The following is a 57671-nucleotide window of genomic DNA, read 5'->3' as shown; positions in this document are numbered from 1 at the left end:
GATGAGCGCGACTCCTTCGTCGCCCGCACGTCCGTCCTCGGCTCGGAGCATGTCCTGAACGATCGCTACATCGCCTTCAGCAATATCCTGCGCAAGAATTTCGACTGGCGCGGCTGGGCTGCCAAGGGCCATGACGGGCTGTGCTACGATGGGCGGAAACGCAGCCACTCCGCCTGTGGCGGAATTGATGCCTATGTCATGCCACAATCGCATGCAATCGAGATGTGGCTATCCGGCCAGAACGTGCCAGCAGCGGCGGTGTGCGAGTGGCGCATCGGCGGGCAGCTCGTTGCCCAGACCTCCTGCTCCGACCGGGTGAGCGGCGAAGGTGTAGCGTTGCCATATCCGGGTGGAGCGGAGATTTCGGTGAATGTCGTGGGCGAAGCGCCGATCATCACGGCGGCGCGCGTCAAGGACCTGCTGATTGCCGGGCTTGGGGACAGCTTCGCCTCCGGCGAGGGTAATCCCAACCGGCCCGTGGCCTTCAGCGATACACGCCGCTTCAGGAATTTCTATCCGCTGCGCCGCCAGAACGACGCTGGAGGTGGCGCCGAGTGGACGGACGAGCTTTGCCATCGCTCCCTCTATGGCCAGCAGCTGCGAGCGGCCTTGCAGATCGCCATCGAGAACCCGCAGTCCTCCGTCACCTTCCTTGACTACTCCTGCTCCGGCGCCAGCATTGCCGACGGGATTCTCGGCCCGCAGACCTATGTGGAACGCCTTGCCAGCACGGAGCGATCGGCCCAGCTGGCAGCTCCGATGATCGCCGGCGGTCCCAAGGATTCGCAGCTGTACCGCATGATGCGTGAATTGTGCCGCGAGACACCTGAAATGAAGCGCGGTCTTCCCACCTGTCCGGAAAGCAACTTCCGTCGCCCGCTGGATTTTGTCTTTCTCAGCGTCGGCGGCAATGACATCGGCTTCTCGAATATCGTGGCCTGGGCCTCGCTGCGCGACTCCGCTTCGGCCACCATCGCCTCGTTCTTCGGTGCCACGGTGAGTGCAAAGGAATTTGCTGCGCGCATGCGGGACATCCTGCCGGAAGCCTATGCCAACCTGGCCTCCGCGCTGGAAACCACCGTCCCGGTGACGTCTGCTGCCGATGGCGTCTTTGATCCTTCGCGCATCGTGCTCACCGCCTATCCTGATCTCGTGACGAACGAGGCAGGGGATTTGTGCGAAGCGTCCCCGGACGAAGGCGATGACGAGGACCGCTATGCTGCGAACCAGTCTCTCGACATGTTCTCGTCCTGGCTGACGGCGCAACCCGACCGACTGGCCAAGGTGCGCGAGCAATTCTCGCTGCTCTACAGACGCATGAAGGATCTTGCGGGCGATCATGGCTGGACCTTCGCGGGCCGCATCTATGCCGACAAGATGTTCGAGGGGCATGGCTTCTGCGCCCAGAACATCAAACGCATCGCAGACCCCGCAGAGCAGCTGATGATCCCTTGCTATGGAACGGCCGAGCGCGATACGCAGACCTGCCAGACCAGCCTCTCCGGCAAGGAAGGCTCCTGGCGGCCCTATAACCCGGCCACCCAGAACTATCCCTATGCGCTGCGGCAGCGCTGGGTGAGGACTTTCAATGATGCCTACATGGTCATCAACCAGAAGGTCCGTGACCGGTTCGGCAAGCTGGACGAGAAGGCTTCCGCCGCCGTCTTCTCGGAAACCACGGGTGCGCTTCACCCGTCAGCCGAAGGTCACGCCGCCATGGCAGACAGCCTGATGCTGACGCTGCGCCCGGTCCTCTATGACATGCTCTACGGTGAGCGCTGATCGTCCTTGTGGAACTGGATGAGGATCTGGCCGAGGCGGACGCCCCATTTGCTCATGGTCGAGCGGTTGAGCACGAGGCGCGGTCCGGCCTGATAAAAGGCATCCTCGAAGCGCAAGGTGATGGCGCGGCCACCAACCGGAATTGTCAATTCCGACGACAGATAGGCCACACCCTCCTCGCAGCGGCCGACCGCATCCGATGCCGAATCGCCGGCGCGCCCGGTGAAGCTGCGGTCAGAGCCACGGGTGAGAATCCAGGTCCGCTCCTGACGTTCGCCGTCGTCGAACAGGAACTGCTCATGCAGGCTGAGGGTGTTGCCATCCGCCTGTCCGAACAGATCGATCGTGAAACGTCTGCGGAGGCGGCCGCGGCGGTCTTCCACATAGCCCTGGGCATGGGTGCGGCCTTCCAGCCAGGCGAGAAGGTCGAAGGGAGCTGTGTCGTTGCGCTTGAGCATGGCCGCACTACGGCGCCTGGCGCGCAGCCGATCACAAGGTCCGGTGGAAACGGTAGATGCCCACGTCGATCGAGCCCTCGCGGAAACCAGCCTCACAGTAAGAGAGATAGTACACCCAGCGGCGCCGGAACCTGGCGTCAAAGCCCAGACGCTCGATCTCTGGCCAGGCTGCCTCGAAGCGCTCCCGCCACAGCGCCAGGGTGCGGGCATAATCCTGGCCGAAGATCACGACGGGTTCGAAGCTGAGTCCGGCGCGACGAGCCTGCTCGGCGAGGATCGACTTGGTCGGCAGCATCCCACCCGGGAAGATGTAGCGCTGGATGAAGTCTGCCTTGCGGCGGTAACCGTCATAGAGGCTGTCCGCGATGGTAATGGCTTGGACAGCAGCGCGCCCGCCAGGCTTCAGACGGTCATGCAAGACCTTGAAATAGGTCGGCCAGTTGGCCTCACCCACGGCCTCTATCATTTCGATCGAAGCGATGGCATCGAACTGCCCGGTGGTGTCGCGATAGTCCTCAAAACGGATGTCCGCCCGTTCCCCGAGGCGGTGGCGCGCGAATTCCAGCTGCTCGCGCGAAATCGTGAGGCCCGTGACACGATGGCCGTGCTCAGCCGCAGCCTCGGCGAATCCGCCCCAGCCGCAACCGATCTCAAGGATCTCTGACGGCCTTTCGAGGCAAAGAGCATCGACCACGCGCTCATATTTCGCGACCTGGGACGCTTGCAGCGTTTCCGCGCCGCCACCGAACAAGCCGGAGGAATAGCTCATCGTGGGGTCGAGCCACAGGGCGTAGAACGCATTGCCGAGATCGTAATGGGCGCTGATGTTGCGGCGAGCCCCGGCCTTGGTGTTCTGCCGCAGCAGGTGGAAGAGGCGATCCCCCAGGCTCTTGAAGAAGACCGACTTGCCGGCCCGGTTCAGGGCTTCCCGGTTGCGGAGGTAGAAGCGCAGCACGGCGGTGATGTCGCTGCTTTCGAGGTCGCCCAGGATGAAGCTTTCCCCAAAGCCCACCGCGCCACGACGCATGGCGGACAACACGGGCCGAAAGTTGCGCAGGGTCAGGTCGCACTGGATACCGGGTTTCTCGAAGCCGACGCGATGCTGGCGTCCGGACGGCAGCGTCAGGGTGAGGCCGCCTGCCAGATCGCGCGGTAGGAGACGGCGGCCGGCGGCGGCGATGGCCTGTCCCACAAGGCTCTCGCGCGCGTGTAGCGTTCCGGTGGTCATGGCTGTGAATGTGCCTCGGGCAGAAAATCGACGGTGTGGTTCGGGCCGCGGGGGCGGCGGTTGAGCTTGAGGCCCTTCCACCAAAGTTTCAAGGCATGGAGATGAATCGCGCCGATGACCTTGAGCGTGAGAAGCGGAATGCTCAGAAAGGACCGCAGCAGGTTGGCATCGGTCAATGGCTTGCGCTGGCCGCTCACATAGGCCTTGAGTACCGGCTTGTCGCCCACGGTGAGGGCGACGCCGAGCGCAATCCTCTCCTCGGGCAGGGTGAAGTTGAACAGGTAACGCCCTTCGACGGCATTGAAGGGCGACACGAAGAAATGCTTGGGAGCACTTTGCTGCGCCACGTTGCTTTTGACGGGCAGCACATAGGAGTGGCGGCCTCCGAAGGTGTTGTTCACCTCGTAGATCATCAGCCGGAGCCGCCCTTGCGCATCGACCCCGTAGTATACTGTGAGAGGATTGAACACGTACCCCAGCACGCTCGGGTAGCAGAACATGAAAATCCGCCGCACGCCCTCGCCGCCCTCAGCGGCGCGCACCAGGCTCCAAGCGTGTTCGCGAACCGGCGTGCCGTCTCCGGGTCCGTGATTGCGGTCCATGATCGAGAACAGGTTCAGGCGATTGTAGCTGAAGAGCCGGCAGGACCGGGCCAGCTCATCCAGCCTGTCGACATCGGCAAGAATATTGTACACGCGGTAGCGAAGCTGGTGACGCAGCGGGCTAAGCCGCCGGTGCACCACTTCGCCATGATAGAGGCAGGTTTCCGGCATCACTCGGCGGGCACCTGGAGGGCCGGTACCTGCGGATCCTGTGGGCCAAGGTGAATGCGGCCGGATTCATTGGCAACCGACCAAGGGCGCCTGAGGCAGCCCAGCCTCTCCGCCACGGCAAGGCCGGACTGGATGCCGTCCTCGTGGAAGCCGGAGCCCATGTAGGCGCCGCAGAACCAGGTGTGCTGCACACCCTGAATGCTCCAGACCTGGCGCTGGGCGGCCATTGCAGCCGGATCGAAGATGGGGTGCGCGTAGTCGAACTCTCCCAGCACCTTGCCCATGTCAGGCTCCGTGAGCGGATTGAGGCTGACGAACAGCGGCACGTCGACGCTCAGCGGCTGCAGTTTGTTCATCCAGTATGTCACGGAGCTGGCTGATGTGCCGTGCGGGGGCAGGCCAGAGAGATAGTTCCAGCTCGCCCACAGCCGGCGTTGCCGGGGCATCAGGCGCTGGTCGCGGTGCAATACGGCGCGGTTCTGCGAGTAGCGAAAGCAGGAGAGCAGGCGGCGTTCCTCCGGCGAAGCATCGGCCAGCATGGCAAGTGCCTGGTCGGCATGGCAAGCGAGCACGACGTCATCAAAGGCCTGCTCCTCGCCATTGACGGCCCGAAGCGTCACGCCGGAGGCGTGGCGGCGAATGGCTGCAATCGGTGTGCGAAGCCGCGTCTCGAAGGCGCCGTCGCGGATCACGCGCGACACATACTCGCGCGAGCCGCCCTTTACGGTGCGCCACTGCGGGCGGTCGCGGATCTTGAGCAATCCATGGTTTTCGAAAAACCGGATAAAAGCCTTGGCCGGATAGTCGCACATGTCGCCTGGTGCCGCAGACCATATGGCGCCGGCCATGGGCAAGAGATGGCGGTCGCGGAAATAGTCGGAATAGCCTTCGGCGGCCAGGAACTGCCCCAGCGTCACGTCATCGGAAAGGGCGGACAGCTTGCCGAGCGCCGTCTTGAAGAAGCGCGGAATGTCACGCAGCATCTGCCAGTGGCCGGCATTCAGCAGGTTCCGGGGCTGACCTACGAGCTGGGCAAGACCCGAGCCTGCATATTCATAGGCACCTTCGCCCATCGAGACCGAGAAGCTCATGTTGGAGGGCGCGGTTGGTACCCTCAGCCGGGCGAACAGCGCCGTGAGATTGGGGTAGGCCGGCGGATTGTAGACGATGAAGCCGGTATCGACGGATACCTCCGCCCCGTGCACGTCACAGTCGATGGTGTTGGCATGGCCGCCCGGGCGGGTGTCGGCCTCGATCAGGGTGACGCGATGGGTGCGCGACAGGAGCCACGCGGCCGAAAGCCCCGAAATGCCCGATCCGACGACGGCGATGTGGCGTAATCTCACTGCAATCCGTTTCCTTGCCTGTTGATGGCTACGACCTGTTCGAAGGCATGGATCAGGTGATCCGGCCCTTCACCCAAAGCGTAACTCGGTCACACAGGGGAACGTGCTATGTATGCCGTCATGGAATTGGCAGACAAGCGTAAAGACGAAGAGAAGCAGCGGCTCGAGGCGCTGTTCCGCTCATTGATCATGAGGGTGGCGCAAAACCGCGACCGGCAGGCCTTCGCGCAGCTGTTTGACCATTTTGCGCCAAGGCTCAAGAGCTTCATAATGCGCAAGAACACCTCTGCCGAACTGGCGGAAGACCTGGTGCAGGAAGCGATGATCGCGGTGTGGACGAAGGCGGCACTCTATGAACCCTCCAAGGGTTCGGTGACGACCTGGGTTTTCACCATCGCCAGGAACCTGCGTATCGACAGGATCCGGCGCGACGTGCATATGCCCACCACGGAACTCGGCGATTACGACGAGCCGTCGGAGGCCCCGGAAGGCGAGGAACTGTTGGGCCGCAAGCAGGAAGACGGGCTGGTTGCCCGGGCGCTGCAGGCGATCCCCGAGGAGCAGCGGCAAATCCTTGTCCTGTCCTTCGTTGAAGACATGCCGCAGAGCGAGATCGCATCGCGTTTGTCGATCCCGCTTGGAACCGTGAAATCGCGCATGCGCCTAGCCTATGGGCACCTGCGCCGCATACTGGAGACCGGACTTTGAAACCGAACCATCATCTCGATGACAGCACGCTGCTCGCCTATGCGGCAGGAACGCTCGACGAGGCCTTTTCGGTGGTCGCAGCGTCGCATGTCGCCATCTGCCCGGCCTGCCGCGAGGCCGTACGCGCGGCGGAAGCCCTGGGAGGCGAGCTCCTCGAGGTCGCCGGCAGCGCCGCCGTCTCGGAAGATTGCCGCAGCCGCACCTTCGCGGCGCTGGAGCAGGCCGGCCTCTATCGGCTGCCCGTGGCCCAGCCGCGCCCTGCTTTCCCGAGGGCTCTTGCCCGGCTTCTGCCGGTCGCCAGCCTCGATGAGATCGCCTGGAAGAAGAAGGCCCCCGGCGTGGCGATCTTCGATGTGAAGCTTCCTGCCTCAGCCAAAGGGCAACTCAAGCTACTGCGCATTGGTGCCGGTCGCGCCATGCCGGAGCATGGTCATGGCGGCGAGGAGATCACCATGGTGCTGAAGGGTGCCTATGTCGATCACATGGGTCGCTTTGCTGCGGGGGACGTCGCGGATCTCGACGAGGATATCGAGCATCGGCCCGTGGTGGATGACAGCGGGGAGTGTATCTGCCTGGTGGCCACCGAGCGGCCCACCCGCTTCAAGTCATTCGCTGCGCGCCTGATGCAGCCGTTTGTCGGGATCTGACCGAGGGCACCTTACTCTGCTCATGCCTGAAAATGAAAAGCCACGGCGGAAATCGCCGTGGCTTCTTGATGTCGTCTGAGCTTGCTGTAACCGTTTACGGCAGCAGGTTGCAGGAGCCCGTGCCGTGGATGGTACGCGCGCGTGTGCAGGCTGCGTTATACAAACCCTTGAAGTTATTGGCATTTGCCGGGCCGCTGGTGCTGGAATAGCCCTGGATCTTCACTGCCTGGTCGATGTAACCCCACGATGTGGCAGCAAAAGCGATGTTACGCCAGGGGTAGGATCCCTTGCTTGTGGACGAGTCAGAGAGATCGCCGAGGTTCGCGATGTGCGGACCTCCGCTCGACCCACCCTGCATGCCCGAGCCGGCCCGGTAGTCCTTGGAGTCGCTGTATTCGATGTGCTGGCCCATGGTCATATACTGACCGCTGTAATAGTTGCCCGGATATCCGAGCTGGGTCAGCTGCCAGTAGGACTGCAGACAGTTCAGGTAGCAGAAGCCCAGCCAGCCGGTATAGTTGCCCATCTCGACGGTGGTGCCGGCCCGCTTGTTCAGGACGACAAGTCCCACGTCATAGCCTTGGTCAAGAGACCCGGTATTGTACCAGCCGCTCGTCGTTATGACGTAGTTCGCGGTTGCATATCCATAGGGCTGGGTTCCATTTGCATAGGCAGGATAGAACGTTCCGCTCTTGATGTAATAGGGCGATCCGCCACCGCCATCATGAATGCAATGTCCGGCGATCAGCAGAATCGACTTTGAGATGAGCGTCGCGCTGCAACGATAACTGTTGTTGTCGTAGGCAATGAACGTGAACCACCCGACAGTGCGATAGGGGAACGTCGGCGTGACGTTCAGAGGGACGAGATTGTCGGAGTAGTGGTTGATGTTGCCCACGCCGCCTGAGCCGTAGTTCTGCGGGGCGAAACCATCGTCAACCGGTGCTGGAGCAGTGTTCGCAACTGCCTGGCCGCCCACTGCGCCCGGCACCACGGAGGGAGCAGGCGTCCCGGCCTTCATCGGAGCTTCAAGAGAAGGCGTACGGACCCGCTTCATGGTCTTGAGAATCCGCTCTGCGGGCTTGAACTTCGAGAGGTCTGACTGGGACGTTATCTGAGAGGCCGTGTCGTTACCTAGAAGAACCTTGCCAGGGGCAATATCGGCCTTCGCCTGTGTGCAAGCCAGCGCCAGAATGGCGCCCAAGAGGACTGCTCCTCTCTTTGGGAATCTTGACATGTGTTTCTCCAGTGCCGGTTAAAAATCAGTTAGAGCAACACTAAACTAGTTAAACGAACTTGAAGCAATTTAGAACATATCCAGAATTGCAACAGCTGCAGAATATGAGATTTAGATTTAAGTTTCTTAGGTTCTGGAAAGACCCGGAATCCGAGATTTTTCGCGCCAAGGTAGTGTTCTGTATGCTGATCGAACTGCGCGCGCATGCACTCAGCATAGCGGGCATTGAAGTCCTTCGAACAGATCCGGAGCAAATTCTGATCGTTAAAGCAGCTGAGGACTATCGCAGGAGCCGCGACCGATGAGTGATTATGAAAGCGGCATTCTTAATTCCAGATCAGGCCCCGGACGTGATCGTCTGCCTTGGCGGGTGGCATGGGTTACGGGTGCATCGACGGGAATCGGACGGCACATGGCAGGTCAGCTGCTCGCCGCGGGCGTTAAAGTCGCGGTTTCGGCTCGATCCGCCGACCGGCTCCGGGACATGGGCGAAGGTGCGCTTGCCGTGCCGCTGGATGTAACCGACAGTCAGGCCTGCGTTGCTGCCGTCGCGCAGATCGAGGCCGCGTTGGGGCCGATCGATCTCGCTGTCTTCGGTGCTGGCGCCTACACACCCGTCAAGGCGGACGACATTGATGTGAAGGTCTTCGCCCGCACCATGGAGACGAATTACATGGGCGTCGTGAATTGCCTTGCCGCGATGGCGCCGCTCATGCTCGCCCGCCGGCGAGGACATGTTTCCTGGATCGCCTCGGTGGCCGGCTACATGGGACTGCCCAAGGCCGCTGCCTATGGCCCCACCAAGGCTGCCCTCATCAACTTGGCTGAGAGCCTGGAACCGGAGTTGAGATTGAAGGGTGTGCGACTGAGCGTGATCAACCCAGGCTTTGTGGCGACACCGCTGACCGCGCAGAATGATTTCGAAATGCCCTTCCTGATGCAACCGGATGAGGCCGCAAGGCGCAGCATTGCCGGCCTCGCCGAGGGGCGGTTTGAAATTGCCTATCCCCGCCGCTTCGTGGCCATTCTCCGGGCCTTGCGGATGCTGCCCTATCCGGTGTTCTTCCGATTGATCACCCGGTTCGTGCTCAAGGCCGGATAATCAGGCGAGAAGCTTCCGGACAGCATTGGTCCAGCCAGCGTATCTCGCATCCCGGAGCCTCGCGTTCATCTTCGGTGTGAAGCGCTTCTGCTTCCTCCAGGTCTTGGCAAAACGTCCGGGCTCAGGCAGCAGGCCTGCCTGCAGACCGGCAAGGTAAGCAGCCCCGAGTGCTGTCGTCTCGAGAATGGGCGGACGGTCAACCGGTGCGTCAAGGATATCCGCCAGGTACTGCATGGTCCAATCCGATGCGCTCATGCCGCCATCAACCCGGAGCACGGTGCGGCCCGCGTCGCCGACATCCTTGCGCATGGCCTCAAGCATGTCGCGCGTCTGATAGCAGACGGATTCGAGTGTCGCACGGGCAAGTTCCGCGGCAGTGGTAGCGCGGGTGAGGCCGAACACCGCGCCGCGTGCCTCTGCATTCCAATAAGGTGCGCCGAGCCCAACGAACGCGGGAACGAGGTAAACACTCTGATTGGGGTCCGCACGCTCCGCCAGCTTGCCGGTCTCGCCCGCCGTCTTCACGAGCTTGAGCCCGTCGCGCAGCCACTGTACCGCTGCACCGGCAACGAAGATCGCGCCCTCGAGGGCATAGGTGGGCTTGCCGTCCAGTTGGTAGGCGATGGTCGTGAGCAGCCTGTTGTGCGACATCACTGCCTTCGGCCCGGTGTTGAACAACGCGAAACATCCCGTGCCATAGGTGGCCTTCATCATGCCTGGCTCGAAACAGGCCTGTCCAATGGTGGCCGCCTGCTGATCACCTGCAACGCCGCAGATCGGAATGGTCGCGCCGAAATGTTCGGCGACGCTGTGCCCGAAATCCGCCGCGCAATCCCTTACGTCTGGTAGCAGACTTCGCGGAACGCCAAGGATCCGCAATAATTCCTCATCCCACGCCCCGGTGTGAATATTGTAGAGCAGTGTCCGCGAGGCATTGGTTGCATCGGTGGCGTGCACCTTGCCACCGGTCAGACGCCAGATGAGAAAACAGTCGATCGTGCCGAAGGCAAGTTCACCACGTTCTGCCAGCTGCCGCGCGCCCTTCACGTTGTCGAGCAGCCAGGCGATCTTGCTGCCGGAGAAGTATGGGTCGAGAAGAAGGCCTGTCTTCTTGCTGAAGAGTGGTTCGAGGCCCTTCTCCTTGAGCGCGGCGCAAAACGCCGCCGTGCGCCGATCCTGCCAGACAATGGCCTTGTGAATGGGTTTGCCCGTGCGCCGGTTCCAGATCACTACCGTCTCGCGCTGGTTGGTAATGCCGATGGCCTTCACGGTGGAGGGTTTGGCCCTCGCCTTGCGCAGTGCGGACCTGCAGGTGGCGAGCACCGAGGACCAGATCTCTTCCGGGTCGTGTTCAACCCAGCCGGAGCGGGGATAGAACTGCTTGAATTCCTGCTGGCCGACCGCAACGGGCTTCAGTGACGTATCAAAAACGATCGCACGGGATGAGGTGGTGCCCTGGTCGATGGCAAGGATCAGGTCAGCCATGTTTCAGCCTCCGGCTCTCTTCAGCGCCTGAACGGCCTGGGCCGAGGCCATGTAGGTCCGCAGCGCCTCTTGTTGCTGCTTGGTGGTGTGCAGGCCCAGCTTCGAACGCCTCCACAGCACGTCATCTGCAGAGCGGGCCCACTCCTTTTCGCGAAGCCAGTCGATCTCCCGCTCACTGATGGGGCCGAAGTTCTGTCCGAGATCGGCCTCGGATCGGGCCTCCCCGAGCATCCGCTCGGCGTCCGTGCCATAGGCACGGAACAGGCGGCGCACCGTGATGTCGTCAAGGAAGGGATATTGGCGGGAGAGCGCGGCTATCCGCATCTCGACTTCGTCATAGCTGAAGTCTCCACCGGGCAGGCAAGCACTGTGTGTCCACGGCCTGCCCATCTGCGGAAAGAACGGAGCGATCTTCTCCATGGCATGTTCGGAAAGGCGCCTGAAAGTGGTGATCTTGCCGCCGAACACCGAGAGCAATGGCGCGCCACCTTCAGGCTGGTCCAGCTTCAGCACATAATCGCGCGTCGCTTCCTGGGCCTTCGAGGCGCCGTCGTCGTAAAGCGGCCGGATGCCGGAGTATGACCAGCGGACCATTTCCGCCGTGACAGGCTTGTTGAAATATTCACTGACCGATCGAAGCAGATACTGCGACTCCGCCTCGGAAATGTGCGGCTTGCCTGGGTCGCCCTTATGATCCTCATCGGTCGTGCCGATGAGCGTGAAGTCACGTTCATAGGGAATTGCAAAGCAGATCCGGCCATCGGCGTTCTGGAAGATGTAGCAGCGATCATGGTCGTAGAGCTTTTCTACCACCAGGTGGCTACCCTTCACCATGCGGATCTTGTCCGGGTCGTTGCGGCCGACGACCGCTCCCAGCACCTCACTCACCCACGGACCGGCTGAATTGATCAACGCCCGCGCGCGCACAGTCTCGACGTGACCATCCGCCTTTTCGACCGTCACCTCCCAGAGGTCCTGCACCCGCCGTGCCGAGATGCACTTGGTCCTTGTGCGAATCACAGCGCCCCTGGCTTGTGCGTCACGCGCATTGAGAACGACGAGGCGGGCGTCCTCGACCCAGCAGTCGGAGTATTCATAGCCCCGGACATATTGGTCCTTCAGCGGCTTGCCGGTCACATCGCTGCGCAGGTTGACGCTGCGCGTGCCGGGCAGGATCTTTCGGCCGCCGAGATGATCATAGAGGAACAAACCCATGCGCAAGATGGGCCATGGCCGCAGACCATTATGGTAGGGCAGTACAAAACGCAGCGGCCAGATGATGTGTGGCGCAGCCTTGAGCAGTACCTCGCGCTCGATCAGCGCCTCTCTCACCAGGCGGAACTCATAATGTTCGAGATAGCGCAACCCGCCATGGATGAGTTTCGTCGACGCGCTGGAGGTGCCGGAGGCGAGATCGCCCTGCTCGGCAAGGAATACCTTCAGGCCGCGGCCTGCCGCGTCACGGGCGATGCCGCAGCCATTCACGCCGCCGCCGATAATGAAGAGATCATATGTCATTCCGCGGCATCCATGGCATGCTCGTTCACTGTTGCTCCGTCGGCGATTTCCAGGCGGACACCATTGTCCCTGCAATAGGTGATCACCGGTTCGGGTGGGGATTGGTCTGTGACAAAAACATCGACGTCGGACAAGTGTCCGATGCGCACGGGCGCCGTGCGCGTGAATTTTGTCGCATCGGCGACAAGCATCACATTGCGGGCATTCTGCATGATGGCCTTGGCGACGCGAACTTCCCGGTAGTCGAAGTCTAGCATTGCACCGTCGTCATCGAGCGCCGAAGCGCCGATCACTGCGTGATCCACCTTGAATTGGGTAATGAAGTCCGCTGCGGCCTCACCGACGATGCCCCCGTCACTACGGCGCAGGACACCACCGGCCACGATCACCTCGATCTTCGGGCGCGACATCAGAATGGTGGCCACATGAATGTTGTTGGTTATGACCAGAAGGCCCTCGTGGTGGACGAGAGCCCTCGCCACCTCCTCCGTCGTGGTGCCGATGTTGATGAACAGCGAACAATTGTTGGGAATGAGGCTTGCCGCCTGGCGGCCGATCACCACCTTCTCCGTGGCTGCCATCAGTCGCCGTGCCTCATAGGCAAGGTTCTCCACGCCTGAGGTGAGCATGGCACCGCCATGGGTGCGTGACAGCAACTTGAGATCGCAGAGTTCGTTCAGGTCCTTGCGAATAGTCTGTGGCGTTACGTCAAAGCGCTGTGCCAGATCGTCAACAGCCACACTGCCAAGTTGCCGTGACAGCGCGAGAATCTGATGCTGACGGGGGCTGATATTCTCCATGGGCCTGTCGTTGATGGGTGCACGCACCCGATGTGATTTGAAACGAAACCAAAATCCAGACCGCGAATGATTTCATTTTTTTTCGTTTGACGCAATATTGCAGCGCAGCATCGTTCGAATTTTGCAGGTTGACGCTCGTTTATTTTCACATGATAGTTTGACGCAGGTGCCATGCATCAGGCACTGACCTAGGGAGGACTCACAATGAAGCTGAAATATCTCGCCTCAGCTGCCGTCGTGGCGCTGATGGCGGTTACAAGTCCTGCGTTCGCCGATATCGAAGCCGCCAAGAAGTGGATCGACTCGGAATTCCAGCCTTCCACCCTGTCGAAGGACGACCAGGTGAAGGAGATGGAATGGTTCATCAAGGCCGCCGAGCCTTTCAAGGGCATGGAAATCAACGTCCTGTCTGAAGGCATTCCGACCCACGATTACGAATCGAAGGTGCTCGCAAAGGCCTTCGAGGAGATCACCGGCATCAAGGTCAATCACCAGATCCTCGGCGAGGGCGAGGTGGTGCAGGCCGTGCAGACGCAGATGCAGACGAACCGCAATCTGTACGATGGCTATGTCAATGACTCGGATCTGATCGGCACGCATTCGCGTCTGCAGCAGACCTATAATCTCACCGACATGATGGCCGGCGACTGGAAGGATGTGACCAACCCAGGTCTCGACCTCGCCGATTTCATCGGCACCAAGTTCACGACTGGCCCGGATGGCAAGCTCTACCAGCTTCCGGACCAGCAGTTCGCCAATCTCTACTGGTTCCGCAAGGACTGGTTCGACAGGCCGGAGATCAAGGAAAAGTTCAAGGCCAAGTATGGCTATGATCTCGGCGTGCCGGTCAACTGGTCGGCCTACGAGGATATCGCCGAGTTCTTCAGCAACGACGTGAAGGAAATCGACGGCGTCCAGATCTATGGCCATATGGACTATGGCAAGCGCGCCCCTGACCTCGGCTGGCGCATGACCGACGCCTGGCTCTCGATGGCGGGCACAGGTAGCCAGGGCGAGCCCAACGGTGTTCCGATCGACGAATGGGGCATCCGCATGGAGAAGGGTTCCTGCAATCCCTCCGGCGCGTCGGTGTCGCGCGGCGGCGAAACCAATGGCCCTGCTTCGGTCTATGCCATCGCCAAGTGGGACGAGTGGCTGAGGAAGTACGCGCCTCCGGGTGCGGCCGACTACGACTTCTATCAGTCGCTGCCGGCGCTCGCCCAGGGCAATGTCGCCCAGCAGATCTTCTGGTACACGGCCTTCACCGCTTCGATGGTGGCGCCGAAATCGGAAGGCAACAATACGGTGGATGATCAGGGCATGCCGCTGTGGCGCATGGCCCCCTCGCCGCATGGCCCCTACTACAAGGATGGACAGAAGGTCGGCTATCAGGACGTAGGCTCCTGGACCATCCTGAAGTCGACGCCGGCTGACCGCGCCAAGGCAGCGTGGCTTTATGCGCAGTTCGCCGTGTCCAAGACGGTGGACGTGAAGAAGAGCCAGGTCGGTCTCACCTTCATCCGTGACAGCACCGTGCGCCACCAGTCCTTCACGGATCGTGCCCCGAAGCTCGGCGGCCTTGTCGAGTTCTATCGGTCGCCCGACCGCGTGCGCTGGTCGCCCACCGGCATCAACGTGCCGGATTATCCGAAGCTTGCCCAGCTGTGGTGGCAGCAGATCGGTGACGTGAACTCCGGCGCCTTCTCCCCGCAGGAAGCCATGGATCGTCTGGCGACCGAAATGGAGCAGGTGATGGCGCGCATGGAAGCCGCGGACAAGGCCAACAACACCTATGGTGGTTGCGGACCGCGACTCTCCGAGCCGAAGGATCCCTCCTATTGGCTCGGCCGTCCGGATGGTCCCAAGGCGAAGCTGGCCAATGAAAAGGAACCTGGCCAGACCATCGCCTATGAGGAAATCATCAAGCGCTGGCAGGAATAGACGATCGAGCGGAGCGCGGGAGACATCCCGCGCTCCATCCCGACCGGGGTGTGCCCCAAGCTTTCAAGCTGATCGGATCTTCATGGCCCTTGAACTCATCGAGATCACCAAGCGTGTCGGCGCGGACACGCACATTCATCCGACGACACTCGTCCTGCCGCAGGGTTCCTTCAACGTGCTGCTTGGGACAACGTTGTCTGGCAAGACGACGCTCATGCAAATCATGGCGGGCATCCAGCCGCCGACATCGGGCCAGATCAGGTTCAACGGCAAGGACGTGACGCATGTCGCCGTACAACGGCGCAACGTCTCCATGGTCTATCAGCAATTCATCAACTATCCCAACTTCAACGTGTACGACAACATCGCGTCGCCCCTGAAGGTCGCCGGCATGGCCAAGGCCGAGATAGACCGCCGCGTGATGGCCGCAGCGGATCTGCTTCGCCTGCGTCCCATGCTGAAGCGCCGGCCGTCGGAGCTTTCGGGTGGCCAGCAGCAGCGAACGGCAATTGCCCGCGCGATTGTCAAGGACTCCGACCTCATCCTGCTCGATGAACCTCTCGCCAATCTCGATTACAAGCTGCGCGAGGAATTGCGCGACGAATTGCCGAGGCTGTTTGCAGGACGCAACGCGATCGTGGTCTATGCGACGACCGAGCCCGTGGAAGCGCTGCTGTTCGGTGGCAACACGGCAACGCTCCACGAAGGGCGCGTGACGCAATTCGGCCCGACCTCTTCCGTTTATCGTGAGCCAAAGGACCTCGTTTCTGCCAAGGTGTTTTCCGACCCGCCCATCAACATGACGCCGGTCGAGAAGCGCGGGGGAGAGCTGCGGGTGTTCGATGGAAAGGTCTGGCCAGCGGGCGCCGCGGGCCGCGGGCTTCGCGACGGCCACTACATGCTGGGCATTCGCCCGCACCACGTCACACCCCTGGCAACCGACGCCGCGAGCGGCGAGCTCGAAGGCCGCGTGCTGGTGACTGAACTTTCCGGTTCGGAAAGTGTCATCCACATCGACGTCGGCGGAGCGACATGGGTTTCCCAGTCGCACGGTATCCATCCCTTCGAAGTCGGCACGCATGCGCGGCTCCACGCCGACGTCGATCAGGGCCTGTTCTTCACGACTGATGGCGAGCGGGTGTCCTGATGGCCGAGATTCGCCTCGAGAACCTTCGTCATTCTTACGTCGCCAATCCGCAGCACGAAGAGGATTATGCACTCAAGCGGCTGTCCATCACTTGGCAGGACGGTGGCGCCTACGCATTGCTCGGCCCTTCCGGCTGCGGCAAGACCACGCTGCTCAATCTCATTTCAGGGCTTCTCACGCCGACCGAGGGCCGCATCCTCTTCGACGGGAGAGACGTCTCCCATGCCTCGCCCGAGGCGCGCAACATTGCGCAGGTGTTCCAGTTTCCCGTCATCTACGACACCATGACGGTATTCGACAATCTTGCCTTTCCATTGCGCAACCGCAATGTGCCCGAGGATGAGATCAAAATCCGCGTGGCCGAGATCGCCGATATGCTGGAGCTCACCAAGACGCTCCACAAGCGGGCCTCGGGCCTGACGGCGGACGGAAAGCAGAAGATCTCGCTCGGCCGTGGCCTCGTTCGCCCGGATGTGAACGTGATCATGTTCGACGAACCACTGACTGTCATCGATCCTCATCTCAAGTGGCAACTGCGCTCGAAACTCAAGGAACTTCACCTTCGCACCAAGCGCACGATGATCTATGTGACGCATGACCAGACGGAGGCCCTCACATTCGCCGATCAGGTTGTCGTCATGAACCTCGGGGAGGTCGTGCAATCTGGAACACCGATCGAGCTGTTCGAGCGGCCCCAGCATACGTTCGTTGGTCACTTCATCGGTTCTCCGGGCATGAACGTGCTGCCATGCGAACTGCGCGGTGGCCAGGCCTTCTTTGCGGAAAGCCCAGTACCGGCGGCCAATATCGGTCAGGCGCGCATTGCAGGCCGGACGGAGCTTGGCATCAGGCCTGAATTCGTCTCGATTGCCGAAGCGGGCATACCGGCAGAGGTGGTGAGGGTTGCCGATGCGGGCCGATATCGCATCGTTGAGACGCGCAGCCATGGCCACACCATCAAGCTCCTTCTCAAGGAGGGGGGTGAAGTTCCCAGCGGCCACACCTTCCTGTCCTTCGATCCGGCGCATACGCAGGTGTATGAGGATGGCTGGATGGCCGGTGCACATCGATGAACAAGACCGTCAACAACAAGGCCTGGTGGCTGGTCCTCCCGGTATTCCTGATGGTGGCCTTCAACGCGCTCGTTCCGTTGATGACCGTCGTCAACTATTCCATTCAGGAAACCTTCGGCAACAACGAGTTCTTCTGGTCGGGCACGACCTGGTTCGAGCAGATCCTTCACGACGATCAATTTCACGCATCTCTCAAGCGGCAAATCATCTTCACTGGACTGATCCTGCTCATCGAGATTCCCCTTGGACTTGCGATCGCCCTGTGCATGCCGCGCAAGGGGCCGTGGGTGTCGGTTTGCCTTGTGCTGGTCGCCCTTCCCCTGCTCGTTCCATGGAACGTGGTCGGGTCCATGTGGAACATCATGGCGCTTCCCGACATTGGATTGCTTGGCAAGGGCATCAATGCGCTGGGAATTCATTACAACTACACCCGGCAGCCAATCTCGGCTTGGTTCACGGTGGTGCTGATGGACGTGTGGCATTGGACGTCACTTGTCGTGCTGCTCTGTTACGCAGGTCTGGTTGCCATACCGGATGCCTATTACCAGGCAGCGAAGGTTGACGGCGCAAAGCCTTGGGCGGTCTTCCGCTATATCCAGTTGCCAAAGCTCAAGCATGTTCTGACGATCGCCATCTTGCTGCGCTTCATGGACTCCTTCATGATCTACACCGAGGTGATTGTTCTCACCGGGGGCGGTCCGGGCAGCACAACGAAGTTTCTTTCAATCGACCTCGTTCAAAAGGCGCTCGGTGGTTTCGATCTTGGGCCTGCCGCGGCTTTCTCCATCGTCTATTTCCTGATCATCCTGTTCCTGAGCTGGCTTTTCTACACACTGATGATGCGTGAGGAGGCCAAGTAAGATGCGCAAGCGCTACATCGTTCTCACGCTCTACATCATCTTCCTGATGTTGCCGATTTACTGGCTGCTCAACATGTCGTTCAAGACGACCAATGAGATCCTCGGTGGCTTTAGTGCATTTCCAAGAGACTTCACGCTCGACAGCTACAGGACGATCTTCACAGATCCATCCTGGTACAATGCGTACATAAACTCGATCACCTACGTCGTGATCAATACTGTGATCTCTGTCGTGATTGCGCTTCCGGCCGCCTACGCGTTTTCACGCTACCGCTTCCTCGGTGACAAGCACCTGTTCTTCTGGTTGCTTTCAAACCGCATGGCGCCTGCTGCGGTCTTCGTTCTTCCATTCGTGAATCTCTATTCAGCGGTGGGTCTGTTCGATACGCCCTGGGCCGTGGCACTGGCCCACACCTTGTTCAACATTCCCCTCGCCGTCTGGATCCTGGAAGGGTTCATGTCAGGTGTTCCCAAGGAATTGGATGAGACGGCCTATGTAGACGGCTATTCGTTTCCTTCGTTCTTTCTGAGGATATTCTTGCCGACGATATCTGCAGGTATCGGTGTCGCAGCGTTCTTCTGTTTCATGTTTTCCTGGGTTGAGATGCTGCTCGCCAAGAATCTCACATCGGTGGCAGCAAAACCCATCGTCGCGGCGATGACGAAAACGGCAAGCACCTCGGGCTATGAACTGGGCCTTCTGGCGGCGGCCGGGGTTCTGACGATCATTCCTGGCGCCATCGTCATCTATTTTGTTCGTAACTATATTGCCAAGGGCTTTGCCCTTGGCCGCGTTTGAAGAGGGCCCTCAATGGATCCGCACGCTATGTTCTCGGCAGACTGGTGGCAGCAGCCCCTCGGGAGCTGGATGGCCTGGAACCGGGTTACCATCGCCTTCTTCGTTTATGTCTTTGGATCCATTCTCGCCATGGGCATCTGGGAGTACTTTGAGCCAGGTGGATCTCCGCGCCGTGGCATCTTTCACCTCGAGACAACGAGGGGTGACAGGCTGTTCATGACCCATCTTGGTACCGCATTCATCTTTCTCGGCTGGCTTGCTCTCTTTGGCACGCCACTGTGGGGTGCGCTTGTCATTGCCATCCTCTGGGCAGTCTTCGTTTTCCGCTGGGGATGAAGCGGACGGGGTTGTGCTCTCTGGAAGTCAGGTCGTCAGAATAGCTGGGTCAGACGTCGCCGCGCCTTTGCCTCCGGCAGCGAGACCGCTCATCCCGCGAGACACCGCGCGACGGTCTCCGCCGTCGCCTCTTGCCAAGGACGCAGCCTCACTCCGAAGCGCTGGGTGAAAGCGTCACATGATAGGCGCGAGTTTGGCGGGCGGGTTGCCGCAGTTGGGTATTCGCTGGATGCGATTGGATCGACCGAAGGGCTGGGACCTCCCAGCTTTCTGCTCTCGGAAAAAATGAATGAGGCAAATCCATGCCAACTGGTGCTCCCATCGCCGGTCAAGTGATAGAGGCCCCCCGCCTCGCTCCCCAATGCCGGCAAGACTGCCAGAATTGCAGCAGCGAGATCAACCGCCGAGGTAGGATTACCAATCTGGTCACTCACCACTTTCAACTGTGGACGTTCTCTTCCGATCCGTAACATTGTCTTCAGGAAATTGCCGCCAAATGGACTGTAGACCCACGACGTTCGAAGTATAAGTGCTGCGGGATGGGAGTCCCTTACGGCTCGTTCACCTTCCAATTTTGACTTGCCATAGACACCGAGGGGATTGGTTTCATCGTCCTCGACATAAGGCTGCTGCTTGCGACCATCAAACACGTAATCCGTCGAAACGTGGACGAAGGGAACGCCCAATTGATACGCGGCCCCGGCAGCTGCTGCCGCACCGTCCCTGTTCGCAGCAAATGCACGCTTTGGCTCCGCCTCTGCCTTGTCGACAGCCGTATAGGCAGCAGCGTTGATCACGGCATCGGGGCGAAGAGCAAGGATCTGCTTCGACACAGTGTGCGGCTGCTCCAGATCAAGTTCAGGGCGCCCGACAACGAGCAACTGGAGCGCGCCTTGTTGCGCAGCAACGTCAGACAAGGACGTTGCAAGCTGCCCGGACCGGCCCGTGACCAATACGCGCATCAGCTTGACACTTTTCCCAGGCGCTCACCAGAGTAGCGGGCAGCTCTGAGTGGTTCCCACCAATTCCTGTTTGCCAGATACCAGCTGATTGTTTCGCGAAGGCCGGTTTCAAAACTGTGACGCGCTTTCCAGCCGAGTTCTGTTTCAATCTTGGTCGCGTCGATAGCGTAGCGCAGGTCATGGCCCGGCCGATCACCCACGAAGGAAATCAGTCTCCTGCGAGATCCAGCCCTAGATGGCAGCATTTCATCCAGAAGGTCTGCAATTGTCTCGACAACGGCAAGGTTGGAACGTTCGTTGTGGCCTCCAACATTGTATGACTGGCCTGTCCTGCCCTTCAGCAGCACAAGTGCCAAGGCCCGCGCATGATCCTCTACATGCAGCCAGTCCCGAACGTTCTCTCCCGTACCGTAGACAGGAAGAGGGCGTTCATCCAGACCATTGAGGATCATCAGTGGAATGAGTTTCTCGGGAAACTGGTAGGGACCATAATTGTTGGAGCAGTTCGAGAGAACGACGGGCAGACCATAGGTATGGTGCCATGCCATCACCAGATGGTCAGATGCTGCCTTCGATGCCGAATAGGGCGACGAAGGCCGATATGGCGTTGTCTCGGTGAACAGGCCCTCTCCAAGGGGAAGTTCACCGAACACCTCATCAGTTGAAATGTGGTGGAACCTGAAGCGTGCCCGCCGATCATCTGGAAGCAACTGGAAATAGCCCCTGGCTGCCTGCAGGAGGGAAAACGTACCGAGTATGTTCGTCTCGACGAAAGCGCCTGGGCCATCAATGGAACGGTCGACATGGCTTTCCGCCGCCAGGTGCATGATCGCTTCAATGCCCTCCATCTGCATGACGCCCAGCATTGCGTCGCGATCGCAAATGTCCAGTCGATGAAAGCGATAATCGGGGTTCGCCGCCAGCATCTCGGTCGATCCTGGCGTCGCGGCGTAGGTCATTTTGTCAACATTGACGACGGAGTGGCCCAGATCAAGAACGAGGTGGCGGCAGACGGCAGAACCAATAAAACCTGATCCACCCGTAACCATAATCTTCATGGCAAAAACCCTTCTAAAACGCCAGACTGCTTGCAATATCTGCAAGGAGGGGAGCGGCCGCGTCCTTTGCTGACAATGAAGGTTGCGCGCCCTTTTCGAGTGGCCATTCTATTCCGATCAACGGATCGTTCCACGCAATCGCCCGGTCACACTCCGGTGCGTAGGGTGCCGAGACCTTGTAGAGCACCTCCACCTCGGGTGTCAGGGTGAGAAACCCGTGTGCAAATCCCTTCGGAATGTAGAACTGGTTGAAAGTCGCGGCAGAAAGAACACAGGACACCCACTTGCCGAAGGTAGATGAACCTGGCCGGATATCGACCGCAACGTCGAAAACTGAACCTCTCAGTACACGGATCAACTTGTCTTGCGCCTGAGGTGCGAGCTGGAAATGCAATCCGCGGAGTACGTGAACATCAGCTGAAAAGGACTGATTGTCCTGCATCCAGTCCACATTGATTCCGGCCTGGCGAAATCTCTCCCTCTGCCAAGTCTCCGAGAAAAACCCACGACTGTCACCAAACCGCCGTGGAATGATCTCAAGCACCCCAAGGCCCACATCGCGCACTTCCATCAGGCTGAACCCTGCGAAAGTTGCTGTTCCCTGACCACCTGGCGGAGATAGGCGGCATATTCCGTCTTGCCGAGCAGAGCAGCCTGCGACAGGAGAGCTTCGGTGTCGATCCATCCAGAGAGAAAGGCGATTTCCTCCGGGCAGCAGACCTTGATTCCTGTGCGGACTTCCAGTGTACGGATGAAGGCTCCGGCATCATGAAGGCTGTCATGAGTTCCAGTGTCGAGCCATGCGAACCCTCTGCCGAGGTGTTCGACATTGAGCTCGCCTCGCCTCAGGTATTCACGGTTGATATCCGTGATCTCAAGCTCTCCGCGAGACGACGGCTTCAACGACCGGGCGATGTCAACGACATCCGAATCATAGAAGTAAAGACCGGTCACGGCCCAATTGGACGTGGGGTGCCGTGGCTTCTCTTCGATTGACGACGCACGGCCATCCGCATCGAAGGAAACGACGCCATACCGCTCCGGATCTGAAACATGGTACGCGAAAACGGTGGCACCCTTCATGCGGCTGACGGCAGCACGGCACTTTTCCTGAAGCCGCTCGCCATGGAAGATGTTGTCTCCAAGCACAAGCGCGGCGGGCCCTCCCGCCAGAAACTCCTCTCCAATCAGAAAAGCCTGCGCAAGACCCTTCGGCTCGGGTTGCTCTGCGTAGGATATCGAAATTCCGAAGGCGGAGCCATCTCCAAGCAACGACCTGAAGAGCGGCAAATCACGCGGTGTCGAAATCACGAGAATATCCCGAATGCCGGCGAGCATCAGCACGGACAGGGGATAATAGATCATCGGCTTGTCGTAGACGGGGAGGACCTGCTTGGAGACGGAGAGCGTGAGCGGGTACAACCGCGTTCCACTGCCTCCCGCCAAGATGATGCCTTTTGAGATTTCGGTCATTCAGTTCTTCGGTCCATTAAGCTAAGCTTCTTTACGCTATCAATTTTAGAGGAGCAAGCATATCTCTGGTCTTGGAGTACCGGTTGATTGCGTGATCAAGAGTGTTAAACCGCGTGGATGTCAATTCACCAACCGTGATGGACATTCTGTCATTTGAGTGGAAGACATACTTCGGCGATCAAGATCGCTTAACCTTTAGTTGTTTTTTACGACTTTGGCAGACAGTGGCTTTTCAGGGTCGACTGGACTGATCGAACAGCGGGACCTGCGTTGGCTACACATCGAATGAAAGAAACGCCCAATGGAGTGGCAAAGATCAGCAGTCGTGGCCCGCAGGAGGGGTTGCCAAATCCTGTAACGCGCCTTGCAGAGAGTTCCTCCATCGAAAGGGAGACGCCAGTGTCCTCTAGACAGAAGGAGTATGCCGATCTTTCCGACGCACTTATGTCCCGCAGAGCCGAGTTGGAGCGCGTTGAAGCGGAGTTGCTCGAACTTAGACAGAGCAGGGTCCGGCAGACGATCCCGATTTGGCAGCGACTGATCAATCGAATTCGAACGGCCCTTGGCTGGCCCGCCGCCGCTGAAAACATGATGAGCCGAGGCGAAAGCCCGACTCAGCCAGTCACCGGCAGGAATTCATTGGATTACCAAGTGCTGGAATTCATGCGCTACGACACACGCATTGAACGGATTGAATTCTCAACAGTATCTGACGGCTTCGTGCCGCACGCCTATGGATCTCGAGATGTCACATCGCCTCGAGCGATCGCCTTTTATCTTCCACAGTTCCATCCCTTTCCCGAGAATGACCTGTGGTGGGGAAAGGGATTCACCGAGTGGACAAACGTTGGCAAGGCCAAGCCCCTGTTCCAGGGGCATCACCAGCCCCACTGCCCCATACATCTGGGCTACTACGACCTGCGCATCCCGGAGGTCATGGAAGAGCAGGCCCGGCTTGCACGCGAATACCTCATCTCTGGGTTTGCATACTACTTCTATTGGTTCGATCGCAAAGTTCTCATGGAGAAGCCTCTCCGACAGATGCTTGAAAACGAGAACGTCGACATACCATTTTGCATGATCTGGGCGAACGAGAACTGGACCAGGAGGTGGGATGGTCAGGAGGACGCCGTGCTTATCGCCCAGAAGCACTCGCACGAGGATTCCCGCGCCTTACTCGAATACCTTCGCCCTTACTTTGAGAGCAAACGATATATCAAGGTCGACGGAAAACCCGTGCTCGTTGTCTATCGGACTGACATCATCCCAGCGATGGCCGAGACAGCGGCGATGTGGAGAGAACAAGCCAAAGAGTTTGGATTTCCAGGTCTGTACCTGATAAGTGCCCAGACCTTTGGCCAAAGAGATCCACGGAGATACGGGTTTGACGCCGCGCTGGAGTTTCCACCTCATACTGCCGCATCGAGAGATATCACCGAGAAGATGGAGGATCTCGATCCGCGCTTCACGGGTACCATATATAGCTATGATGACGTCGTGACCAACGCAGTCATGCGTCCGCGTGACGACTTCAAGGTATTGCCGACAGCGATGCTGTCTTGGGACAACACACCCCGAAAGGGGAGCCGGGGAACCGTATTTGCGGGGTTCTCGGCGTCTCGCTATGCGCAGTGGCTGTCTGCGAATGCCGAACGTGTTGCCAAAGACAGCAGCCTGTCCGCCGAAGAGAAGTTGATCTTTGTCAATGCCTGGAACGAATGGGCCGAAGGTGCTCATCTTGAGCCGGATCAGAGGCATGGGTATGGATATCTCGAGGCTACTCGGCAAGTGCTCTCGAACTATACTACGGAGGCGGCGCACTATCTTGCGCCACCAATACCGTCGCACCGACGCAGTGACATCGCCCTCATTTTCCACCTTCACTACGAGGAGGCATGGCCCGATCTGCTCTTGGCCCACCAGCGTCTCGAAAGGCACGAACCGGATGTCTTCGTGACGGTCACTTCGCTGGCACTGGCCAAGCTGGTAAGCAATTGCATTCCAACGGCGATGATTGAAATCGTTGACAACCGAGGACGGGACATACGTCCATTCCTGATGACCTATGCCCGGATTGCCCAACTGGGTTATAGGGCCGTGGGCAAGTTTCATGGAAAACTATCAGTCTATCGGGAAGACGGTCCCGAGCTCCGTACCAAGTTGATCGAGGATCTCGCTAGCGACACCGCACTGAACGTCCTGTTGACCCGCCCTCAACTAGGTCTGCTTACGGCCCGTGGCGCCCTGATAGACCACAGTGACAAGAACCTCACATTCTCCGGCGACCTGACCTCCCGCGTCGCTAACGGTCTCGGACTGAAGAATTGGAAGGGTACCTTCCCTGCGGGCTCAATGTTCTGGTTCCGGCCAGAAGCCCTCACACCTTTGCTTAGCCTCAACAGTGACATGTTCGACATTGAGCGGGGGCTCGTCGATGGAACGCTGGCCCATGCGATCGAGCGCCTGTTCTGCGCCGTCTGCAAGGCTAGCTCATATGAGGTCGATTCTGTCGGAGCGCCCAGACCGCCAAGTCCAGATTAGTCGCCCAGGACTTGGTCGCACTCCGAACCCCATTCAATTCCAATGCAAACGGCCCCCTTATGCTTTTCAGCTCATGGCAATTCATCATTCTTTTCTTGCCAATTGTCGCATGTATCTACTTTCTCTTGAACAGGCAGCAGTGGGTCTCTGCCGGCAAGGCATGGCTCGTGATTGCGAGTCTCTTTTTCTATTCCTATTGGGATGTGAGATATCTGCCGCTGATCCTCGCCTCCATCGTTGTTAACTATGCAATTGGAACAGGCCTATCGCTTAGTCATCAAGCACTGGGCGAGTCACCCAAGCCGGCGTGGCACCAGTCCCACCGCGAGACCGTCCTGCTCATCGGGATTGCAGCGAACCTGCTTCTCCTCGGGTACTTTAAGTATACAGACTTCTTCATTTTGAACACGAATGTGGTCTTCGGAACCGGGTTCAGCCTTCAGGGCATTGTTTTGCCGCTCGCGATCAGCTTTTTCACTTTCACGCAGATTGTCTATCTCGTCGACAGTTATCGAGGTACGACATCGCAGTACAATCTGCTCAATTACTCACTTTTCGTGACCTATTTTCCGCATCTGATTGCCGGACCCATTGTTCAGCACAATCAGATCATGCCGCAGTTCAATGACAAGGCGAACATCGCGCCGAATGCCCACAACATTCTGTTCGGACTCGGGCTCTTTGGGTTGGGCCTTTTCAAGAAGGCCGTGCTTGCGGATACGCTTGCAATCGGAGCGGACCGAGGCTTCGAAGCTACGCACGCTCTCAATTTCTACGAAGCCTGGACAGCCAGTTTGTCCTATACGCTTCAGCTATACTTCGATTTCAGCGGCTACTGCGACATGGCAATTGGCGCTTCCTTGCTGTTCAACATACGGCTTCCAGACAACTTCAACTCTCCCTACAAGGCGACGAGCATTCAGGACTTCTGGCGGCGCTGGCACATGACGCTCAGTGCATTCCTCCGTGACTACATTTACATTCCCCTTGGGGGCAGCAAGGGATCTCTTCTGCGAACGTTTACGAACCTCTTCATCACTTTTCTGCTGGGCGGCTTCTGGCACGGCGCGACTTGGATGTTCGTCATCTGGGGAGCTCTGCATGGTGGGGCGACCATCATCCATCGGCTCTGGACTTCGACGGGTGTATCTCTGCCCCGACCGCTTGCATGGGCAACGACATTCTTGTTCGTGAACTTTGCATGGGTCTTCTTCCGTGCCGAGTCTCTCGACAGCGCGAGCAGGGTGCTACAGGGCATGGGAGATATTCACTCCGCCCTTCCAGTACCCATGAATCAGGTACCGACCGCAGACCTTGCCTGGGCCGGGACTCTGGCCGACAGGCTGGGTCTGGTCCTGCCGCCACAGCTCATTGGGCAACTCCCATTTCTGTTGCTTGTCATTGCCGCGCTGTTGCTGTTACCCGCGAGAAACAGCATGGAGCTGCTGAGCACAAAATCGACGATGCGCTACTACTGGATGGGGGTAATCCTTGGCATCGTTGGGCTGCACTTCTCGCTTGCCAAGACGAGCACCGTATTCCTCTACTTCAACTTCTGAGCTGACATGAAAAAACATATCATCGGCCTGCTCTTACTGGTGGCATCCAGCTTGCTCGTCATCCCGAGCTTCAACCTCTTCTGGTCAGATCGAGCATCGACCTTTGACTGGACCGACCCTGCGGCCCTTTACAACGTGGACTTTGGTCGTCGACTGCTATCGGATGTGCTTGTCCCGCTTGGAATCAGCGTCGACCCATCAAACGTGATCGTCGGTAGGAATGGATGGTTCTTTCTGGGTGATGCCTATGCCAGAGGAGTGTCCGAGCAACGGCGGATACCTGACGAGGCCGATAGAGAGCGCGGCATGGAAATCTCAAGAACGGCGCGCGAATGGCAATACGCACTCTGCCAGGCTGGCATCAAAGCCTACAAAATCATCGTAGGCCCCAACAAGAGCGAGATATATGCCGAGAAAGCACCCTCATGGATGAAAGCTCCGTCGCCGTCAGTAGCCGATACATTCATGGGTGAATTGGGTCCGCAGTATGTGGATGTAAGGCAAGCGCTAGCGGACGCAGCAAAGCAGAGCCATGTGCCACTCTACTATCCCACCGATAGTCACTGGAACCGCCTTGGTGCCGGAGTTGCGTTTCGGACTTTCGCGGAGCAGACCGCCCGTGACTTGCCGGATATACGCTGGCCATCTCCCGAAAGTTACTTGGCTAGTGGCAGGCAAGCTAGATCTGCGGGGGACCTGGCTGCCTTCCTCAACTTGCAACGAGATTATTCAGAGTGGGAGGAATTGCCCTCTCCTCCGATCCGCGCATTGCGCATCACACAGATTGATTGGCGCTCAGGTAAACCTCTTCTATCGGGGCCGAATCAACCTGTGCCGCGCTGGAGCACCCCGATCCTTGTGCGCTCGCCGGACGCGCTCAACCAGCGCAGGGTGTTATGGCTGCGGGACTCCTTCGGTACTAACATGTCTCCCTACATGAGCCAGACCTTCAGCGACATTTTGCAGTTGCATTGGTCCGAGGGGATGAAGCCGGAGGTTCTCAAGGAACTCGTGGACGGGTTCAAGCCCGACTATGTGTTTGTAACCGTAGTTGAGCGCGATGCTCGAAATGAGGCATTCTCAAAGCCGCTGATCCTTCCCGGCGTGAATGGCCATGCCAAGGAAACCGACAAGCCTATTGCTGCAACCCTGCACTCAGTCCACGACGTTGTCGTATCTGACCAGAACTCCGGCTTTGCCATCAGCGGGCCTGATCCTTCCTTAGTCTTTGATCTTCCTAATGGCACTGCTGGGTCCGATAAGACCCATGTAAAGATTGATCTGAACTGTCAAAGCCAGTCACAGCCGGTACAACTTCAGATGTTCTGGGCAACGAACATGGCGGCCGGTTTCAACGAGGCCAGAAGCATCAGGCTGACCTATGATCCCTCCAAGCCTCTCTATCCACTCCACCTCCTTGACTCGGGGCTGGCCGGAGAAAGATTGACGAAGTTGCGGGTAGACGTCGATAGTCCTGCCGTATGCTCAAAATTCGATCTCGCCCCACCCGTTCTTGTGGCCGTCTCGCCTCATAGCGAGGTATGCAACTGAAGAGTGTGCGTTGAATTGCGGGATCGATTGAAGCGATATGCTTTACTAGAGTGAATCAATCTCATCCGCGAGTCCCATATTTGGGGTGCGGAGCACAATGGGCCGAGGAATCGAATGTCAATTGAAAGCGCAAACGCCGCCCCTCCGAACTTCTTTGTTTCAATACACATTCCTAAGACCGGCGGGACGACCTTGGGGCAGGTCTTGAACCAAGCGTTCAACTACCGCGTTCTAATGGATTACGCACCATTCGATGCTTATGCCAGCTGCGATCCGCGGATTCGCGCGGGGCGAGACTTCATTTCGAGTTTCTTTCGTGGCATCCACGGACACTGCAACGTCAGGCGCCACCTCGATCTCTTTCCAGATGCGCAGTATATCTCGTGTGTTCGCCATCCCGTCGACCGCATCATCAGCCAGTACTTGCATGAGTTGAATGAGAACAGCAGCGAGGCACTGTTCCACAAGGACATCGTGGAGGGTCGCATGTCCGTGGTGGACTTTGCATCTATCACGGGTGTTGGTGGAGCAATGTTTCGACACCTCGAAGGACTGGAGATCGAAAAATACGACTTGATCCTCATCACTGAAGCCTTGCCCGTGTCGCTCCGCCTCCTCCAAGCCAAAATGCGAGACCTGGATCTTGCGAAGCACTTTGGCAGCCCAATCAGACTGCCTGTCACTAACAGTCACAAGCAGCGGAAGAAGATCATCGAGTTCGACGAAAAGACGCGAAGCGAAATCTATCTTCGAGCCCCACTCGATGTAGAAGTCTACAGAAGATCTGTAGAACTCTTCAAGGAGCAAGCACGCATTCACCTGGGCTGATGCCTTCCGTGTGCAGGTGAACTCCTGTGCACGGTACAATTTTTGATTGCCTCGCGCCTGGGCCTACCTGAGACCTTCAGTATGTCGTCCCCTGTTCCTTCCACATCGTCACGCAGGAGGTGACGTTTCATGGTGCAGGGAGTTGACGCCGCCAGGAAAGAACGTCTGGTGGCGCGATGTCCGATAGGTTTCGCTTTCCCCGCTCATGACTGGACCGGGCTTGTAAAGATTATGATGACTAAAAACGTTTTTTCGATTATCTGAAGACTTCTTCCTTCCCAACTCCCTAGGTTGTGAGACGCAATATGAGTGCTGTAGCTGATGGATCATGGCGGAGAGTTCTGGGCATCAACCGATTGCTGGGCCGAAACATGGCCGGGGGTACCTCCTCCGCAACTCACTCTGGCGTCGATGTGAATTCTCCCATCGTGCAGATGTCGTTTGGTTTCGATGCTCAGTTCTACATCAAGAACTATCTCGACGGAGACCCGAAAGTGTCTTCGACGAACGCCTATGCCCACTATCTGGCAACGGTTAGGACCTCACGAGCTTCTCCCAACCCAAACTTTTCAGAAGAATGGTATCTCTCACGCTACAGCGACGTAAGGGAGGTCGTTGAAGCCGGAAAACTTCCTTGTGGTTTCTATCACTATCTCATCGCCGGCCAGCGTGAAGGACGGATGCCGCGGTTTGAGTTGGACAAGGCACTCGAGTTTTCACTGCCAGGCGTCACGGCTCCGAGCTTGAGGAACAACATAGAGGATCTGCGGGCACGTACGCGCAGACTGGATCTTCAGACCGGCGCGCCGGGCAGCAAGACGTTGTGGATACTCATGCCACACTTCAACCCGGACATTCTGTTCGGCGGCTATCGTGCATTCTTCGAGTTCCTGAGGGCCGTCAAGGCAAGTTTTGCAAACGAATTCCAAATCAAAGTCATCACCACTGGAGAGCGGACGGCAAACAAGGACTATTTTCAGTGGCGCGCGCGTGGGAAGGCAGACTACGCGCTTTTCGAGGATGTCGACGTCAAGTCGCTCGATGACCACGCGTCGATTCGTGTCGGCCCACATGATCGTGTCGTGGCCTATTCAACATGGGATGCCTACTTCGCGACCCAAATTGCAGCCCTGACGGATGAGCCGAGGTTCATCGGATTTCACCAGGAGTACGAGCCGATCTTCCACAGCTTCGGATCTCACTATGCGCTGAGTGCAGCCGCATATGATCTTCCCAGCTATCCCATTTTCAACTCCAGCATTCTGGTGGATTACTTCAAGCAGCACCGGATCGGTCTGTTTGGCCGTGACGAGATGCCGGCGGAGGGGAAGGACTATGCAGTCTTCGAGCATCTGATCACGCCCTGCCCCCTCGCCAGACCAGAGGAGATGGCGAAGAGGAAGGTTCGGACATGCGCCGTCTATGCTCGGCCTGAAGGACATGCGGCGCGAAACCTCTATGAGCTGATCGAAATTGCCTTGCGTGACCTCTGTGCAGCGGGCCATTTCGATTCCAAGTGGCGATTTATCGGCTTGGGCAGCCTCAAGCAGCACCCACCTGTTGCACTGGGTCGCGGGCATCAGCTTGAATTCATACCTAAGATGAGCGAAATCGATTACTTCAATTTTGTCAGTTCCATCGATCTTGGCATCAGCCTGATGTACGCGCCCCACCCCAGTGTGGTTCCGTTTGAGTTTGCAACCACGGGCGCGCTTGTCGTAACCAATACTTTCGAGAATCGGTCGCCTGAATTCCTCAAGAGCATTTCGGCCAATTTTGAAACGACACCCACAAACATCGATGGCCTGAAACATGCTATTGAACGAGCAGTGGAACGCATCCCCGCCTTCGATCAGAGATACCAGAATGCCTACCGTCCAATAGCCAGCAGTTGGGGAAATGTATTCAACCCCACATCCATCGAGCAGATATTGCGGCCCGTCGGCATGGTGCCGAGCCACGCCGACTAACGGATGCGCGTCCGCCAACTCCCCTTCGTGGACTGAGCGCGTGCGAAGCGGGGACTTGTCGTGACTGTCGGGCAGTGGCGCAACGACAGGACTCTCAAGATCCTTTCAGATAGCCGTACAGGTCGTCGGCGTTTTCTGGTCTTTGTGGTGCTACGCGAAGATGTGGCGTCGTCACTCCTCAGCCTGACACCAGAGCAGCGCAACTTCGACCTTGCCCTCCGGCTTTATGCGCCGCCCGGCAAGAATGAGTCTCTCTTGTCGCAGGCGGAGTTCGTGATGACGGGGGGGCTCAGCAAATTTCATGCAGCGGAGCTCTTTCTGCGGGATCGTGGCCTCTTGCAGGCCTACGACGGCTATCTGTTTCTGGATGGTGATGTGGAGTTTGACGCTTCGCGGCTAAGTCAGTTCTTGGCCTTCGTCGACGCCGTCGGGCTACAGTTGGCGCAGCCCGCATTGACGCGAGATTCGGGTGCCTACTGGAAGATGACTCTTCAGCAACCCGGTTACATCTACAGGGAATCGTCGTTTGTCGAAGTGATGGCACCATATATCAGCCAGAAGGCCCTCTACGCCTTGATCCCCACCTTCAGCCAATCGATATCAGGCTATGGTCTCGATCTGGTCTGGCCCCGACTCCTTCAAGATGCGTCGATCGGAGTCGTCGATGCTTTCCAAATGCGCCATCGCGAAAAGGTAGATCACGAAACCGGGCGGTTCTATACATACCTCAAGTCGATCGGTGTTGATCTTGACGAGGAGGAGCGGCAGCTTCTTGCCCGCTACGGCATCCAGCGTGAACACGCTCACAGCCGCCGCGGATATTTCTGGAAGAGGCGGTTGTTTGGTCAACCAGGTTCGGGCAGCCTGTGTTCCGTGCCGCTACCCGCAATCGAGTCTCATACCGACAGACAGCTCATCATTGATATCACAATGGGAATTGCAAAAATGCAGTCGTGCCGGCCAGAGCCGGAGAAGGAAAAGGCGGTCAGATCCCTGGGTGCGGAGGAGGGTCTCTTGGGCTTTATCAACTAGACCCGACAATGGACCTCCTTGATCCGGCCGCTCGTCCCAGTCCCTTGATCCGCCAGCTTCGTCATGCCGGCTTCTGGCTGTGCATGTCCACGGTGACCATGGTCTATATGGTCCTCCTTCCCGCCCTCATGCTGCCCCGACGTTACGTTGTCGCCATTGTCAATTCCTATCTCGGAGTCATTCTCCGCCTATTGCGTGTTGTGACGGGACTGAGCTTCGAGGTGAGGGGGCTAAGCGCACGGTCGTGCGGCCCCACGCTCATCGCCGCCAAACACCAGTCGGCTCTGGAAACGCTTGTGCTACAGCACGCGCTCGGTGATCCGGCCATCATTCTGAAAAGCGAGTTGCTGGCCCTTCCCATCATCGGCAGCATACTCCGCAAGATGGGACATATTGGTGTTGACCGCTCCGGAGACCTTGATGCTGCACGCTCGCTGCTCTCCGCGGCCCAAGCAGCACATCACGCAGGCCGGCCAGTCGTCATCTTTCCGGAAGGTTCACGTCGCCAGGTGGGGGCTCCGCCGGACTACAAGGCGGGCGTGGGGTTGCTGTATTCCGCGTTGAAGGCTCCCTGCTGGCCCGTTGCGGTCAATTCCGGGCGCCAGTGGCCGGCGGGAACCGTCCTGCCGTCTCCGGGTCATGCCGTAATCGCATTTCTTCCCCCAATCGAGCCCGGGCTGCGTCGGGACATGTTTGTTCGACGCCTGGAACACGTCATCGAGGAGGGGACGGCCTCCCTTTTCGAGCTACCGGCACGAAATCTGCGGGGAGGCCAATCTGGCAAAGATGTATAGACAGTAGGGCCTCATCTTTCTAGATTGCCACAACGCAAGATATTTCCATGGGTGGGCGTTCCGCGTCGCATGACTGCATCTGACCATATCGAGGATCGGCTTCTCGCGATCGTGGCGCGTGAAGGGTTGATCGACAAGGCCAAGCTCACCCCTGACGCCACCCTTGACAGCCTCGGGATCGCGTCCGCTGACGTCATTGTCATCCTGATGGCAGTCGAGGAAGAGTTCGGAGCCTACATACCGGTGGACAGTTCCCTCTCTGACGCGCGAACGGTCGGAGACTTCGTCGTGGCGTTGCGGCCACATCTGGAGAAGCAGCGCTCCTGATGGGATCGAGGCCGCGCGTTTTCATCACCGGCATGGGTGCCGTCACCGCCCTGGGACTAGGGGTGAATTCACTGTGGGATGCCACGCGCGAGGGCAGAACCGGCGTGCGGGTACTGGCCCTGCCCCGCACCTCCAATCAGCAAGTGAAGCGGGCTGCGCACCTGCCGGATTTCGATGCCGCTACTCTGCTGCCCGCCGAGACGATCAGGTCGACAGATCGGTTTGCACAAATGGCGCTTGTGGCCGCCCGGGAAGCGTTGGCCGATGCAGGGTGGCCCGCATCAACACCCCTCGGCACAAGGGCTGCGGTTCTTGTTGGCAGCGGCATTGGTGGCGCCACGACGTCAGACATCGAGCACTACAAATTCTATCAGTCGCACGAGCGCACTGACCCGATGACCATTCCGAAGGTGATGCCAAACGCGGCCGCCTCCCACCTGTCGATGGCGTTCGGTGCCAAAGGCATGTCCCTTGCGGTGTCGAGTGCATGCTCCTCCTCCAGCCAGGCCATCGGCCTGGGGTTGATGCTGCTGCGCCAGGGATTGGCCGATCGGGCCCTGGTCGGCGGAAGTGAGTGCCTCATCACCCCTGCAACCTTTCGGGCATGGGAGACACTCCGTGTCATGACACTCCGCGATTGCCGGCCGTTCTCGGCCGGACGTGACGGAATGGTCCTCGGCGAAGGCGCCGCGATGCTGATGCTCGAGACCGAGCAGTCAGCACGGGAACGCGGAGCCCGGCCGCATGTGGAACTCGCCGGCTTTGGCAGTACGAGTGATGCTGGCGATATCGTGCGGCCAGATGCAACAGGCGCAGCAACGGCCATGCAGTTGGCTATTGCCGATGCCGGCCTGGAGGCGGACGACATCGATTACGTCAATGCACATGGAACTGGCACGATTCTCAATGACCGGTCTGAGAGCGAGGCTCTCCTCCGGGTGTTCGGTTCTGGAGTGGACAGGCTTTCAGTATCCTCCACGAAACCCATACACGGACACACGCTTGGTGCGGCCGGGGCTCTCGAGCTTGTTGTCACCGTCAAGGCCACCCAAGCCGACGTGGCTCCCCCAACGATAAACTGGCAAGGCCCGGATCGTGACTGCCTTCGTGATCCGGTGCCGAACTTGGCGCGGCCCGTTTCTATATCGGCCGCGATGTCAAACTCGTTTGCCTTTGGCGGGATCAATGCGAGCCTCATCGTGCGCAAGGCCTCTGCTCAGTGACAGCGATGCCGCCCAGCGTGAGTCTTCCTGCATTCCCATTCCGGATTACTCCGAAAGAGGCCCGCAGCTATCGTGCAGCACTTGGCCTTAGCGGAGACGCACCGCTTGTCAGTATGGCATTCCGCGCGGCCACAGCAGGCCAGGTTGTCGATGCAATCGGCAAATTCGCCAGAGGCCGCTATCCCCTCCATGCCGGGCAGGATAGCCACGCGATACATCCCCTCCAACTGGACGTCGACTATCGCTGTGAGATTGAACTCGTGCCGGTCGACGTGAACCGCCTTCGTCTCGAGCAGTGCCTGAGAGATAAGGCGGGTCTTCTCTGTCTCCAGACGTCATCCGACATTTGGTTTGTGGAGCGTTGCTCCGATGACCAGTGAGATCCCGGAGCCTCAGCAAACAGGCGTTGTCACCACGGAACAGGTCTTGGCCTTTGCGCGCGCATCGGGAGATGAAAACCCAATCCACTTCTCGCCCAGCCATGCGCGTGATGCCGGTCTCGAGAAGCCGATCCTGCATGGAATGTTCATTGCGGCCCGATTTGAGGCTCTTCTCGAGAGCCTCAGGGACTACCATACAGTCACGTTGCAGATTCGCTTCGTTCGCCCGGTGCCGGTCGGTAGCGCGCTGATTCTCAAGGCGCGCAAGCTCGATATGGCGGACTCTCGGCTCCACTTGCGTCTTCTCGCCACTCTTGCGGATGGTACGCTGGTTGCCATTGCCGAAGCAGGCTTGGAACCCAACGCTTAGAAATGCCTCGTCAGGCAATCCGAAGATCCGGCCCGAGCAAGCACAGGCTACTGACCCGCTGTGAGAAAGTAGAAGCCGACCAGGCAAGGTCCGGCGACGATCCACGAGTCGATGATGTCGAGCAGTCCTCCCTGGACTTTCATGACCGGCGGGTAGTCCTTCACGCTGGCGCTACGCTTGGCGGCGGAGCCAAGGAGATCACCGGTGATTGCCGAGGCAATCACCACCATTCCCCCCATCAACATTTCGAGCAACGGTAGCCCGAGCCATGACACAAGCGCCAGGACTGCCATGAACAGGGTTGCGCTTCCCGTGGCAAGGCCTTCCCATGTCTTGCGCGGGCTCAGGCGCGGCACCAGCAAGGTTTTGCCAAACAGCTTGCCGCCAAGAAGCGAAAAACTGTCAAATGTCTCGACAAGAAAGAAGGCCAGAACAATGAGGGACGCCATGCCTGGCTGACCTGCCAGATGGCAAAACACCGCGAAGGGAATCAAAGGAAAAATGCTGAATCTAGCAAGGTCACCTACGAGGGAACGAGGCCGGGAGAAGCTCATTGCAAGCAATGACGCAAGCATGAGAGCCGCAGCACCTGGCAGCACAAGCGCTGAGTCGCCGAACCAAGCCATCACACAAGCGACCGGTAACAGGAGCGAATACATGAGGCGGACGGGTCTTGCGGCAATGAGCCCGTGAACGGTTCCACTCTCGAACCCGATCCGTGAAGCAACGATCACAAGAAGGGTAAACAGGGCCCAACTGGGCAGGAACCATGGCAGAACCCCCGCGGCGAGGATCCCGGCCTCCGAGACCAGGATGGGCCACAGGCCGCGGGCGATCGTTCGGGTCTGCGGCAGCACCGTGAGAACAAGCAGAAGCAGCGCGCCAACGGCGAATGCCCATCCGATCGCCTGCGCAAGCGCGGCGACGGTCAGGTGGTCTGTCACGGATCCTCACCAGAGCGCTTGATGAGCCAGTCCTGATAGCCGCGGAGCAATGGGGCGATGAGACTATGGGTGCGAGCCAGCATTTTGAGCTGCCAACCGAAAGTGACCTGAAAGTCACCTCGCTCTGCCGCGCTGATGATGCCTTTTGCGACCGCTTCCGGACTCATGACGCCACCGCCGCGCGCAAGCTCGCTCGTCACTTTCGGTCGCAGCTTCAGTTCGGAGCGCAGCTGCGGCGTATCCGTGTCGCCTGGAAATGCTATGGTAACAGACACGTTGCGGGGCTTCAGCTCCACACGCAGGCTCTCTGCAAGTCCGCGCACGGCGAACTTTGCAGGACCATAGGAACTGTACCCATAGAGACCCGCAAAGGCCGCACCTGAGGCAATGAGCACGAGTCTTGGTCTGGAAGACTTTTCGAGGTGCGGAAGAATGAAGTGCGCGAATTGCAGGGAGCCAAGGTAGTTGGTTCGCCACTGGTCCTCGTGGTCCCGCAACGACTGCTTCACGAACATGCCCGGGATCACGATGCCGGCGGACGATATTCCCCAGTCTGGAGTACCGAAGGCCGCGACGGCCGAGGCGATCGCCTGTTGCAATTCCTCGGCGTCCCTGACATCCGCCGAAAAGGTCTGAACCTTGGCCCGTCCATCAGCCGCAGACAAAAGGACCTCACGAGCGGCCCCAAGCTTGTCGCGATTGCGCGCTATCAGGGAAACGGAGGCGCCGCGCGACGACAGCAATTTTGCGATTGCCAGGCCGATCCCGCTGCTTCCGCCCGTGATGATCGCATGTCCCGGCATCGCTGGGATCAGAGCCTTCCTTCGGCAAACTCGACAAGCAAACGCTGGCCTTCGTCATCCTGCACCTGGCGTGGTGGATGCTTGAACAGGAAGGCGGAGGCCTCCCAGATCGCACCGGACAGTTTGCGGTCAAGGGCAATCTTCGCGCAGCGGATGGCCGACATCGCCATGGCGGCGGCATTGGGCGAATCTTCGACCGACAGCCGCACTTCCATATTCATGGGAACACCACCAAGAAGGCGACCCTCGAGACGCACATATCCGACCTTCTGGTCGTTGAGCCAGGGAACATAGTCGGAGGGTCCGATCCGGACATTGTCGTCCGAAAGCCTGCTTTCGAGCACGGATTGCACGGCTTCTGTCTTCGACTCGCGTTTGCTGAGAAGCCTGTTGTGATCCATCATGTTGAGGAAGTCGGTATTGCCACCGACATTCAGCTGATAGGACCGGTCCAGCACAGCGCCGCGCATGTCAAACAGATGGGCCAGCGTCCGGTGAACAATGGTGGCCCCAACCTGGGCCTTGAAGTCGTCGCCCAGGATGGGAAGTCCGCGCTGTTTGAATGCGCTGGCCCAGACCGGATTGCTGGCGAGGAAGACCGGAATGGCATTGACATAGGCGGCACCCGCCTCGAGAGCGCATGTGGCATAGAACTCGCTGGCCTGCTGTGAGCCGACGGGCAGGAAGCTGATGACCACCTCGGTACGCGCCGCCTTCATCGCGGAGACAACCTCCGCCGCGGACATTTCCGGTGCCGGGCTCGGCACGAAGCTGCGCTGCGGCGCCTGGTTGCCGAGAAAGGCAGTCATTCCGTCGAGATTGGGACCGCGGCCCACCGTCACATTCGTCTTTGGCAGGCTGGGGTGGAAAACGGTGGTGCAATTGGGGGCTGCGAACACGGCCTCCGATAAATCCTGGCCCGTCTTGCGGCCATCAATGTCGAAGGCCGCGACGAATTCGATGTCGCCCGGAACGTAAGGCCCAAGCTTCGGAAATGGTACCCCGATCGCTGATGCGCCCTGAGCGCGGCAATAGTAGACGCCCTGTACGAGTGAACTGGCGCAATTGCCCACACCCACGATAGCCGTGCGAATCAAGGTTACCCCTCACGAAAAAGTATTCAAATTTAAGTTATCCGGACAACTGTCACAAAATTCCCGGCAAGACAAGCCGTTCAGAACAACACCTTGGACAAGGCCTGTCAGCTTGTCGTGGGCCATTGAAATCCGCACTTGTCCGCAACCGTCTGCAGAAGACTTCCCGGTTCTGGTCTCCGATATCGCTCTTCCTGCGACAAGCCATAGTTCCACAAGTGAATTCCGACCGTATCGGAGTTGATCCACCGCCGCCAGTCGTAACTGCCGTCCCAGATGTTGTGGCGTTCGTCCCATGGCAGGCCCGAGACCCAGGTGACGGGACGGGCGTCGTCGAACATGCCGCGCTGCTGCAACAGCCAGGTGAGCAGGTTGGGACCGATCACGCCCCAGTCGTGGTCGCTGACGTGCTCGGGTTTCCCCAAGGCTTTCCGTAACTTGAGATATGTTCGCCGCCACAGGGGATACCAGCCGGGGATGGGGTACTCGTCAGCGGCGTGGAGGCGCAGGTCATCGATCAGCGGATGGCCCGGCTTGATCCAGATGAAGCAGGAGCCGACGAGCTTGCTGTCCTCCAACCCCACGAGACAGTCGCCCGCAGCCTCGGGCGCTTGCAGGAACAGAACGTCGGTATCGATCCAGGCGCCGAGTTCCAAGCCAATGATTTCATAGCGAAAACGATCAGAAAACAAGGCCACGCTGCCGGACTTGCGATGGCGGATCAACTTGTCGAGGCCAAGCACCTCGCGCGCATCGGCGACGGCGACACCCTCGGGGATGCCATCCACATCCTCATAGGTGAACAGGCGGACGGGGCAGCCGGTGGCCACGGCGGAGGCAAGGCAGAGGCGCTGCAGGGGTGGTAACGTGCCGCCAATCCATAAGCTATTGAGATTCATCGGGAATTGTCTCAGCGCACACGGTCGCGCGTGTCGAAGGCGAGGAGGCCGGCGGAGCGGCTGACATGGTGGGTTGGAAAGCCGGCGACAATGCCGGAAAGACAATCGACTGAATTCACAGGTTCCTCGCTGAAGTCCGACTCCGTGAGCATGGTGATCCGCATCGGCTGGACTGATTCGCCATAGTATCGGGCACTGCTCTGCATGAGGCGCAGCAATGCACCATCGGGTTGCTGAATGATGAATCCGGCGTTGCGTCCGGTGCCATTTGCGTTGTCGCCGTAGATGTTCCGGACGTTGACCGGATGCGGCTCGAAGCAACCCGTGAGCATGTCGGTCGCATGGTGGATTTCGAGATGCCGGTTCTGGCCCCCCCCTGCCACAGAGGTGATCAGGTACCACCGGCCCGCGTGATGCAGCGCCATGGTGTCAACCGCATCGATGCCCCCCAGCAAACGCCGCACGAGCCGCCAGCGCGCCGGCCAGTGCTCGCAGACGTAGAGATCGACACTTCGCCGCTCATGGGTTTCGGGGATCATGTAGGTCTCGCCGCCATGAGCGAAGATGAATGGAAAGGAGGCATGGCAGTCGAGTGCCGCATAACCGGGCACGAATTGGACGGGCTCGGCAGTGGCGACGTGGAGCCGGTCGTCGAGTTCCAGTACGGCAAGGCGACCCTGGTCGCGGGCATAGATGAACTCCTCGACGAAGAGCCAGGTCCTGCCGTCGCGCTGCCAGAGGAAGGGGTCAGCGTAATAGCTGCCGCCGGGGCCGGAGAGGACGGTCTCATGGCCGGTAGCCACATTCCTGATGTGGACGGAGAAATGCTCCTTCCAGCGCCGCCGCAGGCCGTCCAGCCGGGTGTCGTCAAAACGGCGGGCGCGATGATAGAGCTGGTCGGCTGCCTTGTGTGTGGCCTGCCAGGCGCGGAGCAGGGGGTCGGCTGCGAGTGGCATGTGGCCGGGGACGAAATTGCGGGTCGATACGTCCTTGACGGGTGAGGCCGAGCTGATGTCGATCTCCTCATCTGTCGGCTCGAAACGGCCTTCAAAGGCCGCCTTGGCGAGGAGGCAATTCAGCAGCGCCTGATCATGCTTGTGAAAAGGCGGGTAGCCCTCGGGCACGATGTGATCACGAACAAGGGCATGACGGGCCCAGTCCTGCACCAGCTGGCGGCCCAGTGGCGTGCGTAAGTCGAAGCCCACGGCACCGGCCGCGTATTCCCGCAGATGGCGAACCTCCGGCGCTACGGCGAGCGCATCAAGCACCCGCGGATCGCATTTCCGGGCCAATGGCATCTGGCTGCGCAGGCCCCAGAAGCCCTGACGGGCCAGCTCGGAAAGCGCAGCATCGAGCGGGCGGCGCAGCACCGTGCCGCTGTCGAACCAGAACAGCGGCCCCGCCCAGGACTGCGCAGCGTCCGCGATGATGACGGGCTTCCAGGCATAGCTGCCGCTCGCCACCGCCACGTGCGGTGGGTAGTTGGCCGGTGAAAACGCTTTCAGCGATGCCCACGCAAATCGTTGTCGCAGCTCGGCTCTGTCCGCGTCAGAAAGTCCCAGGTCATATACAGCCCAGCGGCAGCGCCGGTGCTCGCCCTGGCGCTCGGCGGACAACAGGAACTGCATGAGCGTGCGGGCAAAGCGGTGGTCCGCCGCCGTGACAATCAGCGGCTGCAGCGGTGCGGTTCCGGTCGTGATACGGCTGGCTACCGGAAGATCACTCAAAATACTTCCTATTGTGACAATCCCCGAGTGTGTCTATCAAGTGGCGCGGCCTACGGCAAGGCGGCCCCCCGCCTTGCCGGCCGCGATGAGCAGAGCAGAGCCAAGTCACGTCCGTGAACAGCAGTTTCAAGCATTTCATACCCATGCTGAAGTTCCTGTGGGCACATGCGCCACAGCGCCTGAAGTATCTCGTGATGGCTCTTGCGCTGATCGCCGGCCTGTCACGCGACTGGGTGATGATGGTCGTCAACAAGGCCGCGGCCGCTCCGGTGGACCAGACCATCTCCTACTGGCTGCCGATGTTTACGGTGACCTTCATCACGGTCATCGCCTCAACCTTCCTGTATCAGGTGCTGGTCACCGTGGTGACCACCCAGGTCGTCAACAATGTTCGGCTCAAGCTGATCGGCGGCCTGCTCAACGTGCAGCCCAGCTTCATCGACCGGCGCGAACACGGGGCGATCTACCACATCCTCACCACCGACGTGAGCGGCGTGGCGGGCTTCACCAGCACGTTCCTGAACCTGATGCCAGCGGTGATCTTCCTGTCGATCGCCATTCCGCAGGTTTTCTACTACTCGGCGATCGCCGGCTTCTTCGCCGTGCTGGTGATGGTGGGCGGAGCGCTGTCCTACCACTTGCAGCAGAAGACCATGGCGAAGCTCAACGACGACGCCCGCGCCCTGGAAGTCGCCTATTTCGAGCGCGTGTCCGAAATGCTGCGCGGCTTCCGCGAACTGCGCCTGCATCAGGGGCGGCGGAAGAGCTTCAGCGGCGACCTGTCACGCGTGCTGGAGCGGCTGCGCCAGCTGCTGATCAAGGTGAACCGCATCTACGAAACCGGCGAGTCGGCGGTGCATGGACTGAAGTTCCTGCTGCTCGCCGGCATCGTGTTCCTCGTGCCCTATCTGGTGCGCACCGATTCGGTCGTCACCTTCCAGCTGCTGACGCTGGTGCTGTTCTCGCTCACGCCCTTCGAGCAGATCGTCACCAGCTATCCATCGGTGATCGGAACCCTTGTCTCCTTCCTGCGCATCGATGACCTGTCACGCGAACTGGAAGACGTCGAAAGGGCAATCGACAAGCCGTCGCAATATCCTGCGGTCGAGAAAGCGCCGGCCTTCAGCCGGATCACGCTCAAGGGCGTCGAGGCGCGCTATGATTCGCGCGAGGCCAGCAGCTTCACGCTGGGGCCGATCAACTTCGAGCTGAAGCGCGGCGAGGTGGTGTTCCTCGTCGGCAGCAACGGATCCGGCAAGACGACGTTCATGAACGTGCTCACCGGGCTGCTCGAACCCACGGCCGGCAGCATCGCGCTCGACGGCAAGGAGCTGGCGCCGGAGGACATGGACTTCTATCGCGCACAGTTCTCGGCCATCTTCACGCAGTTCCACGTGTTCCGCCAGCTCTACGGAATCGAGGGCATTGCGCGGGAAAAGGCCGAAGCGGTGCTGAAAGCAGTGCATCTCTATGGCGCCACCGACATCCAGAACGATGCCTTCACCCGCATCGATCTCTCTGCCGGGCAGCGGCGCCGGCTGGCCCTCGCGGTGGCCTTGATCGAGGACCGCAACGTGCTGGTGCTCGACGAGTTCGTCGCCGACCAGGACCCGGACCGTCGGACCTATTTCTTCCGCAAGATGCTGCCCGCGCTGAAGGCGCGCGGCAAGACGCTGGTGGTGTCCACCCACGATCTCGCCTGGCTCGACTGCTGCGACCGGGTGTTCTCCTTCGAGAACGGCCAGATGACGGAGCTGCCACGCACGCCCTCCGTCGAAGCAGCGGCGTCCTAGCGGCGGACGCGCCGGGGCCTCTTCCTCTCCCGCCGGGCAGGAGACGACGATTCAGGATCGGTGTTTGATGTCAGCCAAGGGCAACGAGGCGGGGCCACAGATGTGCCTCGACGCGAGCCAGCATGGCCTCGTCGTCGATCTCGCCCCATAGCAGGTCATCGACGCGCAGGCAGGCGATGCGGGTGTCGCCCGCCGCCCTGACCACGGCACTTTCATAGTCGCTGTCGGGCTTCGCTTCATCGGCATGGATCGAGAGCGAGTGCGCCAGCGCTGCGGAAATCTTCGAGATGCCGACGAGTTCGCCGAAGGGCGCATCGGGGTGGGTCGTGCGCTGCTTGGACATGCCGCGGAACCGCGCCACGCCGTGGTGATCGTCGGCCCAGACATAGACCTCGTCGCCCGCGCCGGTCGGGCCCGATGTCAGGATGACGCTGTCGTGACCGGATTCGAGGACGGTGGCCAGGGCGCGTGGTTCGTAGATGATGTCCGACTCAAGCAGCAGGAATGGACCGCCCATGGCGCCAAGGCCGACACGCAGGCTCTCGAAACTGCCCTTCTCCGCGAAAAGCGGATTATGCAGGGTGGCGACGGCGAGGCCAGGCACGGGTGCAAGCCCGGCATAGTTTTCCGCCAGGTGGCCGGTGACGATGGTGACGTCGCGAATGCCGGCTGCCGCCAGCAGCGACAGCGAACGCGACACGAGTGTCCTGCCCCCCACCTCGATGAAGCCCTTGGGAATGCTTTGCCCGCGCGGCCCCATGCGCACGCCGCGCCCTGCCGCCAAAATCAGTGCCTGTTCAATGCCCACGTGAGGTTCCGTTGCTGGCGCGCGCTGCGCGATTGGCACAAAGAAATTTCTCGACAACCTATGGGGGCTGTAGCATCCTCGTTTGCGTTGTCAAGTTTGCCGCATTTCATGCAACTAAGTCCGCAGGATATCGCACAGTTTCGCGCCACCGGATATCTCGTGATCCGCAGCCTCTTTGCGGGCCGTCAGCTTGCCGACCTCATCCGCTGGACCGATGACGTGGAAGGCTGGCCAGAAACCCCCGGGAAGGCCATGAAGTATTTCGAACGCTCGCGCAGCGACGGGGCACGGCTGCTGCAGCGGATCGAAAACGTCTATCCCTATCATGAGGGTTTCCAGGGGCTGTGTGACGGCGACCTGCGCGGCATCAGCACGCAGCTGCTCGGCGGCGAGGCCGTGCTGTTCAAGGAGAAGATCAACTTCAAGCTTCCAGGGGGCGCTGGCTTCGAGCCGCACCAGGATGCCCAGGCGGACTGGGGAAAATATTCCGCATTCCACCTCACCGCCATGGTGAGCGTTGATCCCTGCACGATTGAGAACGGCTGCCTCGAGATGGTGTCGGGCCATCATGACCGCGGCCTGATCGGTGACCTGTGGGCACCGCTCAATGCCGAGCAGATGCAGGGCATGGACTTCGTGGCGGTGCCCACCGCGCCGGGCGATGCGATCTTCTTCGACTCCTATGCGCCGCACCGGTCCGCGCCCAATGTGACCGGCAAACCGCGGCGCGTGCTCTACATCACCTACAACCGCGCCGCGGATGGTGACTGGCGTGAGCAATATTATGCCGACAAGCGCCGGAGCTTCCCGCCCGATTGCGAGCGCGAGCCAGGCAAGGTCTATGAATACAAGGTCTAGTCCGGCGATCCCGGCATGAGGATCGTTCAGGTTTGCCCCTATGACCCGGACCGGCATGGCGGGGTGCAGCGGCACATGCATGCGCTGGCTGCCGCGCTGGCAGCGCGCGGCCATGACACGCTGATCATTGCCCCTGGCGCTGCAAGGCCCACCGATGCGGGGATGTGGCGGCTGGGGGGGATGCGCAGCGTGGCCTTTGCGGGCACGCGCTTTGAACTGACATGGGCCGCCGAGGGCGAACTGCGCAATGTGCTGGCGGAGCTCGGCCGCTGGCAGCCGGACGTGGTGCATTTCCACACGCCGTGGGATCCGCTGATGCCGTGGCAGCTGTTCCGGCGCCTCGGCGGGACGCGCGTGGCCACCTTTCACGACACGCCGCCGCCCGGCGTCACGGGAGCGGCGCTGCGCAACCTGTTCAAGCTGCTGAGCCGCTATCTTCTGGCGCGGCTCGACGGCGCAATTGCCGTGTCGGAGGCGCCCCTGGCGCATCTGCGGCCCGGCACGTCCGGCGTGCAGCCGGTGGTCCTGCCGCCGGTCACCGACCTGTCGCCGTTTCTCATGCTCCACAAGGCACCAGCGCGGCAGCGGCCCGATGTCCTGTTCATCGGCCGGCTGGAGCCGCGCAAGGGCGTGCAGGTTCTGCTGGATGCGGCCGACCGGCTGGCCTCCGGCGCGGTGGCGCGGCCGGGTGGCGCTGCCAAGCCGCGCTTCGTGGTGGCAGGCGACGGCGATCTGCGCGATGCGGTTCTGGCGGCGCAGCGCAGGCTGGGCCGTGATTCAATCGAATTCGTGATGACGCCTTCGGAGGCGGAGCAGTGCCATCTGCTGTCGCAGGCGACGCTGGCCGTTTCACCCGCGCTTTATGGCGAGAGCTTCGGCATCGTGCTGGCAGAGGCACTGGCCAGCGGCACGCCGGTGATCGCCGCGGGCAATGCGGGCTACCGCACGGTGCTGACGGGCCGCGGCGCCGGCCTGCTGGTTCCGCCCGGCGATGGTGCCGCGCTGGGCGCACGCATTGCCGCGCTGCTGGACGGCGGGCCAGAACGGCAGGCGCTGGCCGACTGGGGCCGGGCCCATGCCCGCCAGTATGACGTGGCGCAGCGGATCGGCGATTTCGAGGCCTTCTACCGGTGCGCCATGGCGCGTCACGCCCGTTCGAAGGCGGAGCGCTGAGGTGCCGCCCGCCCGAGCCACCGGCGCGCCATCCATTCGGTGACGCGGCTCGGGTGCTTGCCGAAATTGTCGTTGAGGGTCACCCATTTCGGGTTCTGCAGTTCGGCGCGGAGCAGGGCATAGGCGGTGGCTGGCCAGATGTCCTCGAGCGGCACATAACCGCTCGAGGCATGAAGCTCCGCCGGGCTGGCGCGCACCGCCCTGCCTTCGGCCAGCATGAGCTGCGGATAGAGATATTCCGGCGCCACGTTGCCCGGCGCGCGGAAGCGCGCGGTGCGGGTGGCGGCAAAGGCCTCCGGATAGCGCTCGGTCATGGCCAGCCACTCGCTGCGGGAAATGAGCAGTGGCACGTGGTTGACGTGGCCGCGCCACGCCGCGCCGAAGTCCCGGTCGAGCAGGCGGTTCGATTCGGCCAGTGCCATGTTCCACGGGCTTTCGGAGGCGGGGTTGCGGATCGTGTCATGACGCGGCGTGGCGGCGGGCTTCTCGAACACCAGTGGCCGGCCGTCGGCGGCGCGGAAGTCGGCGGGGGTCACGTCCTTCAGGAACAGCATGTCGTCCTCGAGGTAGAGGAAGGTTTCCGACAGGCCGGGGATCAGGTGCAGGTGGCTGATGATGGCGAAGGAGTTGAAGGTGGGGAGCAGCGCCGCGGGGATCACCTCGTCATGGTGGATGACGGTGAGGCGCGGATGCGCGGTGTCGAGCCAGGAGGGCACCTGCGGGCGGCAGGTGAAGAGGAAGACCCGGTTCACCCAGGGGGCATGGCGCTCCAGCGCGCGGAGCCCATAGCGCAGGATCTCCAGATTGTCGCGGGTGCGCGAGGGATCGAGGTCCGGCACCGCGCGCGCATGGGCCTTCAGCATCTCGCGGTAGCCCGGCGTGGTGTCGTCCACCCAGGTGATCACCGCGTCGATGGCGGCGGCACCCTCCGGCTGCTGTGCTTGGAACAAATGAATTGACCTTCCCGGCATAATCCCGATAACGGCTGTCTAGCCCCAATTCGTTTCCGGCGCATTGTGAAACAAGATCTCATCATTGCGGTGGACGTCGGCACGAGCAGCCTGAAGGTGGGGCTGATCGGACCCGATCTCGACGTCCTCCACGCCGCCGACCACCCCTATCCCGTCACCTATCCGGGCCCCGGCTGCGCCGAGCAGGACCCGCTCGACTGGTGGCTGGCGCTCAGGCTGGCGCTGGTCAAGCTCTCCAACAGCTGCCCCGGCCTGCGCGAGCGCGCCGCCGGCATGGTCTTCGCCTCGCAGATGTGCGGCGTGGTGGCGGTTGACCGCGATGGAAGGCCGCTGCGCCCCTGCATGATCTGGCTCGACAAGCGCGCCGCCAGCCTGGCGCGCGAGGTGATGGGAGGTTTCCCCACGCTGTTCGGCTACGGGCTGTTCAAGCTCATGAACTCGATCCGGCTCACCAATGGCGCGCCCTCGCTCAACGGCATGGACCCGCCCGCCAAGATGCTGTGGCTGAAGCGGCATGAGCCGGAAACCTATGCCGAAGCGTGGAAGCTGCTCGACGTGAAGGACTGGCTGCTGCTGCGCGCCACGGGCCTTGCCGTGACCACCGCCGACCTTGCCAACGTCACCTGGATGATGGACACGCGGCAGGGCCGCGAGGGCTGGTCGGACAGCCTGGTACGACGCTTCGGGCTGAAGCGCAGCCTGCTGCCGGACATCGTCGAGGGCACGTCCTCGCCGGGCGGTCTCACCGCTGCGGCGGCCACCGAACTGGGCCTGCCAGAGGGCCTTCCGGTTTTCGCCGGCGCCGGCGATGTCTGCGCCGCGGCCATCGGCAGCGGCGCGGTCGAGGACGGCGAGCTTCACATCTCGCTTGGCACCAGCTCGTGGATCAGCGGTTTCTATCCCGGCCGCCGCCTGTCGGCGAGCGAGGGCTACGCCACGATCCTCAGCCCCTTCGGCAACCGGCCGCTGCTGATCGCCACCCAGGAGAGCGCCGGCTCCTGCCTCGACTGGCTGGCACGCCTTGCCGGCAACGAGCCGCAGGAGGACGAGGCGCCGGGGGTTGCCCCGCCGCTGTTCCTGCCGTGGCTCGCCGGCGAGCGCGTGCCGGTGGACGACAACCGGCTGCGTGGCGCATTCCTCGGCCTGTCGCTGCAGCATGGCCGGGCCAGCCTGCGCCAGGCGGTGACCGAGGGCGTTGCCCTCAACACCCGCTGGGCGTGGCGGTCGGTGGCCAGGCAGAAGGGCACGAAGCACGCCCATCTGCTGCGCGCCGTCGGCGGCGGGGCGCTCAACGCCACGCTCTGCCAGGTGCTGGCGGACTGCCTCGGCGTCGACATCGCGGTGGCGCGCGACCCGCGCAATGCCGGGGTGCGCGGGGCAGGCGCCATCGCCGCCGCGGGCCTGGGCTGGCGGCCGAGCGTGTGGGACGCCGCCCGGAGCTTCGACCGCTCCTCGGAGACCGTCTACCGGCCCGACACGGCGCGGCAGGCCTATTTCGAGGCGCGGTTCAGGCTGTTCCTCGACGCCTACAAGCGCAATGCGCCATGGTTCCGCGCCGCCTTCGAGGGAGCCGCCGATGATTGACGGGTTGTTCAAGAAATACATCGACCCGCTGTGGGAGGCGCCGGCGCGGCCGCTGGCGCGCGTGATGACCGCCAACCAGGTGACGCTGCTGGGGCTCGGCCTCATCGCCGTGGTGAGCCTCGCCTATGTCTGGCACCGGGCACCCTTCTGGTATGCGCTGAGCCTTGCCGTGGCCTTCTCGGCCGATTCGCTCGATGGCGCTGTGGCGCGCATCCGGCGCGAGAGTTCGGCCTTCGGCGGCTATCTCGACGCCATCGTCGACCGCTACCAGGAAATGATCGCGCTCGCCGCGCTGGCCTATGTGAGCGATGCATGGGCAGCGGGCTTCTTCGCCCTCTCCGGCGGCTTCCTGACCAGTTACATGAAGGCGCGCGCCGCGATGGAAACCAAGGTCGACAACGTCGCCTGGCCCGACCTGTTCGAACGCCAGGAGCGCATTCTCTTCATCTGCCTCGCGCTGGTCTGCCAGAGCCTGTTCGGGGCCAGCCTCGACCTGATCCCCTGGGCGCTGTGGCTGCTCGCCGTCCTCACCCACGCCACCGCCCTGCAGCGCTTCCTGCGGGCAAAGAAGCTGCTGCAGGAGCAGGCATGAGACCGATTGCGGCAGCATTGCTGATGCTGCTGGCGGCCCCCGTCGCCGCGGAAGAGGTCTATCCGGTGCCCAGCGATGCCAACCAGGTGTTCTACGTGCAGCGCTCGATGAACCCCAACACCATCGTCTATGCAGCGCGGCTGCGCGATGGCAAGCTCGACCCGCGCCAGCCGGTGGAGGTGTTCTGGCGGCGCTTCAACGACGACGGCGAAAAGCGCGACCTGTCCTCGCTCGAGCGCAGCTTCGCCTTCGGGGTGAAGTGGCAGCCGGCGCCCGGCAAGCCGGGAAGTTTCATGGTGCGCGTCGTCTCCTACCCCAGGCGGCCGGCACTGCTGAAGCTGGTGGACGGCGTGCCGCGCATCGAGGGCAAGGTGGCCGGCGTGCCGAGCCGGCTTGACCATGCCTATCTGCACCTCGACGAGAGCGGCTCGGTGCCGAGCGTCACCCGGGTGGACCTCTATGGCTATGCGCTGGCAACCGGCAAGCCGGTGAAGGAAAGCTTCACCCCGTGAGGGCGTGAAGCAGGGCGAGCAGGGCCCACACGATGCCGGCGGCGAACAGCCCCGCCAGCGCGTCATCGGCCATGATGCCGGTGCCGCCGCGGAAATGCCGCTCGGCCGCGCCGACCAGCCAGGGCTTGTTGATGTCGAGAACGCGGAAGGCGAGGAAACCCACCAGCCAGGACAGCGGCGTGGCGGGTGTGAGCACCAGGGTGATGAGCATGCCCACCGTCTCGTCCCAGACGATGGCAGAGGGATCCTCTCCGCCCAGAACGGCAGCGGCACGGCCACAGGCGATGCAGCCGAGCCACAGCAGCGCCAGAACCAGAACCAGCTGCGCGGGCCATGGCAGCAGCATGACGGCGGGATAGAGCAGGACGGCGCCGAGCGCCCCGAAGGTGCCGGGCATCCACGGCGCGAGGCCCAGGCCGAAGCTCAGCGCCAGGGCCACCGAGGGGTTCGCCATGTGGCGGTATGCTGCCTTTCCCGCGCTGCCCTGCACCAAATTTCCCGCTGACTTTCCGCTGCCGGTCTCTTAACATAAGCCCATGCAGGGACGTAGAAAACTTTCACCATGCTGAGCGGCGCCGGAGCCGCCCTGCTGGGCCTCGGCGGCGTGGCGGCGGCGATCAAGATCCATGATTTCTTCGAGGGCGAAACGCTGGTCCGCGACGTGGCGGACGAGCTGGCGCTGAGCCGCCGGAGCCTTGCCGAGCTCGACGCGCACTGGGCGGCCAATCCGCGGCGCTGCCCGGCGGTGGTGTCACTCACCTCGATCCCCAGCCGGCTGCCGCTGATCGAGCGCACGCTGAAGAGCTTGATGCGCCAGAGCCTGGCACCCGCCCGCATCGTGCTGAACCTGCCGCGCTTCAGCCGGCGCGAGGGCGTGGCCTATCAGGTGCCGGGCTTCGTCGCGGGGCTGAAGGCGGTGGAAGTGCGCTGGTGCGAGGACCTGGGGCCGGCCACCAAGCTGCTGCCCACGCTCGTGGCGGAAGCGCCGCAGACGCCCATCATCGTCGTCGATGACGACCGCATCTATCCCGCGAACCTGGTGGCCGACCTGCTGGCGGCCGCCGAGCGCGACCCGGCCGCGGCCTTCTGCATGAGCGGCTGGGTGGTGCCACCCGACCTGATCGACCGCCCGACCACGGTGTGGAGCAACCTGCGCATGCTGCCGCCGGCACCGGTGCGGGCGCGGCGCCTGGCGCGGCCGATGGAGGTCGACATCGTGCAAGGCCTGTCCGGATACCTGGTGCGGCCCGGCTTCTTCGATCTCGCGGCGGTGATGGACTACAGCGCGGCGCCGAAGGAGGCCTTCTTCGTCGATGACGTGTGGATCAGCGCCCATTGCCGGGCCCGGCGCTTCGTCGTGCCGTCCAGGCGGTCCAACTACCAGCCCAAGCTGCACCGGGGCTTCTATGGCCGCACCAGCCTTGGCCGCATCAACCGCGGGCCGGGGCCGGATGCGCAGCGCAACAACTCGATCGTCATCCGCCACTTCGCGCAGCATTGGATGACCTCCGCCGCGGGCGTGGCACCGTGAACGGCGCCGCCGCCAGCGCCACCATCGGGCGGCTTCTGCAGGCAGGCTTCGCGCTGCAGCGCAAGGGTGAGCTGGCGCAGGCCCGCGCGCTCTATGCCCAGGTGCTGGAGATCGACCGGCGCAACTTCGATGCCCTGCAGCTGAGCGGCCTGTGCGCACTGCAGGCCGGTGACACCGCGGCGGCGCGGCAGCTGCTCGACCGGGCGCTGGCGCTTCGCCAGGACGTGGCATCGGTGTTCAACCACCGCGGCGTGGCGCTGCGCCGACTGGGCGAGCCTGAACGGGCGATCGCCGATTTCACGCGCGTCATCACGCTCGATCCGCAGAGTGTGGATGCGCGCTACAATCGCGCCAACACGCTGCGGGAGCTGGGCCGGCGCGAGGAGGCCCTGGCGGATTACCGGCTGGCGGCCGAGCGCGCCCCGGCGCGGGCCGACATCCTCAACAATCTCGGCGCCTGCCTGAAGGACGTGAACCTCCATGCCGAGGCGCTGGCCTGCTATGACCGGCTTGTGGCGATCAGCCCGCAGCATGCAGAAGCCCACTCCAACCGGGGGCTGGTGCTGCAGAACCTCGGCCGCTTCGAGGAGGCGCTGGCGAGTGTCGACAGGGCCGTCGCACTGAAGCCCGACTTCGCCGAAGCCTGGCGCGAGCGGGCCGCCGCGCTGCTGGCGCTGGGCCGACTGGACGAGGCGCGGGAATCGGTTTCGAAGGCCGTGGCGCACGCGCCCGGCAATGCAGGTGCCCATGCGACGCTCGGCCTGGTCATGATGGAGACCGGCCGGCCGGAAGATGCGGCGCAGAGCTTTGCGCAGGCGCTGGCTCTGCAGCCCGGCCATGTGGAGGCCAGGCTGGGACTGGCGAAGCTGACGGCGGAGGAGGGCCGCTTCGCCGATGCCGAGGAGTTGTTCAACGCCGTTCTGGAGGACGAGCCCGGCAACGTGGCAAGCCTTCATGGGCTGGCGGGTCTGCGCAAGTTCAAGGCGGGTGACCCGCTCTTCGCCGCCATTGCGGACCGCCTGCGCGACGGCCGTCTGACGGCTGAGCAGCGTGAGCAGCTGCACCATGGCTTTGCCAAGATCTGCAATGATGCCGGACGCCAGGACGACGCGATGGCGCATTTCGCACAGAGCAAGCTGTGCCGTGCCTCGCGCTTCGACCTCGCGGCGCATCGGGCCGGCTTCAGCGCCATGCAGCGCCTGTTCACACCCGCCTTCTTTGCCGCGCGCCGCGACTTCGGGTCGGAGGATGCGCGGCCGGTGTTCATCGTCGGCATGCCGCGCTCCGGCACGACGCTGACCGAACAGATTCTCGCCGCGCATCCCGCCGCGCAGGGCTTCGGCGAATTGCAGGACATGGCCGCGCTGTCGAAGAAACTGGGCGGCGGCCTGAAGATGCCCGAGGCCTTCACGCAGGCGGTCGCGGCACTCGATGCCGAAGCTTCGCTGCGGCTGGCGGAGCGCTATCTCGCGGCGTTCCGGGGTGCGGCGCCAGGCATGCTGCGGGTCATCGACAAGCGGCCGCACAACTACGAAATGCTCGGCCTCATCGCGCTGCTGTTCCCCCGGGCGCACATCATCCACTGCCGCCGCGACGCCATGGACAATTGCCTGTCGATGTACATGCAGGACTTCAATCCGCACCACGGCTACAACCGCGACCTCACCACGCTCGGCCACTACTATCGCGCCTATGAGGACCTGATGGCACATTGGCGGAAGGTGCTGCCGCTGCCCATCCATGACTGCATCTACGAGGATACCGTCAATGACCTCGAGACCTCCGCCCGCGCGCTGGTGGATTTCGTGGGCCTCGACTGGGACCCGGCCTGCCTCGACTATCATGCGCGGGAGAGCCAAGTGCGCACGCCATCGCAATGGCAGGTGCGCCAGCCGGTCTACCGCACGTCGGTGGCAGCCTGGCGCAGATATGAAAATCATCTTGGCCCGCTGAAGCGGGCCCTTGGCGTGGAGTGAGCGATGGGCAAGCTGCTGGGTGCGATCCGCGACAACAAGGTGCTGTGGCTGCTGCCGGTGGTGCCAGCGCCGCTCATTGCGGAGGCGGCAGCGCCCGGCGCCCACACCCTGACCTTTCTCCTCGCCATCCTGGCCATCGTGCCGCTCGCCGCCTTGCTGAGCCTCGCCACCGAGCAGGTGGCGGCGCGCACCGGCGACACCATCGGCGGCCTGCTCAACGCCACGCTGGGCAACCTGACGGAGCTGCTGATCGCGCTGGCGGCCCTTCAGGCCGGGGAATATCTGCTGGTCAAGGCGACGATCGCCGGCGCCATCGTCACCAATGCGCTGTTCATGACCGGCATGAGCTTCCTTCTGGGCGGGCTGCGCCACCACGTGCAGGAGTTCAACCGCGGCGCTGCAAGGCTGCAGGTGGCGCTGCTGTTCCTTGCCGCCTTCGGGCTGATGGTGCCCTCGGCGCTGGCCGACATGGATTCGCAAAGCCTGCCGTCGTCGCTCAGCGTCGCGATCGCGGTGATCCTGCTGGCGGGCTATGGCTTCAGCCTGGTGTTCACCCTCGGCACGCACCGGGAGTATTTCGCTGCCGCCGCGCATGAGGCGGAGGAGGGCGCGGTGTGGCCGCTCGGCCTCGCCATCGGCGTGCTGCTGGGCACCACCGTCGTGGTGGCGCTGGTGAGCGAGGTGTTCGTGGCGTCGCTGACCGGTGCCTCCGCGGCGCTTGGCCTGTCCCCCGCCTTCGTGGGCTTCGTGGTCGTCGCCATCGTCGGCGCCGCCGCCGAGATGACGGCCGCCTTCGCGGCCGCGCGCCGCAACCGGCTGGACCTGAGCCTCGGCATCTCCTTCGGCAGCGCCGTGCAGATCGCGCTGTTCGTCGCTCCGGTGCTGGTGCTGCTCAGCCATGTGATCGGGCCGCAACCCATGTCGCTGCAATTCTGGCCGGGAGCGGTGGTAATGATCTTTGTGGCCACGCTGACGGCCGCGCTGACCGCGGCGAGCGGGCATGCAGCATGGTTCATCGGCCTGCTGATGCTGATGATCTATGCGATCTTCGGGGTCACGCTGTTCATCCTTCCACCCACCTGAAACCGGCATGAGACGGCGATGACCCAGGACCCTTCACCACCCCCCGACAGCAGCGTGCTCGCGCCGGGCGAGCGGCTGGCCGAGATCCTCTTCGGCCTGATCATGGTGATGAGCTTCACCGGATCGCTGAGCGTTGCCACGGCGGACCGGGTGGAGGTACGGGTGATGCTGATCGCGGCGCTGGGCTGCAACATCGCCTGGGGACTGATCGACGCCATCATGTTCATCATGGGCCGTCTCAATGAACGCGGCGGCGACCGCAAGACGGTGCGCGCGGTGCAACGCTCGCGCAGCCATGCCGAGGCCCATGCGCTGATCCGCCGGAACGTGCCGCCGGTGGTGGGCACCGAACTGACCGAGGAGGCGCTGGAGCGCATTAGACAGCGCATTGCCGCGCTGCCGCTGATTTCGACCGCACCGCCCATCACCCGCGATGACCTGCGCGGTGCGCTGGCAGTGTTCCTGATCGTGGTGGCCTCCACCTTCCCGGTGATCCTGCCCTTCGTCTTCATGTCGGACCTGCCGCTCGCCATGCGCCTGTCGAACGCCATCGGACTCGCCATGCTGGCCTTCATCGGCCACGCCTATGGCCGGGCCTCGGGCTTTTCGCCCTGGTGGACGGCTGGGTCGATGGCCGTCCTGGGCAGCGTTCTGGTGGCCCTGACCATCGCGCTGGGTGGCTGAGCGCCGATCCGCTGGCGCTGTCCGGACAGGGGTGTTAGAGGACCGCACCACACAGCCGACGCAGGATTGAAGCCGCGCCCGTGACCGCGCCGAATGACATTTTCCAGAAGGCTCTCGCGCTTCACCAGCGCGGGCAGGCTGCTGCCGCGCAGGCGCTCTACGCGCAGGTGCTGGCGCTTGAGCCCGGGCATTTCGACAGCCTGCACCTGATGGGCCTCACCTTCATCCAGGCTGGCGAGCCCGCCAGGGGGGTGGAACTGATCCGCCGCGCGATTGCGCTGCGGTCGGGCTTCGCCGAGGCGCATTACAACCTCGGCAATGCGCTGCTGACGCTGGGGCGGCCGGGCGAGGCACTCGAAAGTTTCACCACCGCGCTGAAGCTGAAGCCCGATGATGCGCAGTATCACCTCGAAGCTGGCAACGCGCTGAAGGACCTCAAGCGCAATGGCGAGGCGGTGGCGGCCTATGACGCGGCGATCCGCCTCGACCCCACATTGGCCGAGGCCTTCAACAATCGCGGCATTGCCCTCAAGGACGAGGGCCGGCCCGACGCGGCGCTGGCCAGCTATGACGCGGCGATCAGGCTCAGGCCGCGCTATGCCGAGGCGCACAGCAACCGCGGCAATGTGTTGAAGGAGCTGGGCCGCCATGGCGAGGCGCTGGCCTGCCACGACGCCGCCATCGCCCTCAGGCCCGGCTATGCCGAGGCGCATTACAACCGCGCCAATGTGCTGGGCGAGATGAAGCGCCATGACGAGGCGCTGGCGAGCTATGACGAAGCACTGCGGCTGCGGCCCGGCTATGCCGAGGCCGAGCACAACAAGGCGCAGCTGCTGCTCGGCATGGGGCGGCTGAAGGAAGGCTTCGCGCGCTATCACTGGCGCTGGAAGAGCCCCGCCTTCACCGGTGCGGCGCCGCGCACCGGATTGCCGGCATGGCGCGGCGAGACCGGCGGACATGTGCTGCTGTGGGGCGAACAAGGCATCGGCGACGAGATCTTCCATGCCTCCATGCTGTCGCTCCTGCCGCATGGGATGAGCGTGACGGTGGCGGCCGATGCGCGGCTCCGCGGCATCTACGAACGCTCCTTCCCCGGGTTGCGGCTCATCGCGAGCAGCGACCTGGAACAGGCGCTGGACGAAGGGCTCACGGCGCAGGCGGCGATGGGCGACCTCGGCGCCATTCTCGGCGTCGATGACACCACCATCGCAGCGCGGCGCATGCCGTACCTCGTGGCGGACGATGCCCGGCTTGCACTGCTGCGGCGTGACAATCCCGTCCTGCTGCAGCAGCCGGTCTGCGGGCTGTCGTGGAAGAGTGCCAACAAGCGCTTCGGCGCAGAGAAGAGCCTGCGGCTGATCGATCTGGCCCCGCTGCTGCAGACCGAGGGCGTGACCTTCGTGAACCTGCAATATGGCGAGGTGGCGGACGAGATCGCCGAGGTGCGCGATGCCCTGGGCGTCCGCGTGCACGAGGTGGCGGGGCTCGACGTGTTCAACGACATCGACGGGCTGCTGGCGCTGGTCGCCGGCTGCGATGGCGTGCTGACCACGTCCAACGTGACGGCGCATCTGGCAGGCGCGCTCGCCAGGCCCGGCGTGGTGCTGGTGCCCACCGGCAAGGGCTGCCTGTGGTATTGGCAGGGCGGTGCCAACAACTTATGGTATCCGAGCCTGCGGCGCGTGGCGCAGCAGCAGGCCGGGCAATGGCAGGCCGCCATTCACACGGCCGTGGCTTCGGTAAAGGACATCCTATGACGGAACGCGTCAACCTGATCGTCGGCTTCGACCAGCGCGAGGCCATTGCCTATCACGTGTTCTGCCAGAGCGTGATCGAGAAGGCGAGCCTGCCGGTGCAGTTCCTGCCGCTCAATCCGCAGTCGATCGCCGGCTACACCGAGCGCCACCGCGATGGCAGCAACGTGTTCATCTACACCCGATTCCTGACGCCCTACCTGATGGGCTTCGAGGGTTGGGCGATCTTCGCCGACGGCGACATGATCTGCAACGCCGACATCGCCGAGCTGTGGCGGCTGCGCGATCCCTCCAAGGCCGTCATGGTGGTGAAGCACGACTACAAGACCAAGGCGGCCACCAAGTATCTCGGCAACAGGAACGACAACTATCCGCGCAAGAACTGGTCGAGCGTCATCCTGTGGAACTGCGGGCATCCTGCCAACCGGCAGCTCGACCCGGCCTTCGTCGAGACCAAGGATGGCGCCTTCCTGCACCGCTTCACCTGGCTCAGCGATGACCTGATCGGCGAGATCCCGCGGGAGTGGAACTGGCTCGCCATCGAATATGACGACAATCCGGCGGCCAAGCTGGTGCACTATACGCTCGGCACGCCGTGCTTTGCCGACTACCGCGACAGCGGCATGGCCGAGCTGTGGCACGACAGCCTGAAGCGCGCCGAGGAAGGCCTGGGAAAATAGGCGGCCATGTCCGGCACGCTCACCCAGCTGCGCCAGGCGCTGGCCGCCCTGCAGGGTGGCGACCTCGCCGGTGCCATCCGCCAGGCGCAGGCCATCCTGCGCGCCGAGCCTCGCAACTTCGATGCCCTGCACATATTGGCGCTGGCAAACTATCACGCACGTGACCTGCAGGCGGCGCTGCGCAGCATCGAGCAGGCACTGGCACTGCGCCGCGACATGCCGGAGGCCTTCAATACCCATGGCCTGATCCTGCGGGGCCTCGGCCGCGCGCCCGCAGCGGCCGGGGAATTCGCCCGCGCGGCGCAGCTGAACCCCCGCTCGCGCGAGGCGCACTACAATCTCGGCAACTGCCTCCACGACATGGGCCGGCTGGCGGACGCGCTGGCGCATTACGATACGGCGCTGAAGATCGACCCCGCCATGCTGATGGCGTGGAACAACCGGGGCCTCGTGCTGCGCCGCATGGGGCGGCTCCCCGACGCGGTTGCAAGTTTCGGCGAGGCGCTGCGGCGCAATGCCGGTTTCGTGCCCGGCCTGTGCAACAGGGGCGACGTACTGGCAATGCTGGGCCGGCCGCAGGAGGCGCTCGCCGATCATGACCGCGCCATTGCGCTGAACCCGGATTTCGCCGCGGCCCATGCCGGCCGTGCCACCGCGCTCATGGCGCTTGGCCGCCCGGCCGAGGCGCTGGAGTCCTCTGACCGGGCGCTGCGCCTCGAGCCGCGGGCACCCCAGGTGCAGATGAACCGCGCGATTGCGCTGGCCTCTCTCGGCCGCCTCGATGCCGCCGAGGCGGCCCTGCGTGCGGCGCTGGCGCTGCAGCCGGACTCAGCCGAGGTCCACTACAATCTCGGCAAGGTGCTGAAGCAGCAGCAGCGGGCGGAAGAGGCAGTGGCG

At 61.7% G+C, this 57671-nt stretch carries 53 protein-coding genes (2 of these 53 only partly in view); 33 read left to right on the top strand and 20 right to left on the bottom strand.

Translation table 11 applies throughout. The features are described 5' to 3' along the window. Positions 1–1782 carry the 3' portion of an SGNH/GDSL hydrolase family protein gene (locus DK847_RS08585; protein WP_146256081.1) on the top strand. 210 nt of this gene lie to the left of the window's left edge, so the window shows 1782 of its 1992 coding nt (coding positions 211–1992); the start codon falls outside the window, past its left edge; its stop codon occupies positions 1780–1782. Here DK847_RS08585 and DK847_RS08580 read toward each other — a convergent pair. From DK847_RS08580 to DK847_RS08565, 4 genes are read right to left on the bottom strand one after another with little or no spacing between them, the layout of a single operon-like run. Then, positions 1767–2240, bottom strand: coding sequence for a DUF3833 family protein (locus tag DK847_RS08580; RefSeq protein WP_111197764.1), 474 nt, complete (start codon positions 2238–2240; stop codon positions 1767–1769). The two genes, DK847_RS08585 and DK847_RS08580, sit on opposite strands and share 16 nt — an antisense overlap. 31 nt (positions 2241–2271) lie before the next feature. Next, positions 2272–3468 carry an SAM-dependent methyltransferase gene (locus DK847_RS08575; protein ID WP_111197762.1) on the bottom strand — a complete coding sequence of 399 codons (1197 nt, stop codon included), beginning with the start codon at positions 3466–3468 and terminating at the stop codon, positions 2272–2274. Then, positions 3465–4241, bottom strand: a complete 777-nt coding sequence (locus DK847_RS08570) for a DUF1365 domain-containing protein (protein ID WP_111197760.1) — start codon at positions 4239–4241, stop codon at positions 3465–3467. The genes DK847_RS08575 and DK847_RS08570 overlap by 4 nt, the downstream gene beginning before the upstream one ends. Further along, the gene (locus tag DK847_RS08565) at positions 4241–5587 is read right to left on the bottom strand and encodes an NAD(P)/FAD-dependent oxidoreductase (protein ID WP_245414563.1); all 1347 of its coding nucleotides are present in this window, start codon (positions 5585–5587) and stop codon (positions 4241–4243) included. Before DK847_RS08565 ends, DK847_RS08570 begins: the two co-directional genes overlap by 1 nt. Positions 5588–5695: 108 nt before the next feature. Between DK847_RS08565 and DK847_RS08560 the strand changes: the two genes are divergently transcribed. Together DK847_RS08560 and DK847_RS08555 are read left to right on the top strand one after the other, a co-directional pair. Continuing rightward, on the top strand, positions 5696–6295 hold the full coding sequence (locus DK847_RS08560; protein ID WP_245414562.1) for a sigma-70 family RNA polymerase sigma factor: 600 nt from the start codon (positions 5696–5698) through the stop codon (positions 6293–6295). Then, positions 6292–6942 carry a ChrR family anti-sigma-E factor gene (locus DK847_RS08555; protein WP_161957202.1) on the top strand — a complete coding sequence of 217 codons (651 nt, stop codon included), beginning with the start codon at positions 6292–6294 and terminating at the stop codon, positions 6940–6942. The genes DK847_RS08560 and DK847_RS08555 overlap by 4 nt, the downstream gene beginning before the upstream one ends. Before the next feature lie 94 nt (positions 6943–7036). On the opposite strand, the gene DK847_RS08550 is transcribed toward DK847_RS08555, so the two are convergent. Continuing rightward, the gene (locus DK847_RS08550) at positions 7037–8146 is read right to left on the bottom strand and encodes a trypsin-like serine peptidase (RefSeq protein ID WP_161957201.1); all 1110 of its coding nucleotides are present in this window, start codon (positions 8144–8146) and stop codon (positions 7037–7039) included. 334 nt (positions 8147–8480) lie between these two features. Between DK847_RS08550 and DK847_RS08540 the strand changes: the two genes are divergently transcribed. Then, positions 8481–9281 (top strand): SDR family NAD(P)-dependent oxidoreductase, encoded by an 801-nt coding sequence (locus DK847_RS08540; RefSeq protein ID WP_111197751.1) that lies wholly within the window; start codon positions 8481–8483, stop codon positions 9279–9281. On the opposite strand, the gene glpK is transcribed toward DK847_RS08540, so the two are convergent. Genes glpK through DK847_RS08525 form a run of 3 tightly spaced genes read right to left on the bottom strand, consistent with a single transcriptional unit; the run spans position 9282 to position 13084 of the window. Beyond that, the gene (gene glpK / locus DK847_RS08535) at positions 9282–10766 is read right to left on the bottom strand and encodes a glycerol kinase GlpK (RefSeq protein WP_111197749.1); all 1485 of its coding nucleotides are present in this window, start codon (positions 10764–10766) and stop codon (positions 9282–9284) included. It lies immediately after the preceding gene. A gap of 3 nt (positions 10767–10769) precedes the next feature. Further along, entirely contained in the window at positions 10770–12284 is a 1515-nt protein-coding gene (glpD, locus tag DK847_RS08530) for a glycerol-3-phosphate dehydrogenase (RefSeq protein WP_111197748.1), read from the bottom strand. Beyond that, entirely contained in the window at positions 12281–13084 is an 804-nt protein-coding gene (locus DK847_RS08525; protein WP_111197746.1) for a DeoR/GlpR family DNA-binding transcription regulator, read from the bottom strand. Before DK847_RS08525 ends, glpD begins: the two co-directional genes overlap by 4 nt. A gap of 204 nt (positions 13085–13288) precedes the next feature. Here DK847_RS08525 and DK847_RS08520 point away from each other — a divergent pair, with 204 nt between their 5' ends. The 6 genes from DK847_RS08520 (at position 13289) to DK847_RS08495 (ending at position 19240) form a co-directional block, all read left to right on the top strand. Continuing rightward, the gene (locus DK847_RS08520) at positions 13289–15025 is read left to right on the top strand and encodes an ABC transporter substrate-binding protein (RefSeq protein ID WP_111197744.1); all 1737 of its coding nucleotides are present in this window, start codon (positions 13289–13291) and stop codon (positions 15023–15025) included. An 82-nt stretch (positions 15026–15107) separates the two neighbouring features. Continuing rightward, the gene (locus DK847_RS08515; RefSeq protein WP_111197742.1) at positions 15108–16172 is read left to right on the top strand and encodes an ABC transporter ATP-binding protein; all 1065 of its coding nucleotides are present in this window, start codon (positions 15108–15110) and stop codon (positions 16170–16172) included. Continuing rightward, positions 16172–17245, top strand: a complete 1074-nt coding sequence (locus DK847_RS08510; RefSeq protein WP_111197741.1) for an ABC transporter ATP-binding protein — start codon at positions 16172–16174, stop codon at positions 17243–17245. The genes DK847_RS08515 and DK847_RS08510 overlap by 1 nt, the downstream gene beginning before the upstream one ends. Continuing rightward, positions 17242–18105 (top strand): carbohydrate ABC transporter permease, encoded by an 864-nt coding sequence (locus DK847_RS08505; protein ID WP_111197739.1) that lies wholly within the window; start codon positions 17242–17244, stop codon positions 18103–18105. Before DK847_RS08510 ends, DK847_RS08505 begins: the two co-directional genes overlap by 4 nt. Before the next feature lies 1 nt (position 18106). After that, a complete protein-coding gene (locus DK847_RS08500) occupies positions 18107–18904 on the top strand; it encodes a carbohydrate ABC transporter permease (RefSeq protein ID WP_111197737.1) in 798 nt (265 codons plus the stop codon). A 12-nt stretch (positions 18905–18916) separates the two neighbouring features. Next, the gene (locus tag DK847_RS08495) at positions 18917–19240 is read left to right on the top strand and encodes a DUF2160 domain-containing protein (protein WP_245414561.1); all 324 of its coding nucleotides are present in this window, start codon (positions 18917–18919) and stop codon (positions 19238–19240) included. 89 nt (positions 19241–19329) lie between these two features. Here DK847_RS08495 and rfbD read toward each other — a convergent pair whose 3' ends face one another. From rfbD to rfbA, 4 genes are read right to left on the bottom strand one after another with little or no spacing between them, the layout of a single operon-like run. Further along, positions 19330–20202, bottom strand: a complete 873-nt coding sequence (gene rfbD, locus DK847_RS08490; RefSeq protein WP_111197736.1) for a dTDP-4-dehydrorhamnose reductase — start codon at positions 20200–20202, stop codon at positions 19330–19332. After that, positions 20202–21260, bottom strand: coding sequence for a dTDP-glucose 4,6-dehydratase (gene rfbB, locus DK847_RS08485; protein ID WP_111197734.1), 1059 nt, complete (start codon positions 21258–21260; stop codon positions 20202–20204). Before rfbB ends, rfbD begins: the two co-directional genes overlap by 1 nt. 13 nt (positions 21261–21273) lie before the next feature. Continuing rightward, positions 21274–21831: a dTDP-4-dehydrorhamnose 3,5-epimerase gene (gene rfbC / locus DK847_RS08480; protein WP_111197733.1), complete on the bottom strand. Its 558-nt coding sequence runs from the start codon at positions 21829–21831 to the stop codon at positions 21274–21276. Then, a complete protein-coding gene (gene rfbA / locus DK847_RS08475; protein ID WP_111197731.1) occupies positions 21831–22733 on the bottom strand; it encodes a glucose-1-phosphate thymidylyltransferase RfbA in 903 nt (300 codons plus the stop codon). Before rfbA ends, rfbC begins: the two co-directional genes overlap by 1 nt. Positions 22734–23039: 306 nt before the next feature. Here rfbA and DK847_RS08470 point away from each other — a divergent pair, with 306 nt between their 5' ends. The 10 genes from DK847_RS08470 to DK847_RS08420 all read left to right on the top strand — a co-directional run bounded on the left by DK847_RS08470 (position 23040) and on the right by DK847_RS08420 (position 35308). Further along, on the top strand, positions 23040–25274 hold the full coding sequence (locus DK847_RS08470) for a glycoside hydrolase family 99-like domain-containing protein (protein ID WP_161957200.1): 2235 nt from the start codon (positions 23040–23042) through the stop codon (positions 25272–25274). Between the two features lie 59 nt (positions 25275–25333). After that, positions 25334–26833 carry an MBOAT family O-acyltransferase gene (locus DK847_RS08465; RefSeq protein WP_111197727.1) on the top strand — a complete coding sequence of 500 codons (1500 nt, stop codon included), beginning with the start codon at positions 25334–25336 and terminating at the stop codon, positions 26831–26833. Between the two features lie 6 nt (positions 26834–26839). Beyond that, a complete protein-coding gene (locus tag DK847_RS08460) occupies positions 26840–28384 on the top strand; it encodes an alginate O-acetyltransferase AlgX-related protein (protein WP_111197726.1) in 1545 nt (514 codons plus the stop codon). A gap of 114 nt (positions 28385–28498) precedes the next feature. Next, entirely contained in the window at positions 28499–29212 is a 714-nt protein-coding gene (locus tag DK847_RS08455) for a sulfotransferase family 2 domain-containing protein (RefSeq protein ID WP_111197724.1), read from the top strand. 305 nt (positions 29213–29517) lie between these two features. After that, complete coding sequence (locus DK847_RS08450) at positions 29518–31182, top strand: rhamnosyltransferase WsaF family glycosyltransferase (RefSeq protein WP_146256079.1); 1665 nt, start codon at positions 29518–29520, stop codon at positions 31180–31182. Between the two features lie 60 nt (positions 31183–31242). Further along, on the top strand, positions 31243–32214 hold the full coding sequence (locus DK847_RS08445; RefSeq protein ID WP_146256078.1) for a DUF707 domain-containing protein: 972 nt from the start codon (positions 31243–31245) through the stop codon (positions 32212–32214). A gap of 8 nt (positions 32215–32222) precedes the next feature. Next, positions 32223–33008: a lysophospholipid acyltransferase family protein gene (locus DK847_RS08440; RefSeq protein WP_111197718.1), complete on the top strand. Its 786-nt coding sequence runs from the start codon at positions 32223–32225 to the stop codon at positions 33006–33008. A gap of 69 nt (positions 33009–33077) precedes the next feature. Continuing rightward, a complete protein-coding gene (locus DK847_RS08435; protein WP_111197717.1) occupies positions 33078–33335 on the top strand; it encodes a phosphopantetheine-binding protein in 258 nt (85 codons plus the stop codon). After that, entirely contained in the window at positions 33335–34558 is a 1224-nt protein-coding gene (locus tag DK847_RS08430; protein ID WP_111197715.1) for a beta-ketoacyl-[acyl-carrier-protein] synthase family protein, read from the top strand. The genes DK847_RS08435 and DK847_RS08430 overlap by 1 nt, the downstream gene beginning before the upstream one ends. A 369-nt stretch (positions 34559–34927) precedes the next feature. Then, on the top strand, positions 34928–35308 hold the full coding sequence (locus DK847_RS08420) for a MaoC family dehydratase (RefSeq protein ID WP_111197712.1): 381 nt from the start codon (positions 34928–34930) through the stop codon (positions 35306–35308). A 47-nt stretch (positions 35309–35355) separates the two neighbouring features. On the opposite strand, the gene DK847_RS08415 is transcribed toward DK847_RS08420, so the two are convergent. From DK847_RS08415 to DK847_RS08395, 5 genes are all read right to left on the bottom strand, one after another. After that, positions 35356–36252 (bottom strand): phosphatidate cytidylyltransferase, encoded by an 897-nt coding sequence (locus DK847_RS08415; protein WP_111197710.1) that lies wholly within the window; start codon positions 36250–36252, stop codon positions 35356–35358. Further along, positions 36249–37055: an SDR family oxidoreductase gene (locus DK847_RS08410; protein WP_111197709.1), complete on the bottom strand. Its 807-nt coding sequence runs from the start codon at positions 37053–37055 to the stop codon at positions 36249–36251. The genes DK847_RS08415 and DK847_RS08410 overlap by 4 nt, the downstream gene beginning before the upstream one ends. A gap of 8 nt (positions 37056–37063) precedes the next feature. Next, a complete protein-coding gene (locus DK847_RS08405; RefSeq protein WP_204508281.1) occupies positions 37064–38152 on the bottom strand; it encodes an inositol-3-phosphate synthase in 1089 nt (362 codons plus the stop codon). A gap of 104 nt (positions 38153–38256) precedes the next feature. Then, positions 38257–39048: a hypothetical protein gene (locus DK847_RS08400; protein ID WP_111197705.1), complete on the bottom strand. Its 792-nt coding sequence runs from the start codon at positions 39046–39048 to the stop codon at positions 38257–38259. A gap of 11 nt (positions 39049–39059) precedes the next feature. Next, positions 39060–40775 carry a glucosamine inositolphosphorylceramide transferase family protein gene (locus DK847_RS08395; protein WP_146256077.1) on the bottom strand — a complete coding sequence of 572 codons (1716 nt, stop codon included), beginning with the start codon at positions 40773–40775 and terminating at the stop codon, positions 39060–39062. Positions 40776–40918: 143 nt separating this feature from the next. Here DK847_RS08395 and DK847_RS08390 point away from each other — a divergent pair, with 143 nt between their 5' ends. Beyond that, positions 40919–42568 (top strand): ATP-binding cassette domain-containing protein, encoded by a 1650-nt coding sequence (locus DK847_RS08390; RefSeq protein ID WP_111197702.1) that lies wholly within the window; start codon positions 40919–40921, stop codon positions 42566–42568. A gap of 70 nt (positions 42569–42638) precedes the next feature. On the opposite strand, the gene DK847_RS08385 is transcribed toward DK847_RS08390, so the two are convergent. Then, the gene (locus DK847_RS08385) at positions 42639–43376 is read right to left on the bottom strand and encodes a phosphocholine cytidylyltransferase family protein (RefSeq protein ID WP_146256076.1); all 738 of its coding nucleotides are present in this window, start codon (positions 43374–43376) and stop codon (positions 42639–42641) included. 60 nt (positions 43377–43436) lie between these two features. Between DK847_RS08385 and DK847_RS08380 the strand changes: the two genes are divergently transcribed. Both DK847_RS08380 and DK847_RS08375 read left to right on the top strand, forming a co-directional pair. After that, positions 43437–44234 (top strand): phytanoyl-CoA dioxygenase family protein, encoded by a 798-nt coding sequence (locus DK847_RS08380; RefSeq protein WP_342634750.1) that lies wholly within the window; start codon positions 43437–43439, stop codon positions 44232–44234. A 15-nt stretch (positions 44235–44249) separates the two neighbouring features. Beyond that, on the top strand, positions 44250–45407 hold the full coding sequence (locus DK847_RS08375; protein ID WP_111197697.1) for a glycosyltransferase family 4 protein: 1158 nt from the start codon (positions 44250–44252) through the stop codon (positions 45405–45407). Here DK847_RS08375 and DK847_RS08370 read toward each other — a convergent pair. Further along, positions 45380–46357 (bottom strand): stealth conserved region 3 domain-containing protein, encoded by a 978-nt coding sequence (locus DK847_RS08370; RefSeq protein WP_161957199.1) that lies wholly within the window; start codon positions 46355–46357, stop codon positions 45380–45382. The genes DK847_RS08375 and DK847_RS08370 overlap by 28 nt on opposite strands. Before the next feature lie 66 nt (positions 46358–46423). On the opposite strand from DK847_RS08370, the gene DK847_RS08365 reads away from it, so the two are divergent. Genes DK847_RS08365 through DK847_RS08355 form a run of 3 tightly spaced genes read left to right on the top strand, consistent with a single transcriptional unit; the run spans position 46424 to position 49066 of the window. Next, positions 46424–47962: a xylulokinase gene (locus DK847_RS08365; protein ID WP_111197694.1), complete on the top strand. Its 1539-nt coding sequence runs from the start codon at positions 46424–46426 to the stop codon at positions 47960–47962. Then, positions 47955–48554 (top strand): CDP-alcohol phosphatidyltransferase family protein, encoded by a 600-nt coding sequence (locus DK847_RS08360; protein ID WP_161957198.1) that lies wholly within the window; start codon positions 47955–47957, stop codon positions 48552–48554. The genes DK847_RS08365 and DK847_RS08360 overlap by 8 nt, the downstream gene beginning before the upstream one ends. Then, positions 48551–49066, top strand: coding sequence for a DUF4833 domain-containing protein (locus DK847_RS08355; protein WP_161957197.1), 516 nt, complete (start codon positions 48551–48553; stop codon positions 49064–49066). Before DK847_RS08360 ends, DK847_RS08355 begins: the two co-directional genes overlap by 4 nt. Here the strand turns inward: DK847_RS08355 and DK847_RS08350 are convergent. Then, a complete protein-coding gene (locus tag DK847_RS08350; protein ID WP_111197689.1) occupies positions 49056–49520 on the bottom strand; it encodes a phosphatidylglycerophosphatase A family protein in 465 nt (154 codons plus the stop codon). The genes DK847_RS08355 and DK847_RS08350 overlap by 11 nt on opposite strands. 108 nt (positions 49521–49628) lie before the next feature. On the opposite strand from DK847_RS08350, the gene DK847_RS20585 reads away from it, so the two are divergent. The 7 genes from DK847_RS20585 to DK847_RS08320 all read left to right on the top strand — a co-directional run. Further along, entirely contained in the window at positions 49629–50597 is a 969-nt protein-coding gene (locus DK847_RS20585; protein WP_161957196.1) for a hypothetical protein, read from the top strand. Continuing rightward, a complete protein-coding gene (locus DK847_RS08345; protein ID WP_161957195.1) occupies positions 50594–52573 on the top strand; it encodes a tetratricopeptide repeat-containing sulfotransferase family protein in 1980 nt (659 codons plus the stop codon). Before DK847_RS20585 ends, DK847_RS08345 begins: the two co-directional genes overlap by 4 nt. Before the next feature lie 3 nt (positions 52574–52576). Then, positions 52577–53656 (top strand): calcium/proton exchanger, encoded by a 1080-nt coding sequence (gene cax, locus DK847_RS08340; RefSeq protein ID WP_111197686.1) that lies wholly within the window; start codon positions 52577–52579, stop codon positions 53654–53656. Between the two features lie 18 nt (positions 53657–53674). Further along, positions 53675–54340, top strand: a complete 666-nt coding sequence (locus tag DK847_RS08335) for a VIT1/CCC1 transporter family protein (RefSeq protein WP_146256075.1) — start codon at positions 53675–53677, stop codon at positions 54338–54340. An 80-nt stretch (positions 54341–54420) separates the two neighbouring features. After that, the gene (locus tag DK847_RS08330) at positions 54421–56097 is read left to right on the top strand and encodes a tetratricopeptide repeat protein (RefSeq protein ID WP_161957194.1); all 1677 of its coding nucleotides are present in this window, start codon (positions 54421–54423) and stop codon (positions 56095–56097) included. Continuing rightward, entirely contained in the window at positions 56094–56774 is a 681-nt protein-coding gene (locus DK847_RS08325) for a glycosyltransferase family protein (protein WP_111197680.1), read from the top strand. The genes DK847_RS08330 and DK847_RS08325 overlap by 4 nt, the downstream gene beginning before the upstream one ends. Positions 56775–56780: 6 nt before the next feature. Next, a protein-coding gene (locus DK847_RS08320; RefSeq protein ID WP_111197679.1) for a tetratricopeptide repeat protein crosses the window boundary here: on the top strand, positions 56781–57671 show its beginning. 1416 nt of this gene lie beyond the right edge of the window; the window shows 891 of its 2307 coding nt (coding positions 1–891); its start codon is at positions 56781–56783; its stop codon lies beyond the right edge, outside the window.

Source organism: Aestuariivirga litoralis (assembly GCF_003234965.1).
Classification (GTDB): Bacteria; Pseudomonadota; Alphaproteobacteria; order Rhizobiales; family Aestuariivirgaceae; genus Aestuariivirga; species Aestuariivirga litoralis.
This window is presented reverse-complemented; position numbering and strand designations above follow the sequence as displayed.

Bases quoted from the DNA above. Each gene is read 5' to 3' on its own strand.
- DK847_RS08580 (WP_111197764.1), bottom strand. From the start codon at position 2,240: ATGCTCAAGCGCAACGACACAGCTCCCTTCGACCTTCTCGCCTGGCTG.
- DK847_RS08575 (WP_111197762.1), bottom strand. From the start codon at position 3,468: ATGACCACCGGAACGCTACACGCGCGCGAGAGCCTTGTGGGACAGGCC.
- DK847_RS08570 (WP_111197760.1), bottom strand. From the start codon at position 4,241: ATGCCGGAAACCTGCCTCTATCATGGCGAAGTGGTGCACCGGCGGCTT.
- DK847_RS08560 (WP_245414562.1), top strand. From the start codon at position 5,696: ATGTATGCCGTCATGGAATTGGCAGACAAGCGTAAAGACGAAGAGAAG.
- DK847_RS08540 (WP_111197751.1), top strand. From the start codon at position 8,481: ATGAGTGATTATGAAAGCGGCATTCTTAATTCCAGATCAGGCCCCGGA.
- glpK (WP_111197749.1), bottom strand. From the start codon at position 10,766: ATGGCTGACCTGATCCTTGCCATCGACCAGGGCACCACCTCATCCCGT.
- glpD (WP_111197748.1), bottom strand. From the start codon at position 12,284: ATGACATATGATCTCTTCATTATCGGCGGCGGCGTGAATGGCTGCGGC.
- DK847_RS08525 (WP_111197746.1), bottom strand. From the start codon at position 13,084: ATGGAGAATATCAGCCCCCGTCAGCATCAGATTCTCGCGCTGTCACGG.
- DK847_RS08520 (WP_111197744.1), top strand. From the start codon at position 13,289: ATGAAGCTGAAATATCTCGCCTCAGCTGCCGTCGTGGCGCTGATGGCG.
- DK847_RS08515 (WP_111197742.1), top strand. From the start codon at position 15,108: ATGGCCCTTGAACTCATCGAGATCACCAAGCGTGTCGGCGCGGACACG.
- DK847_RS08510 (WP_111197741.1), top strand. From the start codon at position 16,172: ATGGCCGAGATTCGCCTCGAGAACCTTCGTCATTCTTACGTCGCCAAT.
- DK847_RS08505 (WP_111197739.1), top strand. From the start codon at position 17,242: ATGAACAAGACCGTCAACAACAAGGCCTGGTGGCTGGTCCTCCCGGTA.
- DK847_RS08500 (WP_111197737.1), top strand. From the start codon at position 18,107: ATGCGCAAGCGCTACATCGTTCTCACGCTCTACATCATCTTCCTGATG.
- DK847_RS08495 (WP_245414561.1), top strand. From the start codon at position 18,917: ATGGATCCGCACGCTATGTTCTCGGCAGACTGGTGGCAGCAGCCCCTC.
- rfbD (WP_111197736.1), bottom strand. From the start codon at position 20,202: ATGCGCGTATTGGTCACGGGCCGGTCCGGGCAGCTTGCAACGTCCTTG.
- rfbB (WP_111197734.1), bottom strand. From the start codon at position 21,260: ATGAAGATTATGGTTACGGGTGGATCAGGTTTTATTGGTTCTGCCGTC.
- rfbC (WP_111197733.1), bottom strand. From the start codon at position 21,831: ATGGAAGTGCGCGATGTGGGCCTTGGGGTGCTTGAGATCATTCCACGG.
- rfbA (WP_111197731.1), bottom strand. From the start codon at position 22,733: ATGACCGAAATCTCAAAAGGCATCATCTTGGCGGGAGGCAGTGGAACG.
- DK847_RS08465 (WP_111197727.1), top strand. From the start codon at position 25,334: ATGCTTTTCAGCTCATGGCAATTCATCATTCTTTTCTTGCCAATTGTC.
- DK847_RS08460 (WP_111197726.1), top strand. From the start codon at position 26,840: ATGAAAAAACATATCATCGGCCTGCTCTTACTGGTGGCATCCAGCTTG.
- DK847_RS08455 (WP_111197724.1), top strand. From the start codon at position 28,499: ATGTCAATTGAAAGCGCAAACGCCGCCCCTCCGAACTTCTTTGTTTCA.
- DK847_RS08450 (WP_146256079.1), top strand. From the start codon at position 29,518: ATGAGTGCTGTAGCTGATGGATCATGGCGGAGAGTTCTGGGCATCAAC.
- DK847_RS08440 (WP_111197718.1), top strand. From the start codon at position 32,223: ATGGACCTCCTTGATCCGGCCGCTCGTCCCAGTCCCTTGATCCGCCAG.
- DK847_RS08435 (WP_111197717.1), top strand. From the start codon at position 33,078: ATGACTGCATCTGACCATATCGAGGATCGGCTTCTCGCGATCGTGGCG.
- DK847_RS08430 (WP_111197715.1), top strand. From the start codon at position 33,335: ATGGGATCGAGGCCGCGCGTTTTCATCACCGGCATGGGTGCCGTCACC.
- DK847_RS08420 (WP_111197712.1), top strand. From the start codon at position 34,928: ATGACCAGTGAGATCCCGGAGCCTCAGCAAACAGGCGTTGTCACCACG.
- DK847_RS08410 (WP_111197709.1), bottom strand. From the start codon at position 37,055: ATGCCGGGACATGCGATCATCACGGGCGGAAGCAGCGGGATCGGCCTG.
- DK847_RS08400 (WP_111197705.1), bottom strand. From the start codon at position 39,048: ATGAATCTCAATAGCTTATGGATTGGCGGCACGTTACCACCCCTGCAG.
- DK847_RS08390 (WP_111197702.1), top strand. From the start codon at position 40,919: ATGCTGAAGTTCCTGTGGGCACATGCGCCACAGCGCCTGAAGTATCTC.
- DK847_RS08380 (WP_342634750.1), top strand. From the start codon at position 43,437: ATGGGGGCTGTAGCATCCTCGTTTGCGTTGTCAAGTTTGCCGCATTTC.
- DK847_RS08375 (WP_111197697.1), top strand. From the start codon at position 44,250: ATGAGGATCGTTCAGGTTTGCCCCTATGACCCGGACCGGCATGGCGGG.
- DK847_RS08360 (WP_161957198.1), top strand. From the start codon at position 47,955: ATGATTGACGGGTTGTTCAAGAAATACATCGACCCGCTGTGGGAGGCG.
- DK847_RS08355 (WP_161957197.1), top strand. From the start codon at position 48,551: ATGAGACCGATTGCGGCAGCATTGCTGATGCTGCTGGCGGCCCCCGTC.
- DK847_RS08350 (WP_111197689.1), bottom strand. From the start codon at position 49,520: ATGGCGAACCCCTCGGTGGCCCTGGCGCTGAGCTTCGGCCTGGGCCTC.
- DK847_RS20585 (WP_161957196.1), top strand. From the start codon at position 49,629: ATGCTGAGCGGCGCCGGAGCCGCCCTGCTGGGCCTCGGCGGCGTGGCG.
- cax (WP_111197686.1), top strand. From the start codon at position 52,577: ATGGGCAAGCTGCTGGGTGCGATCCGCGACAACAAGGTGCTGTGGCTG.
- DK847_RS08335 (WP_146256075.1), top strand. From the start codon at position 53,675: ATGACCCAGGACCCTTCACCACCCCCCGACAGCAGCGTGCTCGCGCCG.
- DK847_RS08325 (WP_111197680.1), top strand. From the start codon at position 56,094: ATGACGGAACGCGTCAACCTGATCGTCGGCTTCGACCAGCGCGAGGCC.